Below are 57,260 nucleotides of genomic sequence, written 5' to 3'. Positions count from 1 at the left end.
AAATTATGAATGTTCAACACGCCCCACTCTTTAATAAACAAAATTAAGGCACCTCTATGCAGGCGACACAATTCCAAAATGCGCAAAAAGAACTGGCACTTTTTGACTTAGACCATACGTTGCTCGATGTCGATAGCGACTATCTGTGGGGCGAATATATCGTCAAGCATAACCTCGTCGACGAAGCCGAATATCGCACGGCCAACCAGAAGTTTTACCAAGACTATATCGAAGGCACACTGGATGCGACAGAATACAACGAATTTGTCGCGCAGTTTTTGAGTAGCTTGCCGTTGGATCGGCTTGATGAGCTAAGAGAAGACTATATCAAGTCTGAGATTGAGCCGCATATCCGCCCAAAAGCGATGGAGGTGCTCTGTCAGCACATCGAGCAAGGGCACGATGTGGTGATTATTTCTGCCACCAATGATTTTGTGGTGTCTGCGATTGCCAAACGGTTTGGTATTGCAAAAGCCAATGTATTGGCAACGCCGCTGGAAATAAAAAATGAGCGTTATACGGGTAAGCTCACCGATAAACCAAATTTTCAAGCAGGTAAGATATATCATTTAGATAAGTGGCTAAATAAGCAGCAAGTGGCTGGCATAACGTTTGAGAAGACTTATGCGTATTCAGACTCTAAAAATGACATTCCATTATTGGAATGGGCCGATGTGGCGGTCTGTGTGTCACCTGATGAGGCACTACATGCGCATGCCTTAGCGCATCGCTGGGCAGTGGAGGATTGGTCACTATAGGGTGTTTAATGTGGGGAGAGTCACAATTAGCCAACTATTTAGCGTCAATCTAATTTAAACTAGCGCCCTAGCGTTCATTCACTATCAACAGGATACAACATAGCTGCTGATATAAATGTTACTTGCGTGCTGTGTCTACGCTGACAGAGGCTGCGCAACATTTATGTCAGCAGCGCGTCACTATTTACGTATCAATTTTATTTTGTACCGACTATAGTTATTTATTTTTATTAAAAAAGCACAGGACTATTTATGGAAATCAACCCGTATCAAGAAAAAATCAAAGACTTGTCTGAGCGCGGACAGGACTTGCGGAGGTATCTTTGACTTCGATGGTAAGCAAGAACGCCTAGAAGAAGTCAATTTAGAGTTAGAAAACCCTGAGCTTTGGAATGATCCAGAGCGTGCGACCAAGATCAATAAAGAAAAAAGTCATCTTGATGGGGTCCTCGATGTGGTGGTCTCGCTTGAAACCACGCTAGAAGATGCGTCTGCCATGCTTGAGCTGGCGGTAGAAGCTGAAGATGAGTCGCTACTTGCCGATGTGCAAGCGGAGCTGGATCACGCTGAGACGCGCGTGGCTGATTTAGAGTTTCGCCGCATGTTTAGCGGTGAGATGGACCCGAACAATTGCTATTTGGACATTCAGTCGGGCAGTGGCGGCACCGAAGCGCAAGACTGGGCAGAGATGCTGCTGCGGATGTATACACGCTGGGCCGAAGCACATGGCTTTAAGGTGGATGTGATAGAAGTATCGGCAGGCAGTGTTGCTGGGATTAAATCAGCGACGATTGAGATTAAGGGCGACTATGCCTTTGGTTGGCTTCGTACCGAGATTGGCGTGCATCGTCTCGTCCGTAAGTCACCGTTTGATAGTAATAATGGTCGTCATACGTCATTTGCTGCGGTTTTTGTGTCTCCTGAAATTGATGATAATGTCGAGATTGATATCAATCCAGCAGATTTACGCATTGATACTTATCGCTCATCAGGTGCCGGTGGTCAGCACGTGAACACCACTGACTCTGCCGTTCGTATCACCCATGAGCCTTCAGGCGTGGTAGTAACTTGTCAAAACGAGCGTAGCCAACACGGCAACAAAGCCACCGCGATGAAGATGCTACGTGCTAAGCTCTATGAGCTTGAGATGCAAAAACGCATGGAAAAACAGCAAGCGGTCGAAGACAATAAATCTGACGTAGGCTGGGGCAGTCAAATACGCTCTTATGTACTGGATGACTCGCGTATCAAAGACTTGCGTACGGGCGTTGAAACCTTTAACACGGGTGCCGTGTTAGATGGTGACCTTGATCAATTTATTGAAGCGAGTTTAAAAGCAGGTCTGTAAAAATAACTTTGAAACATTTAAAATCTCATTAAGGACACATTATGCTAAGCGTGAACAAGTATTTTGACGATAAAGTAACGTCTATCGCCTTTCAAACAGCGACCAAACCGGCTACCGTTGGGGTGATGGAAATTGGTGAGTACGAATTTGGCACCAGTGAATTTGAGACCATGAGTGTGGTCAGCGGAGCCTTGACCGTCAAGCTACCGGAAGGTGACGAGTGGCAAACGTTTAGTGCTGGCGAGCAGTTTACCGTTGATGCCAATAAAACCTTCAACGTCAAAGTCGACGTAGAAACGGCTTACTTATGCGTTTATGGTAAGTAACGTTAATTCACTATAAAAATGATACATAGCTGCGAAATAAAGGTTACTTGCTTGCTGTGTCTACGCTGACAGCGGCTGCGCAAAATGTATTCCAGCAGCGCGTCAATATTAGCGTATCCATGCTATTTTGTACTGATAGTAGCATTTTTTAGGTTAAAGCTGTATTTATTACAATCAACGCCAAGTGTTTATCGCTTGGCGTTTTTTTTAGTACTAATTTGAAAGCCTCCAAAGATGAGCGCCAATTGTCAAAATAGGTTTTTACACAGGATTACACTTTATCCGTGGCAAATAAACAGCAAAAAAAACCGTCGTTTATTAAGCTAAAACGTCTAATGTCTCAAACGAGTGTTTTTATGACCAAAGTAAATGAGCAAACGGGCAAGCAAGATGTGCGCCATGATTATGAACACTTGGCTCGGCTAGCGAATTTACGCTATGTTAGTGATGATGAGCCAGGCTACGAGCGCAGGCGTTGGGGGCGCGGTTTTACCTATCGTGACGCGACTGGCAAAACAGTGAAAGACAAAGCACTGCGTCAGCGCTTTGAGGCGCTGGTAATACCGCCTATGTGGACAGAGGTGTGGATATGCCAAGACGAAAAAGGTCACCTGCAATCGACTGGGCGCGATGAGAAAGCACGTAAACAGTATCTGTATCATCCAGAGTGGGATCGCGTACGCGACCAAGCCAAGTTTGATGCGATGATAGGGTTTGCAGAGGCATTGCCAAACTTGCGTGCCCAAGTCGAAAAAGACTTGGAGGCGACGCCGCTATCACGAGCCAATGTCCTCGCGGCGGTGGTCAAATTATTAGAGACCACCTTGATACGTATCGGCAATAGCCGTTATGCCAAGCTGAATAAAAGCTACGGTCTTAGTACCTTACGGAGTAAGCATGTGAGTGAAACGGACACGGGTCTGGCGTTTGATTTCGTTGGTAAAAGTGCCAAGGAGCATCACGTTGAATTGCAAGATGAGCGTTTGATTGAGATTGTACAAGCGTGCTCTGATTTGCCAGGCTATCAGGTTTTTAAGTATTTGGATGAGCATGGTCACAAGCAAGTCGTCGATAGTAGCGACATCAATGAGTATCTACGGACACACATTTGCACCAATGACAGCAGTGGCGAGATGTACAGTGCAAAGGATTTTCGTACGTGGATGGCCAGTGTTTTGGCGGCCAGTCACTTGTATGATGAACTGCAAACGTCCGCAGGCAAAGCCATATTAGCCAGCGCGCCCAACAGCAATGAGCGCCAACAACTGATCACTGATATGGTGAAAAGTGTGGCAGAAGCGCTAGGCAATACGCCAGCTGTCTGCCGCGCCTCTTATATTAATCCTAGGATTATTGAGCGATTTTTAGCAGGGCAATTTTTCGAGCCTTATAAACAGGCACGCCGTGGCCATACCAATCAATACCAAAACTGCGAAGAGAAAGCGCTGCTTGGGTTTTTGCGTGCTGACGTTTAAGGCACGCGTAGTGGCGTTAAAGCACCAGATTTGCGCGTTTAGACGCATTCTTTTACCTATCCATGAATAAGTTTTATCAACCACATAGGATGACAAAATAAAAATGATACGTTATGTATTGAAATAATTATAGAAATGCGTTACTAATAGAGCACGTTAAATACGAATCTATCAAACGGGCATAGGATGTGACCGTCTTACCATCATCACCCCATTTTAACCGTTACCTGCTATTGCTAAAGGATTAGCTTATGAACATCACCTCTCAAACCTCTACTGTTACCGATGCAGATGCTTCAGTCACACCAAAAAATTATACCGATTATTATAATAATTTCGACATGAATACACTGTTGACGGAAATCTTTGGTGAGCACTTAGACGATCGCCTAAATGCCTATATGGCTTGTTGTGGCCGTCATGTACGCGATGGCCGCGCTGATAACATCGCGCTGGTACATGAAGATACAGCGGGCAATGTGACGCGCATGAGCTTTGCTGAGCTGGATCAGGCAAGTGCGCAAGTTGCCAACTTATTACAGTCTTATGGCGTAAAAGCGGGCGATAAGGTGGCGACCATGCTACCACGTACGCCTGAGCTGTTGACCATCGTACTAGCAATATGGCGTATCGGTGCCGTGTATCAGCCACTATTTACCGCTTTTGGCTACGATTCTATCAAGTACCGGATGGACAAGGCCGATACCAAAGTCGTCTTTACCAATGTCGATAATCGCGGCAAATTTGAAGACTTGGCTGAGCAAACCAAAATGGTATTGGTCGGCGAGGCAGCAGACGCGCAAACATGGGGCGATGATCACTATAGCCAGTCCATGGCTGCACAGTCGCAGACGATAGAACCTGTATTGCTCGATACTGATGCCCCATTTTTGCAGATGTTTACCTCGGGTACGGTGGGGAAATCTAAAGGCGTCAGCGTCCCGTTGGCAGCGTTACCTGCCTTTTATTTGTATATGCGTTATGCCATTGACTTACGCGAAGAGGATCACTATTGGAATATGGCAGATCCGGGCTGGGCATATGGGTTGTACTATGCTATTACAGGGCCGTTATTATTGGGCGTCACTACTTATTTCAATGAAGCTGGGTTTGATGCAACCAATACTCGTGACTTTATGGCGCGTCATCAGATTACCAATTTGGCCTCTTCACCAACCGCGTTTCGCATGATGAAGTCTAGTGGCGTATTTGAGAACGCTCATGACGAGGCCAATGCCAAGCTATCGCTACGCTGCGCCAACTCAGCAGGAGAGACTTTAAATACCGAGGTGGTCAATTGGGTGGAAACCTACTTAAACTGCAAGGTATGTGATCAGTACGGTCAAACAGAAACTGGCATGACGTGCTGTGAGCATCATGCACTGGTACATGATTGTCCAGTGGGTTCGATGGGTATGGCGCTACCTGGGCATACACTCGTGGTACTAGATGATGATTTGACTGTGTTGCCTGATGGGGAGCAAGGGCAGTTGGCCGTTGTGGTCAGTCAATCGCCCGCGTTTTACTTCCGTGGTTATAGCTGGAATGAAAAGCAGGCGTTTGCTGGTGACTACTACCTAACGGGTGATGTGGTCGAGCGTCATAGTGATGGCAGCTACTGGTTCTCAGGGCGCGATGACGATATTATCATTACAGCAGGCTACCGCGTGGGTCCCACCGATGTCGAAAACACCGTGTTAGAGCATGAGGCAGTCGCGGAGTCAGCTGCTGTGGGTGTACCAGATGAGGTGCGTGGGCATACCATCAAGGCGTATGTGGTACTAAAAGAGGGCATCGTGGGTAGTGACGAGATTGCTCAGCAAATTCAAGATCTCGTACGCAAACGTTTGTCGACTCATGCTTATCCGCGTGAGGTTGAGTTTGTGGCAGAGTTACCAAAGACACCCAGTGGCAAAATTCAGCGCTTTTTACTGCGCAGTTTGTCTGCGGCGTAGACACAATCAACTCAAAATAAAAAAGTAAGGAACAATCATGCAAATTGAACAACACAGCTTTTTGGTGACAGGTGGCGCATCGGGTCTTGGCGAGTCAGTGGTACGTGCCATCATTGCTCAAGGCGGCAACGTCGTTATCGCTGATCTCAATGGCTCTGCTGGGCAAGCATTGGTCGATGAGTTGGGTGATAGCGCGCGTTTTGTCCGTTGTGATGTGACCCGTGGCGATGAGGTGCAAGCGGCAGTTGATATGGCTGAAAAAGCGTTTGGCGGCCTGCAAGGGTCGGTTAATTGCGCTGGGATCGCTGTCGTGCAAAAGCTGCTGGATCGTGACAATAATCCAGCGGATCTTGAGTCCTTTAGTCGCGGGGTGAATATCAACCTTGTGGGTTCTTTTAACGTCGCGCGTTTGGTCGCGGCCAGTATTGCGAAGCGTGTGGCTCATGATAGTCATGCAGGAGCCACTGTAGAAAATAACATCGATCAGGGTGTCATTATTAACACAGCTTCTATCGCGGCCTTTGATGGTCAAGTGGGTCAAGCCAGTTATGCTTCGTCCAAAGCGGGCGTGGTTGGTTTGACCTTACCGCTTGCTCGTGAGCTTGCGCGTCATGGTATCCGTGTCATGACCATCGCACCAGGTGTCTTTGCTACGCCGATGATGCAAAGTATCCCTGAAAAAGCGCGTGAGCAGTTAGAGGCTGGTGTGCCTTATCCTAAGCGTTTAGGTAATCCAAATGAATTTGCCAAATTGGTCACACACATCATTGACAATGCTTATCTAAACGGCGAGGTTATTCGTCTAGACGGAGCGATTCGTATGGTGTAGTGCTTTTTAAGCACTGCCAATTTCCTTTGAGTTTATCTTTCTTGTTTTATTCATCACTTTTGTACAAAGACTGACATAGCGCTTTGAGATAATATGATTAACTGCTGCCCGGGTTAATGATAAGGCTCCAAGCCTGTGTCATTTTTTATACGCAGCTTCTTACCTATACACACAGTTTTTTACCTATAAGCGCCAAACTGCTATCCAAAGTTTTTGGTAGATCTTCTCTTAAATCAACGCTTTATTTTCTCTGTAGTATTGAGTAAACCTTCTTCTCACTGTTTTTAATTTATACTCTTGAAATACCTGCTTAATGTGCCTATTAATGTTCTATGATGATATCATCACAATTAGTAGGGGTTTATGTGCCATGAAACAAGGCTATGCAACAAGACCACGAAGCAATGGTTTTTTTGCTACTTACTAATAAGTCATTGTTTATGGTTGACAGCTTATATAGATGAGTTGAAATCTGGCACGTTACCCCCTATATAGATAACAGCTAATAGTGATGGATACTTGTGAAAATTGGTGATAAATACCGTATTTCCAGTATCTTATTTCATATCAACTGACTAAAAATACTAATTATAAAAGGACACCATAATGAGGTTCGAAAAGTTTACCCAAAAACTGCAATCTGCCATTCAAGAAGCACAAAGCCTAGCGTTAGGCCGCGATCATACCGGCATAGATCCTGTGCACCTGCTGGCTGTATTGCTACAAGATGAATCCAACTTGTCTATTTGCCAACAAGCGGGCGCCTCTATCCCAGCGTTAAAGAATGGCGTGGCAAAGGCATTGGACAATCAAGCAACGATTAGCGAGCCGACAGGCGACGTTAATTTAAACCCAAACTCAGTAAAAATTCTAAACTTAGCAGATCGCCAAGCACAAAAAGAAGGTGATGATTTTATTGCTACTGAGTGGGTGATGTTGGCACTCGCTGAGCAAGGCGAAACCAAAAAAATATTTGAAAGTGCTGGCGTGACGGCGAGCAAATTAAAAGCGGTCATTGAGCAATTGCGTGGTGATGAGACAGTGAACAATCAAAATGCTGAAGATCAGCGAGATGCGTTGAATAAATATACGATCAACCTGACTGAGCAGGCGGAGCAGGGAAAGCTTGACCCCGTGATTGGCCGTGACGAAGAGATTCGCCGTACCATTCAAGTACTCTCCCGTCGTACCAAAAACAATCCTGTGCTGATTGGGGAGCCAGGCGTTGGTAAAACGGCTATCGTTGAAGGCTTGGCACAAAAAATCATCAATGGCGATGTACCCGAAGGTTTACGCCGTAAAGAAGTGCTGTCGCTTGACTTAGGGGCATTGATTGCGGGCGCAAAATTCCGCGGTGAGTTTGAAGAGCGTCTCAAAGCAGTGCTCAGCGACTTGGCCAAGCAAGAAGGCAATGTCATCTTGTTCATTGATGAGCTGCACACGATGGTTGGGGCTGGCAAGTCAGATGGCGCGATGGATGCGGGCAATATGCTAAAACCAGCGCTTGCTCGTGGTGAGCTGCATTGCGTTGGTGCCACGACATTGGACGAATATCGCCAATATATCGAAAAAGATGCGGCGCTTGAACGTCGTTTTCAAAAAGTCATGGTCGATGAGCCAACAGTTGAAGACACTATTGCGATTTTACGTGGTCTCAAAGAGCGTTATGAGCTGCATCATGGGGTTGATATTCAGGACAGCGCGATTATTGCGGCCGCTCGTATGAGTCATCGTTATATTACCGATCGTAAGCTACCGGATAAAGCGATTGATTTGATTGATGAGGCAGCCAGCCGCTTACGTATGGAGATGGATAGCAAGCCTGAAGCATTGGGTAAGCTGGACAGTCGTTTGATTCAGCTGAAAATGCAGCGCGAAGTCTTGAAAAATGAAGAAGACGCGGGCGCACAAGCAGAGCGTAAAGTGCTCGATGCGCAAATTGAAGAGCTAGAAAAAGAATACGCTGATCTCAACGAGATTTGGCAAGCAGAGAAAGCACTCGTCAAAGGCAGTCAGCAGCTAAAAGACGAGCTGGATAAAGCGCGTATTGCTTATGATAAAGCCAGTCGTGAAGGCGACTATGAGACCATGAGTAAGCTACAGTACGAGACCATTCCGCAGTTAGAGCGCCGTATTACGGAGTCTGATCTGGCGGAACAAAAAGAGCAGACAGGTGAAGACAGCTCTGTGAAACTGCTACGTAATAAAGTCACGGACAATGAAATTGCTGAAGTGGTTGCCGCAGCGACTGGCATCCCTGTGAGTAAAATGATGCAAGGCGAACGTGACAAGATGCTCGCAATGGAAGAAAAACTCCATGAGCGTGTGATTGGTCAAGATGAGGCGGTCGAAGCGGTAGCCAATGCGGTACGCCGTAGTCGGGCAGGATTGTCTGATCCCAATCGCCCGTCAGGCTCGTTCTTATTCTTAGGCCCTACTGGTGTCGGTAAAACGGAGTTGACCAAGTCGCTTGCGAACTTCTTGTTTGATAGTGAAGATGCGATCGTACGTATCGACATGAGCGAATACATGGAGAAGCATAGCGTCAGCCGCTTGGTGGGTGCGCCTCCAGGGTACGTCGGCTATGAAGAAGGTGGCGCATTAACCGAGGCCGTACGCCGTAAGCCTTATAGTGTGATTTTGTTTGATGAAGTTGAAAAAGCGCACCCTGATGTGTTCAATATCTTGCTACAAGTATTGGATGACGGCCGCTTAACGGACTCACAGGGTCGCGTGGTGGACTTCAAAAATACGGTTATCATCATGACCAGTAATTTGGGTTCGCATAAAATCCAAGAGATGGTTGGTGAAAGCTATGATGATATCAAAGCTGAGGTGATGGAGTCGGTGGGGCAGCATTTCCGCCCAGAGTTCGTCAACCGGATTGACGAGATTGTGGTGTTCCATCCGCTTGGTATGTCACAGATGGCAGGCATCGCTGACATTCAGTTGGATCGATTGCGCAAGCGCTTGCATGAGCGTGAGATGGATATCGAACTATCAGCCGATGCGATGAACAAGCTAGTGGCGGTCGGCTACGATCCTGTATATGGTGCGCGACCACTCAAACGTGCCATTCAGCAAGAGATCGAAAACCCATTGTCACTCAAATTGCTGGCGGGTGATTTTGTCGCCGGTGACATTATCAAAGTCGATGTTGGGGCGGATGATAAGCTGGTTTTTGACAAACTTAGAATGAGCTAATACTAAACACTACAAGGCTGTTTTTAAATAGGAAAATCAACCCCTTACTTGCTATCGCAGGTAAGGGGTTTTTGTGTGATGTACTATTATTTTTACCGTTTAGACACGGTTACTATGCTATAAATAAGATAGGCTTTAACAGTACAAATGTAAAATGAATGGAGAAGAAAAAATGACGGTATCTACCAAAAAATATATAAGCGCGCCATTAACCTTGCCGATCATCATAGCAGGGCTCTTGTTTAGTAACGCCGCTTGCTCCAATCAATCGGCAGTCAGCACCAATGCAGAATCGACAGAGTACAAAGAAGTAAAAACCTCTGCTACAGACTCACCAATGAGTTCTGAAAAACCCGCCTTTACCACGAAAGCCGTTGCTACTTTTTCTGAGCCTTGGGCCATGACGGCGCTCCCTAAGCTTGACAATGAACCGCTAAAACTGCTTGTGACGCAAAAGTCGGGTGAGTTGTTTGTGGTCAACACCGCAACAGGCGTTAAGACAGCCATCACTGGTGTACCGAACGTGGCCTATGGCGGGCAGGGCGGTCTCGGAGACATTATCCTTGCCCCTGACTTTGCGACTTCTAATAACCTATATATAAGCTATGCAGAAGCGGGCAAAGGCGGCGAGCGCAATAAGTTTGGTGCCAAGGTAATAAAAGCCAGATTGACGGGATTAAACACCAGTTCGCCAAGCTTGCAGGAGATTACATCGATTTGGCAGCAGAAGCCAAAAGTGAAAGGGCAAGCTCATTATAGTCACCGCTTACTCTTTTCACCTGATGGTCAGTACTTATATATCAGCTCAGGTGAACGCCAAAAAAAAGAACCAGCACAAGATATGTCCATGAATTTGGGTAAAATCATTCGGTTGTATCCTGATGGTTCGGTGCCCGCAGACAATCCATTTGTAGACAATTCCAATGAGGTGGCTGCTCAATTTTGGAGCATCGGTCACCGTAATGTACTGGGCATGGCGTTCGATGATAGTGGCAGATTATGGGCGCACGAAATGGGTCCAAGGGGCGGCGATGAGTTTAACCTCATTGAGTCCGGTAATAATTATGGCTGGCCCGTGGTGTCAAATGGTCGCAATTACTCAGGTACGCCAATCCCAGATCATGATACGCATCCTAAATTTGCCGCGCCAAAGATTTCGTGGACGCCTGTGATTTCCCCGTCATCCATGAGCAAGTATACGGCTGGCACGCACAATGACTTTCCAGCGTGGCGCGGTGATTTTCTGATGGGTGGATTGTCATCGAAAGCCCTTATTGTGGTTGATGTGAATGATGACAACACCGCTTCTGAGCGCTATCGCTATGATATGGGCGAGCGTATTCGTAGTGTACTGGCAGTAGATGGGCAGGTGTGGATGTTAGAAGATGGTAGCGACAGTAATCTGTTACGACTGTCACCGAAATAGACAACGCTATATTTGCCGCTAAAAATTCGATAGGTGGACTGCTACGGATGTACTCCTCCCCAGATACTCTATTTTTGTAATGTATGGTCTGAGATAGCAAGGATAATATAAGCGGGTTCTCTCGATAGAGAACTCGTGAATACTCGAATTAAATTTGATAGTTGTCAGTTACCTTGTTAAGGTTAGTCTCCTAAAAAATTAAGGCTAATAAAAAAATGGACCATGTAAAAGTTGGCCGCTTAGGCCCTTTTCCACGGGTGAGTAAACCTGTGTTTATTACATCGTCACTGTTGATTATTGGATTTATTATTTTCGGAGCATTTTTTACCGAAACAGCAGGGGCACTCTTTAGTTTCTTACAAAATTTTATTACCGATAAATTCGGTTGGCTTTTTATTATCTTAGTCAATGTGGCGCTTGTACTCTGTATTTACTTAGCCATGAGCCGTTATGGTGACATTCGGTTAGGCAATCAAACCGAGCGACCACAGTACAATCTGTTTTCATGGATTGGCATGTTGTTTTCCGCCGGTATTGGTATTGGTTTGGTCTACTGGGGTACCGCAGAGCCACTGTACCATTTCATGGCACCGCCAATGGGTGAAGCAGAAACAGTGGCGGCAGCAAAGCAAGCGATGAACATCTCATTTGTGCACTGGGGTTTACACGCTTGGGCCGTTTATACGGTTGTGGCGTTATCCTTAGCGTATTTTCATTTCCGCCGTGGCTTACCTTTATCGATTCGATCGACACTATATCCTTTGCTTGGCAAAAGGATTTATGGTCGATGGGGGCACACGGTCGATATCTTGGCAGTGTTTGGGACGATGTTTGGTGTGGTTACCTCACTTGGGCTTGGGGTGATGCAGATCAATGCTGGACTCGAGAAGCTGTTTGGTCTGCCTAACAGTATCACTGTGCAGTTTGCTTTGATTGCTTTTATCACAGCGCTTGCAGCGGCTTCTGTCATGATGGGTTTAGACAAAGGTATTAAGCGTCTTAGTGACATTAATATTGGGTTTACGGTCATTTTATTGGCATTCATGGTCATTTTGGGACCGACACTCTTTATCTTTGATAGCTTTATCGAAAATATTGGAAATTATCTCACATCGGTTGTATCGCTAGGTACGTGGGGTGAGTCTTATAGTGGGACGGATTGGCAGAGTGGTTGGACGATATTTTATTGGGCATGGTGGGTCAGTTGGGCCCCATTCGTCGGTATATTTATTGCCCGTATCTCTCGTGGTCGTACTATTCGTGAGTTTACACTTGGGGTGCTGCTGATCCCTATGCTGATTTTATTCTTTTGGTTCACGACCTTTGGTGGCGTTGCGATTCATATGGAGCTTGCTTCTGCTGTGACGGGCATTAGTCCAGGACTGGTTGAAGCGGTACAAGCAGATACCGGTAGTGCCATCTTTAAATTGGTCGAGTACTATCCGTTGGCGAAACCGATTACGTTACTGGTGGTGGTTATGATCATGCTTTGGTTTGTGACGTCGTCAGACTCGGCAAGTTTTGTCATTGATATGTTGACCGCTGGTGGCGATACCAATCCACCAAAGATCCAGCGTTTGTTTTGGGCCACGACAGAAGGAGTTATTGCTGCTATTTTACTTGCGGCTGGTGGACTGGGGGCACTACAGGCGGCTGCCATCGTAGCAGGACTGCCATTTGCGTTGGTGGTGTTTGTGATGATGTACGCGTTATTACGGGGTCTTAGTCGTGATCGTCTGATTTTGTATCGCGCTCAGCAGAGCTTTATTACGGATGAGTCAGCGGATCACAATTCGGCCAATGAGTTCGTTGACGAGCATTTACTAAAAGGGCCGCCTAAGATAGTTAAAGGTGACTAATAAGTAAAACAGCCTGTCAAGCCGTTCCTATAAGCCCCAATTTATTCGTAAATTGGGGCTTATTTATTGCAATGAGTGAGATGAGTTTATTGAGAAGCAAGATGCTTTGGCTAACATAAGATTCAATATATCTCTATCATTTCTAGGTATTAAACTCTGTTTTGAAGGTGTTACATTTGATAATTGGCTCAGACCTTGTTATGGTGGCGCACTTTTTTGGGAAAATACCTATGGATCATGTAAAAGTTGGCCGCTTAGGCCCTTTTCCGCGGGTAAACAAACCTGTATTTTTAACGTCAGCGCTTTTGATTGTGGTATTCATTATCTTTGGTGCGTTATTTAACGAACAAGCAGAGATCGTCTTTAACCAAGCAAAAGCATTTGTTTCTTTACGCTTTGGTTGGTTCTTTATTGTGGTGGTTAATTTAGCCCTACTGATGAGTGTGTATTTGATATTTAGTCGCTACGGCGATATTAGGCTCGGTCATCAGACAGAGAGACCTGAGTACAATTTAGTGTCTTGGATTGGTATGTTGTTTTCGGCAGGTATCGGTATTGGCTTGCTATATTGGGGAACAGCAGAGCCGTTGTATCACTTTATGGCCCCGCCGCTGGGCGAGGCACAGACCATAGAAGCGGCCAAACTTGCGATGAATATTTCATTCTTGCATTATGGTTTTCATGTGTGGGCAATCTATGGCATCGTCGCTTTGGCATTGGCTTATTTTCACTACCGTGTTGGTTTGCCATTGGCCATCCGCTCAACCCTTTATCCTTTAATCGGTAAAAAAATCTACGGACCTATGGGTCATACCGTCGATACGCTAGCAGTCTTTGGGACGATGTTTGGGGTAGTGACGACACTGGGTCTTGGCGTACTACAGATCAATTCTGGTCTTGATACGTTGTTTGGTATTCCTAATAGTATTACGACTCAGATTGTTTTGATTGCTCTCATTACAGGTCTTGCGGCTTTATCCTTGATGATGGGACTGGATAAAGGAATCAAGCGTTTAAGTGATATCAATATCTTTTTGACGGTCGTACTCCTAAGCTTTGTCATTATCTTAGGACCTACCCAGTTCATACTGAATAGTTTTATTGAAAATGTCGGTAATTATCTGCACCAAGTCATTCCATTAGGTACGTGGACTGAGTCGTATGAGGGTGAAGATAACTGGCAGTCATATTGGACCATATTCTATTGGGCGTGGTGGATCAGCTGGTCACCATTTGTTGGTGTGTTTGTCGCGCGTATCTCGCGTGGCCGTACTATTCGTGAGTTTATATTGGGTGTGTTACTGATCCCTGTGACGATCCTATTTATATGGTTTACTGCCTTTGGCGGCTCGGCAGTCAACATGGAGCTAATGGCAGCAATCACTCCGGACATGGCAAGTCCAGGTCTTGTTGAAGCCGTAAAAGCGGATACAGGTAGTGCTATCTTTAAGTTGATGGAGCTATACCCTTTTACAGACGCGATATCATTATTGATTATTGTGATGATTGTCCTGTGGTTTGTGACGTCATCGGACTCGGCCAGTTTTGTCATTGATATGCTGACTTCAGGGGGCGATACCAATCCGCCAAAAATTCAGCGTTTATTTTGGGCAGGTACGGAAGGGGTGATTGCAGCGGTTTTATTGGCAGCTGGCGGTCTAGGTGCATTACAGGCAGCGTCTATCGTTTCAGGATTTCCGTTTGCTGTGGTTATTGTGATTATGATGTATTCTTTGTTGCGTGGTCTGAGCCGAGACCGCTTGATTTTGTACCGTAACCAGCAGTGGTACACGACTGAAGAATCGGCGGAACACAATTCAGCGAATGAGTTCCCTGATGAAAACTTGTTAAAAGGGCCACCTGTGCTTGAAAAAGACGTCTAAACGCTAGCCGTTGTACATGATGTCTATAAGATACCCAGCTTATTATCAGCTGGGTATTTTTATGGGCGTTTGATAGCCAACGAAAAAGTAAGGCTGGGTAGACAATTTAAGATATCGTCAGTTAAAAATACAATCGATACGTGAATATGTCTGTGCTAATGGGATAGATTTTTCTTGTTTGCTGCTCACAGGCGTGACATAGGCTGCGCAAGATTTATCCCAGATTTACTTTATTCCTTTTAAATTGAACCAGCTATAGACTAGTTACATTCACCTTTTACATAGCCTACTGCTTCAGGTTTACCGCAGGCTGAACAGGCATTCCCTGCTGTACGATAGCTGATGACTGAGCCAACCTGAGTTTTTACGCAGACAGGATCATACTGCATGGTACACATGGTATCTGCAGAGCTAGCTGGGGGACACTGAGTAAAAGGGCCGTCAGGTAGCGAATTTTGGGCATTGGTCGGTTGGGTAGGCGTAGTATCAGGCGTCACTGAGCTGGGCAGGTAGCTACAGCTTGCTAATGCCATTGTCAGGGTTAAGCCAAACAATGAAGATTTGAGCAGGTTGATCATAATGATATGTCCTTATAAATGAGTGTAATAATGTCCTATTGTCGATAGGCAGTTTTCATATTTTGATAAACTGCCGTTTCGCATTTATAGTAGCGCATTTGTAGATGGCTATCTATAGTCAGGCACAGTAAGTCAATAAATCTTAAACAATGACCAAAAAACCCAAGCTCAGTATAGAGCTTGGGTTCTAATATTACGATTATAGCACCACTGATTTAACGGTAAGGTATCAAACGCGTTAGAACGTTTTATTCAGCTGACTTATCGTCTTGATTGATTTGTACATATTTATCAAAGTTTTGCGCATAATCAGTCAGGTTGTCGCTTAACATTTGGCGATATTGTTTAACATAAAACTCAACGATATCGTCTTTTTCTTTGGCAAAATCGTCGCCTTTGACAAAACCGATAGAAGCGACTGAAGCACTGTAACGTGCTGCTGCGTACAATAGCGAAGCGCCTACTTGTCCTGAATGTGCTTCTGGTCCTAGTTGACTGTTGGCGACACCGATGATGGCATCAGCGCGTTGATAAAATGCCTGCATTTCAGGGGTGATCTCAATGTTTGTATCAACATTGTTGTCTTGAGTGTTGCTGTCTTGAGACATAAGCGACTCCTAATAAGTGTCGGGGATTTTGAGTTTATAAAGACGATTTGCATATGGTTTTAAACGATTATGTTATAAACCAGCGTCTGCTTTTAAGACCTCAGCTTTGTCTGTTTTTTCCCATGTAAAGGCAGTTTCTGAGCCTGGGCGACCAAAATGACCGAAAGTGGCCGTTTGCTGATACATTGGCTGCAGTAAGTTTAGCATGCGAGTAATGCCATAAGGGCGCAGATCAAAATGCGTGCGAATCAGACGAATAATCTCATCATTACTGATTTTGCTGGTGCCAAACGTGTTGACAGAGATAGAGGTTGGCTCAGCGACCCCAATGGCATAACTGACTTGTACTTCACAGCGCTCAGCCAGTCCTGCTGCGACGATATTTTTGGCAACGTAACGAACGGCATAAGCGGCACTGCGATCCACTTTTGAAGGGTCTTTGCCACTAAATGCACCGCCACCATGACGCGCCATACCACCATAAGTATCAACGATGATTTTACGACCCGTCAATCCTGCATCACCAACAGGGCCGCCAATGACGAATTTACCCGTTGGATTGATGTGGTAGCGTGTACCAGCATGCAGTAGATCCGCTGGCAGTACTTGCTTGATGATAGACTCCATAACGGCTTCTTGCAGATCCGTTTGTGAGATGCTTGGATCATGTTGTGTCGATAACACAACGGCATCAATCGCCACTGGTTTATTACCATCATATTTTAGTGTCACTTGCGCCTTTGCATCCGGACGTAACCAAGGTAGCTCACCTGCGCGGCGCAGCTCAGATTGACGCTCCATCAAGCGATGAGCGAATTCAATAGGGGCAGGCATTAAGACTTCAGTTTCATTGCTGGCATAACCAAACATAAGACCTTGATCGCCTGCACCTTGCTCTTCAGGATCACTGCGATCGACCCCTTGGGCAATTTCAGGAGATTGCTTGCCAAGCATGTTAATCACTGCGCAAGTTTCGCCATCAAAGCCTAAGTCGGAATGATGATAGCCAATACCATTCACCGTATCACGCACAATACGCTCAACATCGATATTTGCCGTCGTGGTGACTTCACCTGCTAGTATCACCGCACCCGTCTTAACCAAGGTTTCGCATGCCACGCGTGCATGTAGGTCTTCACGTAAGATAGCGTCAAGGATGGCGTCTGAGATTTGGTCAGCCATTTTATCAGGATGGCCTTCGCTCACAGATTCGGAGGTAAATAAGTTGTATTCACGCATAATGGGATCGCTTAATTGAATCAATAAGGGTAGGAAAAAGCATGACGCCTGCGCGCCGCTTTGATTAAAGTTGGCCGTGCAATCAGTTGCTTGGCAGATAATTGGTGTTGCTAGATTTTGGTAATAGAACCAATCCCAAAAAATATGACTAGCTGTCTCAAACTCGTTTAGCTTGCTATTCAAATTTTTGGCAATGATACAAATTTAAAGAATGCTTTTTTATAGTGATAAATTTGACTAAGACGGACTCTCGCGATTAGTCAACCAGTAGGCGCATAGAAACGTTACTAATTAGCTTTAATTGTAGAGCGTTAAGCCAAAATTAACCCTAAAATACCGTCACTGTTGTGCTCATCACCTTATTATAATCATGGTGATTGTCACAATGTCTGGACATAAAATAGGGTTATTCTACCTTGAAATACTATAAAACTCTAGTGAGCAGCACTTGCTTTACTATAAGAAATGCTCAACAAGGCATTTGCTATCGGCAAACGTTGGCATTTAATGAAGACTTACTGAGATTCATGGTTGGGTTAAGACTGTTGGCACATTATAACTCTAAAAAAGACGCTTTATCTTTAAACATACATTCGTCATAGACAGGACAAGCGCCACATTTGGGCGTGCGTGCTTGACAGGTATAGCGCCCGTGTAAAATAAGATAGTGATGGGCATCAACCATAAAGTCTTCTGGAATACGCTCGACCAGATTTTTTTCAACGACGAGTACATTTTTTCCAGTAGCAAGGCCAGTGCGATTCCCTACTCGAAAGATGTGCGTGTCGACCGCCATGGTTGGTTGACCAAAGGCAGTATTTAAGACCACATTGGCTGTTTTTCGTCCAACGCCTGCCAGTGATTCTAAATCTTTGCGATTATCGGGGACTGTACTATCAAAATTTTCGATCAAATCACGGCAGGTCTTGATGACATTTTTGGCTTTGGCGTTGTATAAGCCAATATTTTTGATATAGGATTTTAATCCGTCTTCACCCAGTGCCAGTATCGCCTCAGGCGTATTGGCCACGGGGTACAACTGCTGGGTGGCAATATTGACGCTCACATCCGTTGCCTGTGCAGATAGTATAACCGCCACAAGCAACTCAAAATTACTGTCATAATTGAGCTCAGTGACAGGCTCTTTAATTGTCTCTGCCAGCTTTTCAAAGAATGGTCGCACATCGCGGTTGGGCATGCGTCTGGATGGCGGTGTGTCGGCTGTTTTATGTTTGACCGTTTTACTCATAGCGTTTGGCTGTTATGTTAGTGAGTGGTGATACAAAATTATAGGCGAGATGTACTATCTGTTTGATTTATTAAAGTATCAATCTCGTAATGAAGGCGCTACTTATAGGCTTTCGAGCTCTGCTTGTAGTGCGTCAAGCTCCGCTTGTTTTTTATCATTGGCTCGGACACTTAGCTGTTTTTCTAGTTTTTTAATCTTAGTGCGTAGTTTGGCCGCTGCAATGGTGTTTTTTGCTTGCGCTTCACTGATGTTGAAAGATTGACTGGCAGCATTATTCAGTTTGGCTTCTACCATGCTGACCACAGGTCTACTGTTGCTACTATCAGTAAGCTGGTCGGTCACGCGTCTTAGATGCGTGTGATAGCGCTGTCTTAAGTCTTCTTGCTCGGTTGCGCGTTCAGAGGTAGAAAGCTCACGCTCTATCGTGACCAAATCAATGCAATCAACAGGACAAGGAGCGATACACAGCTCACAGCCAGTACATAAATCCGTAAAGATAGTGTGCATGTGCTTGCCAGTACCGACGATCGCATCAACAGGGCAGGCAGGAATACATTTGGTGCAGCCGATACAATCATCTTCTCGGATAACGGCGCGTACCTCGGTAGGACGTTCAGATGTCGCGTCTATTGGCCACTGCGAAGGCGCCGCTTTGAGCGTCGTTTTATCGCTATCAGGAGCAACAATTTGAGCGATGGCATTGGTCACTGGCTGACCGCCAGGGACACATTTATTGTACGGTTCGTCATCTAGCACGATGGCAGCGGCATACGGTAGGCACCCATCTGGATGCTCACAAAGCCCGCACTGCGTCTGCGGCAAGCAAGCATCAATGCGTGAAATCTTTGCCTGTGTATCAGCGGGCAGTGTTTCAATGCTCAATGTATCGAACAATATTGGCAGATTGACTAAGCGGATATTGGTGCTATTTTGCATGTCATTAAAAACCTTAATACCAGTAATAGAGGGTGGTATTAGTATGATAAGTATAAAAATAAAGGGCTGAGATACCAGAGTTTTGTATCAGAAACGTGTTGCCAAAAGGCATTTTCCATCAGCAAAACGATTGTAACAAAAACAGTAATTTTAAAGACATAACGTTTAAACCACAACGTTAAAGCGCTGCTGTTGATTAAAGTATCATTTGTTAAAGTGTTGTGCATTGTTCGTGAGCAATCTGTGCAATCAGCTCATAAGCAATGCTACCTTTTGACGGTATTTTGGGTAGGTTTGAGACGTCAAAAAAATCAGCGTGTGACAGCTCATCTTCTTGGATGACAATGTCACCGCCTGCATAAGAGGCTCGGAAGCCAAGCATCAAATTAGACGGAAATGGCCATGGCTGACTGCTCACATAGCGAATGTCTGTGACGCTAATATTTACCTCTTCTGCTACTTCACGTACTACTGCGTGCTCTAGGCTTTCACCCACTTCTACGAAACCTGCAATGAGACCGTATAGTCGTGGCAGTGTGTGCTCCCCATAGCGATGATGGTGTGCCAGCAACACTTGCATTTCTCCCGTCTGTGGATTGGGACGAGTAATGGCAGTGATGACACAAGGCTGGACACGAGGGTATTGGCGTAATCGACACACTGGACAAACCATGGCACGCTCACCTCGGTCTGCATGAACGACGGCGGCCGCACAGCGACTACAAAACCGTGTGTCTGTCTGCCAACGCAATAACTGTATGGCTTGGCTAATCTGAGTGATTAAAGCCACAGGAAGCTGAGTGATCAGCTGGCGATAAGGAAGAAACACATTACTGCTGCTTTCAGCGACAAGAGGGAGCGCCACGTTATGAGCGACTGCATAATCATACGTAATGGCACTAGCAGCTTGTGCTGTGAAGGTATTGATATCACTGATTTTACGCTTAATGTCTATTGAATCATCTGGCAAGCCATCAGAGAGCCAGTGATTTGGCGCTAGGCTTTCGAGGAGGGTGACATGACCCACCTGATAAGCTTGCGGGTGTCCGCTATCATCTGGATTTGGACGGGTCTGTGGTAATTGAACCTGCAGTGGCCACCAGCCGTCTGGCGTTTGTTGGCATAAAACGGTGTCATCACTAAACACAAAAGCACTGGCCATACCCAAAGTTCCAAAACGTTGAAGGCAAGTCTGTATCGTATAAAAAACAGACTTGCTTACAGTAAGATAAATTAATATTTATGGCTGCAAAAAATCGACCATAACACCATGGTCATAGCCACTGAATGGCGCTGTGATTAGGCAGCAAGTAGCTGACTTAAGCTCTGCTGACCGACATCAAGCGCCTGCTTGCTAACAGGACGATTGTGCTCAAAACCATCTAAATGATAGTCGACGGCCATCATGACATCGGCGATGTAGGCTAGCGTGTCATCTTCGATACGTCGTCCGCCTTCGATACGTTGCTCAATATAGTTGGCCAATTGGCTAAGCATACTAGCAGCGGTTGGCAGTTGTAAGAAGCGTACCGCCCCTGCAACTTGGCGCATCATCTCAGGAATATTCTGGATATTGAGCATGTCTCGCTCTGGCTCAGCCAAATAATCATTGACGGCTTGTTCGGCACTAGCAATAGCGGTACGACTTTCTTGTATTAAGGTGTCGCTTGCAGTATTGAGCTGATGCAATGAGATATGCGGATTGTTTAAAGGCAAATAAATCGCCCCTGGTGTATGCATTTCGGCCATAGCGATGGTCGCGTTCTCTGCATGCATCAATGCCAGTAGCAAGTGGTCAAACTCATCAGAAGAGGGCGCTCGCCAATGTCTGACAGCGTCTGCTGCGGTGCTCAGGCTGTTCGCGGCATTTGTTAGACCAAGTAAGTGTAGTGCCGAGCTCAATGCCGTGAGTTCTTCAATAATTTGTGTCGTCTGCATGTCGATTGGATTGATTGAATCACCACGCGCGTAACTGTCTACATGCTCCTTGATTGTGTTGATTTGGGTTTGAATGATGGTATTTAACGTATCGGTAAGCGCACGATTAGGACCAAACAAAAAACGCTTCATTTGCTCGAGCTGAGGGCCTTCTAGATGATTATTGGCATATTGCTCACGCAGTCGCTGTGCTTCTTCATGGTCACGCTGGCAGGCAAAGCTGACCAAATCAGCAAAACGCCTATCCATGATGGGTAAGTAGCTTTGGAACTGCTGCTCTAAATAGATGAGAGTATGTTTTTGGCTCAGATTCAGCGGCAACATAGCCGCGATATCTGTGACGGCCGCATTGGCCGCTTGCCAGAACAGGCTGCTGGTGTTTGATGCTATCAACGCACAGGCTGCACTCATAGCATCAAGTTTTTGTTGATCATCTGGGCTGATGTCACCATGCTGATGACGCAGAGCGACGCCAAGGCCACTACGGTAAGCATCGGTCAACAACTCACTATCAAGGTTGAGCGCTTTAAGTGGTTGGAAGTTTTGTTCAGGGTTGGCAATAACCACGCTGCTGCTGCCAAAAGCAGAAAAACTGTCTGCTGTGATAGGAGTCTCTTGCCCGTGAGCATTGAGCTTATTAATAACTGGTAATAACAGGGTTGGTTCTATCGACTCTGTCAACAGCACAAACTCGACATAACGATCCAGCGTCATGATGGCTTCTGATAAGTCCATGATTAAGTTGACATCGTTATTATCGCCACTATCATAAAGGCGTTGTAGTCCTTTGACAATAGCGGTATTTAACACTTTTGCACCGACCAAAGAGATCAGCTCAAAGATATAAGACAGCTGCTTTAATACCGTAATAGAATCTAGCAATAAAGGTGCCTGACTACTATCATCAGTAAACTCACTTAAGTGAATCTCGGTGTCTTTCAGGGTGACGATGATCTCATCATGCAACAAATGTAGTGAGGGTAGATTAAAATCAGTAACACTAAGCGTTGGGACGGTGAACTTCATTTGCGCAGACTGGTCCATAGTTGTTTTTCCATAAGGTACTGATGCGAATAGCGATGGTTTAAATGAGGCATAAAAAGCGTTTATTAGTGATGTTTTAACGCTTAATATAACAATAATCAAGGCGATAGTATAAACACCAACGTCGTAAATTATTTAAATGACGGTTATATGTTGGCTTTAAGCTCAGGATACTCTTCTGCAAGGGCGTTATACCAGTTTTGGTTGGCACTCTCATCTGTAGTTGATTCTAGTAATAGAGACGCTAGATTGGCAAAGCTTGCATGCGCTGTTGGTCCGCCGTCGGTCTGTGTGTCTTCTTCAATAGCAAGCGTGACTTGTCCACCCGTCATCGCTAAATAAACTTCAGCCAAGATCTCTGAGTCAAGTAAGGCGCCGTGGAAGGTACGATCTTGTTTACCAACGTCTAGGCGACGTACTAAGGCATCTAGCGTGTTCTTTTGTCCAGGGTACTGCTGCTTTGCCATCACCAGCGAGTCAGTCACTTGTACGCGCTCAGAGAAGTCGTGCATACCGACTTTGGCAAACTCCATATTTAAGAAGTTCATATCAAATGAGGCATTATGGGCGATGATTTCTGCGCCGTCCATAAAATCATACAGCGATTGCGCGACTTGATCGAAGGTTGGCTTATCCGCCAAAAAAGCCTCAGAGATGCCATGAATGCGAATAACCTCATCATCCATACCGCGCTGCGGATTGATATAAACGTGTAGTTTCTCGCCAGTGAATTTGCGTCCCACCATCTCGACAATACCAACTTCAATGATACGATCGCCTTTTAGCGCATCAAGCCCCGTGGTCTCAGTATCCATAATGAGTTGGCGGTCAGCCTCATGGCGGTGTATGGGCTTTGGTAGTAGTGGGGTAAAGTGTGGGTTAGCACGGCTAGTATCACCATCGAACTTTGTGGCACCAGTCGCCATGTCTGGCGTGTGGCTATCTAGGGTGGTATCAGGCATTGGTGCGTGGGTCTCTGGCATATCTGTGGTACTCATTGACATGGGTTTTATCGCATCATTTTGAGAGCGATTGATTTTTATAGTAGTGGCTGGACTCAGCACATGATCGTGCTGATTTTCTAACGGTTCTTCATCATGCACATCGTCCACCACATCAAAGCCTAAGGGGTCAAAATTTAACCAGTCATCGTTAGAGTCGCTAGAAGCTGTGGGGGCTTTATCAATCGTTATTTGTGCTTTTTTTTTAGACACATCTGACAATACTGCAGTTGAGGCCTCCTCACTGTTAGAGGTCACGCCTAGGTTTGCCAATTCATCTGCTTTTTCATTGCCTGCGTGTCCAGCGTGTCCTTTTACCCAATGCCAATCAACATCACGCTGTTGACAAAGCTCATCTAACTGTTGCCAAAGGTCTTGGTTGGCCACGGGTTTTTTACTGGCAGTTTTCCAGCCTCTTTTTTTCCACCCGTCAATCCATTCGGTAATGCCTTTTTTGACATAACTGGAGTCGGTCCAAATCTCAAGTCTTTGTGCAAGTGGGCTATGCGTCAGTGCTTTTATCGCACCCATCAGCTCCATACGGTTGTTGGTCGTCTCTTTTTCACCGCCATATAAATCTTGCGTACTGCCGTCACTAAATATGAGATGGGCGCCCCAGCCGCCCGCACCAGGATTGCCTTTACAGGCTCCATCTGTATAAGCAACCGTCGTATTTGCTTTGGCGGCCAACGGATTCATCGCGTTATTTTTGCTAAACTGCTGCGCTGAGGTGCGATTATCTGACATAACAAATTATTGACCTAATAAATGATAAATGAGGGTGGCGCAAAGAGATTCTTTAGCGTTATTTTCAAGATAGTTATCCCTTAATATGCTGGGCCTGAGTATAACAAATCTATCGTTAATATGGACAGTGCTATCGTGAATATCGGCAGTCTCAGGGCGAAAAATCGCAAAACCACTCATCACATCTTACATGATAATAGTAACTGTCTGGTTTTCTGTTAAAATAGGTTAGGTTGCGAACAAGGTGGGTCTATCGTCTGGCTGAACGAGTCAGTAGCCATTTACTTTACTGACACCACTCTAACGGTCACGCTAGTCGTCATGTTTTTGTCACCACTGTTTAATGATAATTTCCTTCACAAAAGTTTTAATGCATGCATGCAGGATAACCCTATTATGTCCTTACGCTCAAACGTTTTTTCTAAAAGACAGACCCGCTTAATGGTCAGTATGGCGATAAGCAGCGCGCTGTTTTTGACTGCTTGTAGTGAGAGTCACACGCAACCTGAAGCAGAAGTGGTTGAGGCGGCGTCAGACTTATCTGTTTTTGAAGGGTGTTATACAGTAAGTCAAGATGAGTCTGCCCAAATAAAAGTCAGTCAACAGGAGGGCTTGTGGGTGATGCAAATGAAGGAGCCTGCAAGTGCCAAACGTGTTTGGGACAATCCTGAGCCATTAGAGGCGATCGAGAATAGTGCGGTGCCGCAATTTTTCTCTATTGACCCAGAGCATGTCGACGCCGTCATCGGTCGGCCTGATCGAGTACTGGTACTGGCTCATGTCAAACCCGTTTACGCCAATATCGACCCACTCTTAGACAGTGAGTATTTGTCCTATATTTATCGCGGTGCCAATACCATCTATCGCGTGGAGTGTGATGACGTCAATACGGATATTTTAGCCAACCCGCATGCCGATATTGTTATTGAGGATGTGGATGAGCGTATTTAGGTAAGTACTACCGGCGTGAGTACAGCGTCATTTGTTATCAACAGTTCAGTCATTAGAGTCAGGCAATATGAATTTTTTTAGTTATGTGGTTTTGGGTGGGTTTTCTTATGCGGCTGGTTGGGCGGTAAGGACGTATATATTGGATAAAAAGCCTGAAACCGAGCAACCTTACAACCTCAAACATCCTGCTATCTTGGCGTATTTGGGTGGTTTCTTTATTATTATGCTGATTGTCTCTTGGTTAATAGGTCGTTATTTACTCGGGCACGTTGCCATTGATTTACCCTTTATTATTATTAATAGTATCGTGGCGACCTTTGTCTATTCGTTCGGGCTTAATCCCGAAAAATCTCGTTATGATGTCCCTAATTAAGAGATCTGATAGATTTAATAAACAAGAAAAAGCCATGATCAAACCAATGATCATGGCTTTTTTAGTCACGTAATTGTCTATGGCTTTAAGCGTTGGGCGGTTATGATTTTTTTTGAATATCGGTACTATTCTTAGTGTTTGATTGACTCTTAGTGTTTGATTGTTCTTCTTTCTGACCGTCCGATTGCTCTTCTTTCTTAGAAGTCGATTGTTCTTGTTTCCATGCTTTGTATTTATGTAGATCTTTTTTAGCTTGCTTTAGGAAAAATCTGAGTACCAGTGCGTCATCGACATAACCGATGAATGGAATGGAGTCTGGAATAAGGTCAATAGGATTTAGTGTATAAATCGCACCAATCACGCCAGCTGAGATGGTTTTAAAAGGAATCTTACGATAGTCGCCTTTGTAGTAGTCTTTGATCAGACTCATGAATAGCATCAAATCATCGCTAAAAGGTTCAAGATAGCTATTATCTTCTAGTTTTTCTTTGAGCTTGTCTTCTTGGCCTATCAGGTGTTTCAAATTGGAGACAAGTGCGTCGTGTTTATCAGTGTTTTTATTAAACATAATTATTATCCTTACTTATTTGCGATGAATTTGTATTTACAGTAACAAATCTAATCGCCCTATGTTGTGTGTCTCGGTAGCGAAAAAGTAAAGATGGGTAAAGGTTGGGCAACTTGGCGTGTGGGTAAATACGCTACCATAGACGAGCGTGATAACATGCGTATCCTGCACGTACTCGCGCCATAAACACGGCATTAAAGCGGATGAATAATCAATATAAAAGCATACAGGTAGTAGCAAAGCATGGGTTCAAAAATACCGTCTATACAGCCATCAAGTCGTGCAACACACACGCAGCCAAAGACAGCGACCGAAATAAGTACTGGATTAAATCGCCGGCAGTTTTTGCGTCGAATAGGCATTGGTGCCGGTACTGCAGCCTTAGCAGCCCAAGGGATCTCTCAAGTTTTTGCAGCCAGTCCTAGTGAGCATAATGGTCGTTTGCAGATTACTAAGGACGATTTGCCCACGGCGTTATTGGATGAGCGTTTACCATCGCAGACGTCATTTTCACAAACAAGCTGTATCACACCAACGATTGAGACACGAATTTTTGCCAGCTCCAATGTTGGCGGTAGTGAGGAGCGCAATCAGCTGGCGTTGGATCGGCTGGCTTGTGCCGGTTTTAAGGTGAATAACCCCGCGATTACCACTCGGCAGTATTTGCGCTTTGCAGGCACTGATGTACAGCGAGCCGGCGACCTACAAAATATCGCGACTGGTGCGATAGCGGCGCCTAAGCTGCTGCTAGGCGTACGCGGTGGATATGGTGCGATGCGTTTACTACCCATGGTGGATTGGTCAACGCTTGGGCGCATTATGGCGGAGCGCGGTACGATACTGGCAGGCTTTAGTGATGTGACGGCTATCCAGTGTGCGCTACTGGCAAAAGGGGCGATGAGCTCACTCGCGGCACCGATGCTTTATAGCGAGTTTGGCAAAATAAAACCCGACCAAGTGACGTGTCGACAGTTTGCTGCGGCCCTGAGCAATCCCAATTTAACCATCACGGTACAAGATGCGTCTTTAACCAGCCAGCAGTTACCCAGTATGCTGACAACGGGTGAGCCAAAAGTCTTGAGGGGCACCATTTGGGGTGGCAACCTGAGCGTGGTATCGGCGCTCGCAGGTAGTGAGTATCTACCGCGGCTCGAAGGTGGTATTGTATTTTTAGAAGATGTGGGCGAGCAGGCGTATCGTATTGAGCGTATGCTTTATGATTTGTATTTGGCAGGCGTGTTTAAGGGTCAGCAAGCGATCGTGTTTGGTGCGCTATCTGGGGCAGGGGAGGACAGTTACGACAAACGTTATGACGTTGCCACCGTGGTTCGTCAATTGCATAAGCTCACAGGCTTACCGATTTATAGTGGCATGCGTTTTGGCCATATTGGACAAAAACACAGCTTCCCACTTGGGGCAATTTGCCAAATTAGTCCAAACACAAGCAATGGCTATCAGCTGGCTTTTACTAATTACCCAACCATCAAGGCAGATGCCATGCACGTCGAAGGCTTATGGCAAGCGGTTTAAGCGTTCAATGCTATCATTGCTAAATGGGCAGCCGCGAAAACTTATCCTGATACTCTTTAGGCGTTAGTTCCGTGGCACGCTTAAACAGACGCGTAAAGGATGAGATATCATCATAACCAACGTGATCGGCCAGCGATTTAATCGTCACATCGCCCGATTCTAATAAGCGTTTTGCCTGCTCAATTCTGACGGCTTGAATGTACTCAATCGGCCGCATGGCGACACAAGACTGAAAGCGTCTGTTCAAGGTACGCGGGGTGATATTGACCATATTAGCCAAACGACTGACTTGAATAGGCCGATGGAAGTTTGCTTCGATAAACTCTTGTACTTGCTTGACGAGCGGATCTGAATGCGGCTTGTGCAACGTCACGTTTGTATAACTGTTTTGATTGCCTCTTTTACTGTCGATAATCTGAGTTCTTGCCACTTGCGTAGAAATCTCACGTCCGCAGTAGCGCTCTATCAATAATAATCCCAAATCATAAAAAGCACTACCACCCGCGGCACAGAATATGTTACCCGATTGGGTGACGAACTGATTCTCCTGTAAATCAACGAGTGGAAAATCTGCTTTAAATTTACTCGCATAACCCCAATGAGTCGTGGCTATCTTATCGTCTAGCAGTCCTGCCTTTGCCAAAAAGAACGCTCCGCTACAATTGCTGGCAATATCAGCCTTGGTCTTAGCCAGTCGCTGTAGGTGCGGTAGCAGCTCACTGTTTTGTCTTAATACTTTATCGATTGAATCACCAATGGTGGGTATTAATAATAAATCGCATGCCGTGACGTCTTGAATGTCGCAATGCGCTTGCATGAGTAAGCGATTGCTGCATCTGATATCCACACCGCCTAGGCTCGCTATTTGCACATTAAATCTAGGCTCAACTGCCTCATCCAAAAATCGCTGCCAGCTGACACCAGTGAATGAAAACAAGTCCAATGCGCCAGCAAGCACACTACCGAGCACCCCATCGAATCCCAAAATAATGACTTTAAAAGGTTGGTAGTTAGGCATCTGTGTCGGCTTTCCTTTGATAGCTATTACCCAAATAGACAGTTTTTTAGCTAAAAACTTCTGATGGTATGTCTTATTTGACCATAATTATGTCATAAATGACAATACGGCAAGGCGCGAAATTAGCTTAGTATCTATTGATAACCAATTTTTTTGTTAACGACAATACTAACGAGAACATTATGGCCGCAGAGACGCTTATCAATGATTTTGAAGTACCGTTCCAATTATACGATGTTTTGGACACTGAAACGCTGACCGAACATCCCAAATTCTCAGAGCATAGCCGCGAGACATTCGATGCGGTATTAGACACCGCTAACAAAATAGCAACCGATTTGTTTTTGCCGCACAACCATGTTGCCGATAAAAACGAGCCGCAGTTTGATGGTAAAAAAGTCAGCATGATAGATGATGTGAAAGTCGCCTTTGATGCGTTTCGTGAGTCGGGCTTTATCGCGGGTCGTTATAGCTTCGAAGATGGTGGGATGCAGCTGCCTGAAACAGTGATGACAGCAGTGGCAGGCTATTTTATGGCGGCCAACCCCTCAACGACTGCGTATCCATTTTTGACCACAGCGGCAATCAACGTGATCTCACACTTTGCCAATGACGATATCAAAGCGGCCTTTATGCCGCGTATGCTGACGGGCGAGTTTACTGGAACGATGGCACTGACAGAGCCACATGCGGGGTCATCGCTTGCTGATATCAAAACCACCGCGGTAAAACAAGACGATGGCTCATACCGAATAAAAGGCAGTAAGATTTATATCTCAGCAGGCGATCATGAACTGTCTGACAATATTGTCCATTTGGTACTGGCCAAAATTCCAGGCGGTCCTGGTGGCGTCAAAGGGATTTCTTTGTTTGCCGTGCCAAAATATCGCTTAAACGATGACTTGTCAGTTGGCGAGCGCAATGACGTGCATTTGACTGGACTCATTCATAAGCTTGGTTATCGAGGGGCTACCTCGACGGCATTGAGCTTTGGTGATGAAGGCGACTGTCATGGTTATCTGATTGGCGAAGCGCACTTTGGTCTGCGTTATATGTTCAAAATGATGAATGAGGCACGTATCGCGGTTGGTTTTGGTGCCTCTATGATTGGCTATCGGGGTTATCAGTACTCGCTAGATTACGCCAAAGACCGAACGCAAGGTCGAATCGCACCGAACAACAAACCTGAAGATGCCGCCACGGCAATCATCCAGCATGGCGATGTAAAGCGTATGTTACTCGCGCAAAAAGCCTACTCTGAGGGTGGTATTTCCTTATGCCTATACGGCTCAAACCTGATAGACCGTATCAATACTTGCGAAGACGCAACGCTAAAAAATGAGCTGTCAGAACTATTAGACTTACTCACACCAGTATTAAAAGCATGGCCGTCTGAGTATGGCCCTAAAGCCAATGACTTGGGGATTCAAGTATTGGGCGGTGCCGGTTATACGCGCGAATATCATGCCGAGCAGTTTTGGCGTGATAACCGTCTCAACCCCATCCACGAAGGCACAAATGGGGTGCAAGCCTTAGATTTGTCATTTCGCAAGTTATGGCAAAAAGGTGGGCTTGGTATTCAGATTCTAAAACGTGAAATCACGCAAGATCTAACCAGCATCACCACGCCTGAGAGCGCAGCGCTTGCAGGTAAATTAACGCCTTATATGGGTCATCTGCATGAAGTACTGGTGCATTTAAGCAAAGTTTTACAGACTGAAGAGGCGGTAACGCTTACTGGCAACGCCCAAGCACTCATGAATGTTTTTGCCTCAATTGTGCTGAGCTGGATTTGGATTCGCCAAGCGAGTAAAGCTGAGCAACTGTTAAGTAAGACAACCGACCTTGAAAAACAAAATTTCTATCAGGGCAAAATACAGGCGGCAAAATATTTTATCGATTGGGAATTACCATTAATCAATCGCGATATCGCAATCTTAACCCACAACAATTCTGTTTGCACGGACATGCAAGCCGACTGGTTCTAAAAACATCTCTAAGGAAAGAGTAATGACAAAAATCAATAAACAGTGGCGACTAAAAGCAAGACCCGTTGGCGAACCGAGCGCTGATACTTGGGCGTATACCGAGACAGAGCTGCCAACCATCAAAGACGGACAGTTGCTGATAAAAATTGAATATATCTCTATGGATCCAGCGATGCGTGGGTGGCTCAATGATGCAAAGTCTTACATCGAGCCTGTACAGATTGGTGATGTCATGCGTGCTGGTACGGTGGGTGAAGTTATTGCAAGCAAGCATGAGAAGTTTGCCGTTGGTGATTATGTGGCTGGTCACAATGGTGTGCAATCGTATGCCGTCAGTGATGGTACGGGCCTGCACAAAGTCGATCCAAATCTCGCACCCTTGTCTTATTACTTGGGCGTATTGGGTATGCCGGGCATGACTGGCTATTTTGGTTTATTAAAAACAGGGGAGCCAAAAGCAGGCGAGACCGTTGTCGTATCTGGCGCGGCAGGTGCGGTTGGTAGTTTGGTCGGTCAAATTGCCAAAATTAAGGGCTGCCGAGTCGTCGGTATCGCAGGCGGTAGCGAAAAATGTCAGTTCTTGATTGATGAGCTTGGATTTGATGCGACCATCGATTATAAAAACGAAGACGTAAAAAAAGCACTAAAGCAAACCTGCCCAGATGGCGTTGATGTGTATTTTGACAATGTTGGTGGCGATATTTTAAATGACGTACTCACCCAGATTAATCTGCGCGCGCGCATCGTTATTTGCGGTGCGATTAGCCAATATAACAATACCACAGCGGTCAAAGGCCCATCAAATTACTTGTCATTATTGGTCAATCGCGCGCGTATGGAAGGTATTGTGGTGTTTGATAATATCAAGGAATACCCAATCGCGATGAAAGAGATTGCGGGCTGGATTCAGTCAGGTGATATCAAAGTAAAAGATCATATCGTTGAAGGTATCGAGACCTTCCCTGATACCTTAATGATGCTTTTTAAAGGGAAAAATTTTGGCAAGCTGGTACTTAAGGTAGAGGGATAAATCATGACACAAAATATAAATGGAGTAGCATCTAGTGTAGGAAGTAATGTTGCTGGTAAGCGCATTTTGATTACGGGTGGCGCGTCTGGTATCGGTGCCGCCAGTGCGTTACTACTGGCCAGTCGCGGCGCAAAAGTCGTGATTGGTGACAGGGCAGAAGAACTAGGCGCTGCCATCGCCAAGCAAGGTCAAGATGCTGGCAATAGCATTACCTTTAAAAAGGTAGATGTCACCAGTGGCGATGAAGTACGAGCGTTATTTGCTTTTGCTGTGCAAGCGCTTGGTGGTCTCGATGTCGTGGTAAACAACGCTGGTATCGACCATAAACCTGCCCCCATGCATGAGCTAACTGAGGAAGATTTTGACCGTAATATCGCAGTGAACCTAAAAGGCGTCTGGCACTGTATGCGTGCTGCGGTTACTTGTATGGCACCAAATGGCGGTGGTCATGTGATTAATGTGGCGTCTATTGCAGGCTTGCGATCTGCGCCCATGTTGTCTATTTATAGTGCCGCTAAACATGGCGTCATGGGGCTTACCAAGTCTGCGGCCCATGAATACGCCCGTGTCAATATTCGCTTTAATGCGGTGTGTCCAAGTTTTATTGATACACCAATGGTGCGTAATACCATGGCAAATATGGACGAGCGCGCGCAGCAAGCCACCATTAAGGCCAGCCCACTGCGCCGTTTGGGAGAAGTTGATGAGGTGTCTGGTGCGATTGCATGGCTGGCCAGTGATGAGAGCAGCTTTATGAATGGTCATGCCTTTACCCTCGATGGCGGTATGCTGGCTTAGTGTCTAAAATATTTATTAAAATATAAGGAATAACGATGAAAGATTTATTTGATTTAACCGGTAAGATTGCCTTGGTGACGGGTGCCAGCCGCGGTATTGGCGAGTCTATTGCACGTCTGCTTGCCTCAAGAGGGGCTCACGTGATTGTCTCTAGCCGCAAAATCGACGCTTGCCAAGCGGTGGCTGATAGCATTATTGCTGATGGCCATAAAGCCAGTGCTTTTGCTTGTCATGTGGGAGATATGGAGCAGATTGATGCGATTTTTGAGCATATCAAAAGTGAATTTGGTCAGATTGATATTTTGGTCAATAACGCCGCCGCCAACCCTTATTACGGGCATATCTTAGACACCGATTTAGCGGCTTTTGATAAGACCGTTGAAGTTAACATTCGCGGCTACTTCTTTATGTCGACCGCTGCGGGCAAGATGATGCGCGAGCAGGGCGGCGGCGTCATTTTAAATACCGCATCCGTGAATGGTTTGGTCGCAGGTGACAAGCAAGGTATTTACTCAATCACTAAGGCGGCTGTCATTAGTATGACCAAAGCCTTTGCAAAAGAGTGTGGCCCGTTAAATATTCGTGTGAATGCGTTATTGCCAGGCTTGACCGATACAAAGTTTGCCTCTGCCTTGACCACCAATGATAAAGTCTTAAAAATGGCGCTGCATGCCATCCCTTTAGGGCGCGTGGCTGATCCCGATGAGATGGCTGGCACAGTATTATATCTGGTGTCTGACGCATCGAGCTATACCACAGGCGCGACCGTGGTGGTAGATGGCGGCATGCTCGCCTAGCTTCTATTGCTGATAGAAGCACAGAGACCGTGTTTAAAAAAACCGCATAAGAGTCATCTCTGTGCGGTTTTTTGGTTTAACGCCTGAATTGGACACAAAACTTCTTTAGACCTCTACTATCGCATCGCGTTTACGACCCTCCCTATACGAAAACCAGCTCGGTAATGGCATAATAAACGCAAACAACCAAAATGGCAGAGACGGAAATAAAACAAGGGGGTCAACCATGGATGCAGTGAACGACAATATAGCAGCCGCCATCTCTAAAAACAAAACGTGGTTATTTGTCCCAGCGACTCGGATCGATCGAGTGGCAAAAGCGTTTGCCAGTGATGCAGATGCAGTGATTGTTGATTTGGAGGATGCCGTTGCCCAAGAGGATAAAGCACAAGCTCGAGAGGCGTTGAAAAAATACTATGACGATCAAAATGACACGCAAAATCATCAGCCGATTTGGCTACGGATTAATCAAGCAGGCAGTCAAGCATTTCCCAAAGACATAGCGCTATGCCAGCAAATGCCTAAAATAGCGGGTGTGCTACTGGCCAAAGCGGAAAAAGCAGCAGATATTGAATACGTGCATCAGCGTACTGGTCTACCTGTCATCGCACTAATAGAAAGTGCCGCTGGTTTATATCACATAGATAGCATGGCAAAAACAACTGGATTGATCGCGTTCAGTTATGGGTTTTTAGACTTGTGCAATGATCTGCGCGTGCAAGCAGGCACGCCCTCAGCGGATATCATTGCCAATCAAATCCGCTATCAATTAATTTTAACGTCGAAAATACATCAGTTAGCGCCGCCCATCGACACCATTTACCCTGACTTCAACGACGGGGCAGGATTGCGCGCTCGCGTACAGTTGTGGTTGCAAATGGGTATGTTAGGGATGCTGTGTATTCATCCCAAGCAAGTAGCCACTGTCCAACAAGCCCTACAACCGACAGCTAGTGAGCTTGAGTTTGCGCAGCGTGTGGTCGCAGAGTATGAACAAAGCGGGCAGGCGGTGTTTAAAATAGAGGGCGAGATGGTCGATGCGCCCGTGATTGAGCGCTGCCGTCAGTTATTGGCAAAGTGGCAAGCGGTGAAATAATGCTTTATCATAAACCACACATACTAAGACTCTATCAAAATACCCTATGATTTTTATCAGCAATAATATTAGCCTCAATGACAATGAAGTGGAGATCAGTGCCATACGCGCGCAGGGAGCAGGCGGGCAAAATGTCAATAAAGTCTCCTCTGCGATTCATCTGCGGTTTGATATCCACGCCTCAAGTTTGAGTGATATTCATAAGCAGCGCCTGCTGGATAGTAAAGACAGCCGAATCACCAAAGAAGGTGTGCTCATCATTAAAGCCCAGCAGTTTCGCACGCAAGAAAGAAACAAAATCGATGCGTTTGAACGTCTGCGCAGCTTCATCATAAAAGCCACGTATGTCAATAAGACCCGCAAGCCTACCAAACCGAGTAGAAACGCCAAGCGTAAACGTGTCGATCAAAAAACCCAGCGCGGCAAGACCAAAGCCTTACGCGGTAAAGTGGACTATTAAAACCAGCGCTCCTTACTGCTTAGCCGAGTCTGCTGCCCAGCTCAGGGAAGCGCTTTATCATAAATAACATCAGTAGCAGCGCGGCACTCGCGATAGCAGCCCCAACGTAGCCCACACTGGATAAAGAGATATGCGTCACTGCATACCCGCCGAACAACGCGCCTGTCCCAATTCCTAAATTAATAATACCTGAGAACATCGACATCAGCATGTCTTGTGCACTCACATCCACCATGATGACTTTGGCTTGCATAGAAATAATCAGTAGCATGAGCGCGGCCCCCCAAAGTAAGGCAATCAAGCTAAGTGCCCATATCGAGGTTACGGCAAAGAGCAGGGCAAGCATAGAAACCAGCATCAGTATCGTCGATATCAGCATCAGCCTAGTGTTAAAACTGTCACCCCAGCGGCTAAATATCACACTACCCAAAATACCTGCGGCACCAAAAAGTAGCAATACAAAAGTCGCTAGGTTCTCACTGATTGAGCCAACCTGCCGCATGAAAGGCTCGATATAAGAGTAAGCAGTGTAGTGTGCGGTAAAGACGAGCAAAATCAGTAAATACAAACAGACCAACAATGGATTTTTGAGCAATTCTGGGATCTTTCGAAAAGAGCCTTCAAACATACTAGGCAGGGTTGGCAAGAGCTTCGCTTGTAGGATAAAGACAATGAGGGCAATGATGCCAATACCACCAAAGGTCGCGCGCCAGCCAAACCATTGACCAATCAATCGTCCTAAAGGTACACCTAGCACCATCGCAAGCGACGTACCCGTCGCCAGCACACTAAGCGCCAACGCTTTTTTACCTTTAGGTGCCACGCGTATGGCAATCGCCGCCGTGATTGACCAAAATATCGCATGGGACAGTGCAATCCCAACGCGACTGATAAGCAGCACATCAAAACTCCATGCAAACACTGACAGGACATGGCTTGCAATAAAGACGGCAAAAAGACCTAAGAGCAAACGCTTGCGCTCAAAGCGACTGGTCAGCAGCATCAGCGGCAATGACATCGCAGCGACAATCCAAGCATAAAGCGTCAGCATCCAACCTGTCTCTGCCGTGGTGATAGAAAAATCTTGAGCAATGTCACTTAATAAGGCCACAGGGACAAATTCGGTCGTGTTCATAATGAATGCGCTCACACCCATCAAAAAAACTTGAAAATACTGAGTTCGGCGAGCGTCTGAGCTCACCTCAAGGTTGTGTTTCATAAAATCCAGTACAAAGAAGAGGCTAATACAGCAAAATTAGCTGAAAAGTGGGATAAGACATATAAGGGGGTCAAGAAAGGAGGGAAAGATACCAATTCAAAGGGATAAGTTAAAGTAGTTTTTTGCTAATGAGCATCGGTTTTCAAGCAAGAAGTAACACGATATAAAAGGAGTGTTGGGGTTTCATGGATAACCCCTGTCCACCTATTGGTCATAAAGAATGCTGTTTTATAACCAGACGCTTGATAGGGTCTGGTATTGTTAACACGCTTTAAAAGGTTAAGATTAATAATAGTATTGGTTACCAGTAACAACATGAGTAACAGTATTTATTTTCTATCATCTGGTATGCTATCATCAGTGAATCACCTATCGTGGGTTTAACAGTTTTGTACCGCTAGCCATTATGGCAATCCAATGGCGACGGACAAACCTTGCAACTTCCAGCACGATATAAAATAACTCTGGTAAAGCGCATGAGCCTGTACTCCGACATCCTCATTTGTGCCTGATTTTATTTGCCTGTTTGGGCTTATTTCATACTTTTTTGTCGGAGTTACAGGAGTCTAAGGTGTTCAATACCAAGAGCCACACGGCCAACCAATCCAAAGTCAATCATACCAAGTACACCCGTCGTTACCGTCCGTGTCATCCTCTGGCGCAATATGCAGTCAATCAAATAGAGGCACTTAAGCTGTGTTCGCAAGACATTGTCAAAGCCATGGGTTATCCTCTGAAGCATACCATACCCGCCTGTGATCGCCTGCGGCACGTACTGTCGAATAAGCATCTTGGGCTGGATGGCAGTTATATAGACAAATACTTTACAGCCGATGATTTTTTAGCGAAGCTGTTTGTGGTGCTAGAAATACCTTATGCCCCGTTTGCAGAAGACATCGAGCAGATTAAGTACAAATTAGCCCATGCCCCCAATCCTTTGCCCCAATATAACTTACGAGCGGATGTGGATTTTCACTTTACTAGCGGGGCAAACTGGATGTCTCGCGCCGCCGCATCACGTTTCGCTCAGGTCCATCTACCTCGTGGTTTTGCCACACTGGATGAGGCAGAGCGGGAGTCGATAGTGCAAGAAGGTATTTGTGAGCACTATCAGCAGTATGAAGGGCATTTGCCGTATGACGGGATAATCAAAGGCTATCGACTGACTACTGAACAAAATAATACAGTGGTGGATAGAGTGACGTACGGCTTACCAAAGTCTAGTGGTGTGTAAGTTCTGTGATTATATAAAAGGCCTGTTAACTTGAGTGAAGAGATTTTGGTAGATAAGCCATAAAAAGATGGGATATATATAGTCAATTCTAAATAAAACAGATACATCATATTCTGACGTGGAACTGGAATAAATTTTTCTGGCGTGCTGTGCCTGCGCAGACAGAGGCTGCAAAAAATTCATTCAGTCCCACTGTGTCGCTTTTATACTGAACTCACTATACAAACATTTTAAGCAATATATAGCTTCACTTTATAGTGAGGCTTTTTTTATTGTCAAAGCCAACGTTTTAAGCGATATATTCTATATCTATGCCTTGATTGGTCATTCAGGTTTAGAGATTGCCCGCCATAAAATCACAAACAGCGCATCGAACTCCGCAATAATGGGTGTCTCTGTCTGACGAATGATATGCATCAGTCCAAGGCGGTTAATAAACCCCATAAACACGTCAAAAAGTGTATAAAGTGGCACTGTGTCATTTAACACACCACGAGTTTGGCCATCTTCTAACACCGTCAAAAACGCGTCAATCAGCTCTTTGTTCTCATAAATAGCGATATTACGAAAGTGTAGTTCTGACACCGAATATAACACCATCACCGCGTCGGGATGGGAGTCGACAAAGTCAAAGCATACCCATAACGTCTTACGCAGCCGCTCCTCTACGCTATCAATACCTTGTAGGTGATCTATCATCCGTGACGCTAGTCGTCCCAACACTCTGTCCATAATGGTATAAAACAGGGTTTGTTTGTCGCCAAAGTATTTGTAAAGGGTTTGCAATGAGACATTAGCGGTCTTCGCAATCTGCGCCATGGTGACCTCATTAGCATCAAAACCTGCAAATAGCTTACGTACGGCTTTTTCAATATTGTCCAGCGTGGTAGGGCGCATAGCGGATAAAGGGGATAGGTGCCGGGCCTCAGTGACGTGATCTACCTGACTGGTCGTTTTCATACCTTATGCTTCCTGTGTGCTGGTGTGTTTTAGACATTTTCTACGCAAGCCCTAAGTCGCCCAACCAACTTACTACACAAACAAAATGAGTAATGGGTATTACCATTGTTGTTTAAGTGGTTGCGCGAGTACGGATACTATCCTAGTATAAGTACTCAGTGTGAGCAATCAACAAGGGTTTATTATCTGTTTTTAACGGTAATACATATTACCATACATAGAGTGATTTCCCTTTAGATAAGTTTGGCTTACCCACTACCCATTCACCCTCGTCAAGGATAGACAACATGAGTATAGAAAAATTTACCCCAAACTGGATGACTGAAGAGCACCAAATGGTTTATGACAGTGCGCTAAAAATGTTTAAAAGTTGGGAGTCAAAGGATGAGCAGTGGCGCAAAAACGGCATGATTGATCGCGCGGCTTGGGAAGAGGCAGGGGCGATGGGGTTTTTGTGCGCATCAATACCAGAAGCGTATGGCGGCGGCGGCGGAGATTTTGGCCATGAAGCGGCGCTTCTTTATGCACAAGCAGAGGCCAATCAGTCAGGTTTTGGTGGGACGGTGCATTCAGGTATTGTCGCCCCTTATATCTTGGCTCATGGTACAGAAGAGCAGAAAAAAGAATGGCTACCTAAGATGGCGACTGGTGAGTATGTGGCCGCGATTGCTATGACTGAACCTGGGACTGGCTCAGACCTACAAAATATCAAGACTTACGCCGTAAAAGATGGTGAGGACTATATTATCAATGGTTCAAAAACCTTTATCACCAATGGTCAGCATGCCAATCTGATTTTGCTGGCTTGCAAGACAGATCGTGATAAAGGCGCTCAAGGTGTCTCACTTATTATGGTAGAAACCGATAAAGTGACTGGTTTTGAGCGTGGTCGTAATCTCGATAAGATCGGTATGACTTCACAAGACACCTCAGAGCTGTTCTTCAGTAATGTACGTGTGCCCCAAAAGAACCTTTTGGGTACAGTAGAAGGCATGGGTTTCATTCAGATGATGCAAGAGCTGCCCCGTGAGCGTTTGATCATTGCCATATCAGGGATTGGTGCAATGAAGCTTGCGATCAATTTGACACTAGATTACGTTAAAGGCCGAGAAGCCTTTGGCAAGCCAGTTTGGTCGTTCCAAAATACGCGCTTTAAGATGGCAGAATGCTACGCCGATTATCTTGCTGCTAGCAGTATGTGTGATGCCGCTATCGATGCCATGTTAGAAGGTAAATTAACCGTTCCTCATGCCTCACTGGTTAAGTACTGGGTGACGCAAAAACAATGTGACGTGATTGATGAGTGCGTCCAGCTCTTTGGGGGCTATGGCTACATGACAGAGTATCCAATCGCTCGCTTGTATGCCGATGCTCGAGTACAAAAGATCTACGGTGGCACCAATGAGATTATGAAAGAGCTGGCGTCACGCTTTATGTAAGTGTTTGCCGCCGTTTTTTGGATAAAGTTAGTACGTTTTATGGTTCGTTGAAAATAAAATTGCGCTAGTTATTGTTGATTGATAAAAGAAAAAAGGGATTTTTTATGACTGAGACCGCTTACATTTATGAGGCTATCCGTACCCCGCGTGGTAAAGGAAAAAAGGATGGTTCTTTGTATCAGGCATCACCGACTTGGTTGACGCGCACCTTATTAAAGGAGATGCAGCAGCGTCACCACTTGGACACCAGTTTGGTTGATGATGTGGTGCTTGGGTGTGTGACACCAGTTGGTGAGCAGGGTTCTGATATTGCACGCATCGCGGTTATCGACGCTGGCTGGGCACAAAGTGTCGCGGGTGTCACCTTGTCTCGGTTTTGTGCGTCAGGCCTTGAGTCTATCAATTTGGCTGCCGCCAAGGTCATGTCCGGTATGGAGGGCATGGTGGTGGCAGGTGGGGTTGAGTCCATGAGCCGCGTACCGATGGGTTCTGATGGTGGCGCTTGGTATATGGACCCCCGGGTCAATGAAGCGACGCATTTTGTGCCGCAAGGGGTTGGCGCAGATACTATAGCGACGCTCAAAGGCTTTAGCCGTACTGACGTTGATGCCTTTGCCACCGAGTCGCATCGCCGTGCTGCTAATGCGTGGGAGAAAGGCTACTACGATAAGTCCGTCGTTCCTGTGACGGATATCAATGGCATGATACTGTTGGACAAAGATGAAACCATCCGTCCTAACACCAATGTTGAGACGTTAGCGGGACTTAAGCCCTCTTTTATTGTGCCCGGGAAAATGGGCTTTGATAGCGTCATATTAGACAGGTATACCAGCATTGAGAACGTTGACCACGTGCATCATGCTGGCAACTCTTCGGGTATCGTCGATGGGGCCGCTCTGTGTTTAGTCGGTAGTGCCGCTGCTGGTCAAAAAGCAGGTCTTAAGCCACGCGCTAAAATCACGATGGCATCAGTGATTGGTTCAGAGCCTGCCATTATGCTGACAGGCCCGACGCCCGCTTGCCAAAAAGCTCTCAAAAAAGCGGGTATGCAAGCCTCAGATATTGACCTGTGGGAGATCAATGAGGCGTTCGCTGCTGTGCCTTTGAGTACCGCTGATGATTTTGGACTCTCGCTCGATATCGTCAATGTCAATGGCGGCGCGATCGCTATGGGTCATCCGCTTGGGGCAACAGGTGCCATGCTCATGACGACTGTCCTAGATGAGTTAGAACGTCGTGACCTAAAAACGGCGATGATTACCCTATGTGTGGGCGGCGGTATGGGTATTGCGACGATCATTGAGCGTGTCTAGAGCATTGAGCGCGAACAGGTTGATATGCTTTTATTAGCTTGATTTGGTTCAGATGGGAAGAGCATTGTAATTAAGGGACTATTCAAAGGACGAAACATGACTATAAACAATAGTGTAAAAGATGGGGCTAAAGACAGTGTGGATTTAATTAATAAGCTGAAAGGCTTTTCTGCCCAGCGTGATGACGATGGCATCGTGACTGTCATCATTGATCAAAGTACGCGTAAAATGAATGTCATCGGTGATGGTTTTACCGAGGCGTTTGCGGCAATGACAGACCTCTTTATCAACGATGAGTCTGTGAAAGGCTTAATCTTGACGTCAGGTAAAGAGACATTTGTGGTCGGTGCCGACATTGACCAATTGGCTACTATCAAAACCGCTGAGCAAGCGTTTGAGTTGGCTGAAGATCTGAAAGGTAGTCTGCGTAAACTTGAGACATCAGGAAAACCTGTCGTTGCAGCGTTGACAGGGACAGCACTTGGCGCTGGTTTAGAGCTTGCCCTAGCGTGTCATTATCGTGTTGCAATCGATGCACCTAACATGAAGCTGGGACTGCCTGAAGTCAAATTGGGCTTGCTGCCAGGCGGCGGCGGTACTCAGCGTTTACCGCGCCTAGTCGGTATTCAAGCGGCGCTTGAGCTGATGACGCAAGGCAAAGAGCTGCGCCCAGCCAATGCTAAAGACATGGGTCTGATTGATGCCATTGCCACTGACAAAGTAGATATGCTAAAGCAGGCCAAAGAATGGATTAAGGCCAATCCAAGTGCCCAGCAGCCATGGGATAAAAAAGGCTTTAAAATCCCTGGTGGCGATAGCAAGCATCCTCAGGTAGTGCCAGTATTTTCAGTGGCGCCAGCCATGGCCAATCAAAAATCGCACGGCAATTATCCAGCGATTACGCACATCATGTCTTGCGTGTTTGAAGGGTGCCTCGTGGATATCGACACCGGTCTTGAGATTGAATCGCGTTACTTTGCGGCTTGTGTGCTCTCTGTTGAATCTAAAAACATGATCAACACGCTATGGACTCAGCTTAACAATATTAAAAAAGGTCAGTCGCGTCCTCAAGGGTTTGAGCGCACACAAAGCAAAAAAGTCGGTATTTTGGGCGCTGGTATGATGGGGGCGGGCATTGCTTATGTCACTGCCAAGGCGGGCATTGACGTTGTGCTACTGGACACCGAGATAGCAGGGGCGGAAAAAGGCAAAGCGTACTCTGCTAAGATTCTTGATAAAGCTATCAGTCGTCAGCGCGCCACTCTAGAGCAAAAACAAGCGCTATTAGAGCGTATCAAGCCAACTGTTTCCTACGACGATTTGGCAGAGTGTGACCTTATCATTGAAGCGGTATTTGAAAATCGAAACATCAAAGCCAAGTGTACGCAGCAAAGCGAAACCGTCATTGCTAAAACAGCGGTTTTTGCCTCTAATACTTCCACACTTCCCATCACTGGACTGGCAAAAGCCAGCACGCGCCCAAATCAGTTTATTGGTCTGCATTTCTTTTCACCCGTTGATAAGATGCCTTTGGTTGAGATCATCATGGGCGAGCAAACCGATGATGCGACTTTAGCCAAAGCCTTTGATTATGTGCTGCAAATTGGCAAAACGCCTATCGTGGTGAATGACAGTCGTGGGTTTTATACCTCGCGTGTGTTTGGCACGTATGTCTCAGAAGGTATCGCCATGTTAGGTGAGGGCGTTCATCCACGCCGTATCGAAGTGGCTGGCACGAAAGCAGGGATGCCGATGCCGCCACTGGCGTTACAAGATGAGGTGTCATTGAGTCTTGCGCTACACGTTAGTGAACAGCAGCAATTGGATATGGCCGCAGAAGGAAAGTCAACTCCTGTACGCCCATCGTATGAGATTCTCAAGACACTGGTAAAAGAGTACAACCGCGCAGGCAAAAAGAGCGGCAAAGGCTTTTATGAGTACTCAGACAATGGCGATAAATACTTATGGCCTGAATTGATGAAACTATACCCACCAAAAACCGAGCAACCACCGCAGCAGGATTTGGTCGATCGGTTGATGTTTATCCAAGTCAATGAATCCGCTAAGTGTTATGAAGAAAACGTCGTACGCTCTGTCGCTGATGCCAATATTGGTTCTATTTTTGGTTGGGGCTTTGCGCCATATCAGGGTGGTACGCTACAGTTTATCAATGCCATGGGAATAGACGCGTTTATTGCGCGTAGCCGTGAGCTTGCTGCGACATACGGGGAGCGTTTCGAGCCTGCTCAGATTTTGTTAGCAATGGCAGACAAAGGCGAGGTGTTCTCAGATGACTGACAGACAGTTACCAAACCGTGGACAAATGCATGAACAAATGACTGACTGTCTGCAAGGGTTACGAGTGGTCGATTTGACTCGTAACCTACCCGGACCTTTTGCCACGCGCCTGCTGGCTGATTTGGGGGCAGATATCATCAAAATCGAACCCAAAAATGGTGACCCAGCCAGAGCTTTTGGTGACTTGTTTACCGCCTTGAATCATGGCAAGACCACCGAAAAACATGATTTTCGTGATGCTAAAGGTATTGAGGCCATTAAAGCTCATCTTAAAGACGCAGATGTCATGTTAGATAGCTTCCGCCCTGGTGTCCTAGAAGGTATGGGCCTAGACGCCCAAACGCTGCACGCCATCAACCCAAAGCTGGTGATCACCTCAATCACAGGGTATGGAGTCACAGACAGCACGATGGAAGCTGAGGGCCGCGTCAATCATGACTGGGCCAATAAAGCAGGTCATGATATTAACTTTATGGCCATGAGCGGTGTCCTTGATCAATTAAAGACCGCCCAAGGTGAGCAGGCCATGCCGAATGTCCAGTTTGCTGATTTAGCGGGCGGTAGTGATACGGCAGTGATTGCTATACTTGCTGCTGTATTCGCCGCCCAGCGTAACAGCAAAGGTCGTCATATTGCGATCAGTATGACCCATAGCTTATATCAACACATGGTCATGCCAAAGGCAACCGGCGCACTGGTTGAGAATTTCACAGGTAAGCGTCCCATGCCGCAGCATGACTTTTTGGGCGGGGCACTGCCTTGCTACCGTTTATACCAAACTGCCGACCATCGTTATATGGCGGTTGGCTCATTGGAGCTAAAATTCTGGCAAGGACTGTGCGATGTGCTGGAGTTGCCAGCGCTTAAAGACGTACACTGGCAACGGGGCGTTATGCCGCACATGATTGAGAGCCAGTCGGCAACCAAAACAATCGCAGAAAAATTTGCCAGTCAAACGCTTACCTATTGGCAACAAGTCTTTGCCTCGGTTGATGTCTGCGTGACCCCTGTACTGAGCTTACATGAAGCCAAAGCGCATCCCTTGTTTGCCCATCAAGATGAGTATGACGCCACATCCGGATGGCAGCAGATTGTATAAAAAAATGGCCGAGCATTATCACTCATGCAGCACGGGATACCTTTTTTTAACTCAACCCTTGATGAGGTCATTCAGATAAATGGCTTTTTTCTAAATTCGCCAAAAATGCGGCAAAGCCCTCTGCCGCCCGAGCTTCTAAACGGCTGCTGGTAATCACACGGACCTGATTGCTCCAAGTGATGGCATAGCCTTGGGCCTCAAATTTTTTAACCAAATCCACATCTTCATGACAAGGCAATGGAGCAAAGCCACCAACCGTGAGATATGCTTCACTGCTAAACATTAAATTTGCGCCGTGAATGTGGCGATGTCCCATACTGTCTTGGTAGTGATTGATATAATCTTGTCGCGTTTGCGGTGCTAAATGCGCCCAGCTATCCACGCTCACCACACCGCAAATTATATCCGTAGGCTGCTGCGTCATATGGGCGATTTGCTGTATCAGCCAGTCTACCGTTACGATTGAATCTGCGTCTGTGCAGGCAATCCACGTTGCGCCTTTTTTGATAGCATGGCGAATACCCATATCTCGCACCCGTCCCACACAGTGATAATGACAGCATAGGTAATCCACACCTGCGGCTTTGACTAATGCAAGCGTCTCATCGGTGCAACTATCCAGCACCACAAGAGGGTACGCCGTAATGGTCGGCGGCAGCTGCGTCATGGCTGTCTGAACCGACGTGAGGCAATTGGTCATTGTCATCGCTTCATTATGAGCGGGAATCACAATACCGATTTTTATCTCATTCATGTACCACCCATTGTGTTGCTAGCTGTCGTACGCCTCATATTAAGTTTTCTTGCATAGCGACTGAATTTGAAGTGTTTTGCCAAACGTCTAGTAAAAAATCGGTATCGATAATCTCACTTTGATGACTAAAAGCCACTTGCTGAGCGCTCTTATTGTTTGTCCCACGCTTTGCTAAATTAAATGCTTGGTGTAAGCGTTGGTGCACCGTGTCGCCCGTCATCACAAAGCCATCAATGGGGTAGCGCCAGTGACAGCACAGTAATGTGCCGCCTATGGCAAGGTTTTGACCGATCCAAGTGGTCACCGCATCAATCTCGTCTGGCGATAAATAATATAAAATTTCGCTAATGACAACCAAATCAAAGGGTGGTTGATTGACAAGCGGATGGTCTGATGAAGGATCAGATCCTAAAAATGCCTCTTTAAAAGTGAATAGGGCGTTAGGAATCGTCCCTTGAATCACCCTAACATGAGAGAACGCTGCCAAGCGTTGACTGGCAAGTTGTACCGCATGATGATTACCATCTATACAGGTCAATGCCTGACAGCGGCGGGCCAGTAATTCGCTAAAAACGCCATTGCCGCAGCCCAATTCAATGGCATTGCCATATTGTGCTTGGGGCAGGACCGCCAGACACATATCACGTTTGCGTTTTTCATACCAGCGGGTCTGATATTGCCATGGGTCGGTACTGTCGCTATATAACGCATCAAAATACGTGGCTGAATAGCTGTCAGACTGGTTGTCAGTATCAGTATCAGTATCAGTATCAGTATCAGCGGTAAGCGTCATTGGCGTTGTCAATTCAGACATGTGGTTCATACAAATAAACCTCCCAGAGCTGGCTAATTCTAGCGATGGCTTGCGCCGATAAAATGGGCGGGTTGCCCGTACTTTCATCAACAGTGATTTGGCTTTTAAAACAGGCAATGGCTTGCGTTTTACGCTGTAATTGCTCAGCGGTTAAATCAACTCTGAGGGCACAGTGCCAAGGAATGCGGCCATCATCCGGTTTTGCCCAATGCCATGCCCAAATAAGTGCTTGATAACAGGCCAAATTGTGCTGCTTGGCAAAAGCAGATACCACCTGTCCTGTGGCTTCGTGATCAGGATGGCCATCGTGAACAAAAGGTGTCACTAAAATATCGTCAGGCTGAATAATAGCGGCTAATTTTTCGTTAAACGGGGCTTGTTGTGCAAATACATCACCATCTGCTAAACCTAGAGTCATAGTCGTGACTTGTTGAGCGATGCCCAATGCTTTTAAGGCCGCAAGGCTTTCTTGTGGACGGATGACATTAAGTTTTTGTGGCGGATAAATCTGTGAGTCTGGGTGGCTTTGTGTGCCATTGGTCACATGAATCAAGATGATAGGATTGCCATTAGCCGCCAGTTGTTGCAGCATACCGGCGCAGCCCAAGATTTCATCATCGGGATGCGGGGCAAAGACACACACACGCTGATGCGGCAAAAAATTTTGTGCAAGATTCAATCGAGGTAAGTCTTGCAGTCCTTGCCAATTCTGCCAAGCGTCTTGACTGGTGCCATCGCCCTCAATCACACGGTCACCGACAATCGGATGATTGTGTTCAGAAGTGGCCGTATAATCGGTTACGGTATCGGTACTGCCCGCTGCCTCATTATCGCTAAATGTTAGGTCAGACCATGCAGGATGTTCTGACATATTGGTGGTTACAGTTGCCATATATCTTCCTGTCCATCCGTTGATTCATTGATTGTTTCGCTGGCTAAAGTACTTGATAGTTCGCCAATTTTTTGTAAATCAAACGCGCCGTGACTTTGGCGAATAAATACAGGCAAATCCGCTGATAGCCTTGCGAAATGGGCATTACCACAAAAGGGTGCTGCGCCCAATGCCAGTCCAACGGTTTCGATGACTTCACGCGCCAACTGCTCGACGTTCACTCTTAATTGGCGAATGGCAAGTTCATGACTGTGTTCTGGTTGGCTGTCTATCAAGTGAGCCACATGGCGAAAATACTGCTGAGTGACGGCCAATGCTGTGCCAATCTGTCCCAGATACATGGCTTTAAAATCGTGCGGTTTACGCTGATACCCTTTTATCAAATAGGTCGCTATAGATGCCGTTGCGCCATACCAGCAGGCAGCTACCCCTGCCGCGCCATGCCAAAAGCCCACGCGTTCTAAATACGCGTTTGCCGCGCCAACATGACTGGCTGCTGCTTGATTGAACTGTATGGTAGCTGTATCAGTGGCTTGCATGCCGACCGCTTGCCATGCTCCGTTGTCGATCTTGATCCCGTCTTGCTGCATATTCACAACAAGTAATTGCAATTGTCCATTCTCATCTCGATAAGTCATGAGCCCATGATCCACGATATTGGCGCCTGAACACCATGACTTTGAGCCGCTGATTTTGCCTTGTTGATAACGTATGGGGTCAGGATGACCTTCTGCCGCCCAAATTGCCCATAGTCCTTGTCCCCGCTCGCTATAGCTGACTTCATGTAAAATACTTAGGGCGTCTAAGTGCGACTCAAACCATTTAGCAATCGTTAAATCAATGCCTGCCACATATGCCAAAATTTGCCAACGCATTAAGGTGTGTGGGGTTGTCCTGTCACCACTGGCAGGATGGGGGATTTTGTCGCTATAAGTGACTAAACGCTTTAAGATGTCGTGCCGCAGTTTATCGGTGATAACCAACGTGTCAATCGTCTGACGATCAGCGGAGATAATGTCGTCTATAGCGATCTTAATGTTTTGTAATAAAGGATTTTTTGCCTCTAACGTTACCATGGAGATTTCCTAATGATTATTGTGGATCAGGCCTTTAGACGGTAGCTGGACACTCGTTGGTTGTGGGATGATTTTTGACATCGTATAGATCATCTAAAAAATCTTGCTGCCAAGCGTGTAAATTGTCTTGCTGTAACCCCTGTAACAACGCATGATAGCGCTCCTTTCGCTGGGCAAGTGGCATCTCTAAAGCTGTTTTTAAACCGTGTATGATGCTTTTGGGCTGGTGCGGATCGATAATGACCGCCGCTTGCATTTGTTCAGCAGCCCCTGCATAACGTGATAGCATTAACACACCTGGATTCTCAGGGTTTTGGGCGGCAATGTATTCTTTGGCGACTAGGTTCATCCCATCTTTAAGCGAATTGACCCAACCGATATCGCTGTGCCAAAACGCCCTCATTAGTGCCTCGTGATTTAATACTTTTTCGCTATACGTAATTGCCTGCCAGTTATTTATAAAATCGTTAGCTTTGTCGTGGGCGCTACAGTCATCGGTTTTAAACGTAGGCGTTTGCTCCCCACTAGGCAAAAATTGCTGATTAATACCATGGACGGTTTTTTGGACATTGTCATAAAGCCGGCGATAAACAGGTAGGTCTAAGCGGCTAGGGCAGGCAATTTGCAGTAATTTTAGCTGGTTTTGATATAGCGGATGTTGTTGTAAAAAATAGCGATATGCTGAAAAACGCTCCAATAAACCTTTGGAGTAATCAATTCTATCGACAGCAATTATCTGCTGTGCGGCGGGCTTTATGACGTTTTCTTGCTGTGGGTGTTTTACCGTTTGTGAGGGTAGACGTGAAGATGAACGAGTGATCTGCTGCTGGATTTTTGCAACGTTCACACCGATTGGGTAGGCGTTAATTGCTAAACAGTGCGTGGCGCATAAATCTAGATTGAGCGTTAAATGCACCCCAGCGAATCGGTTAAACGGGGTAAAGTCTTGACTGTTATACGACTTGTGTAAAGGGCTGTGTTGTAAAAAGCGGCCGTTTAAATAATGCTGAAAGACGGCTATAGCGTTGGTTTTATCTTGCTGAGTTTGCGTACCAAGTACATCATAATGGGCAAGATGTTCAATCAATTCAGGGCTTTGGTCAAGTTGCTGCCAAAATGCCAGTGGGGCAAATGGAATGTGCAAAAAAAAGCCAATACGATTATTTATCCCTAATTGTCGACAGTAATGCGCCACGCTTAAAAAATGGTAATCATGAACCCAAATCACGTCATCCGGTTCAATCACTTTTTTTAATTGCCTGGCAAAAAGATGGTTTACCGCTTGATAGCCTGCATAATCTTGCGGGGCTTGGCTGATTAAATTGGCTTGCTCGTGCAACAGTGGCCACAGTACATTATTGGCAAATCCGCAGTAAAAATGTTGGTACTGCTTGGTCGTTAGAGCAGTGGTTATATAGGTGACTTTTGGGTTTGCTCTTTGCCCGTCAGCGTCAGCGCTTGCTAGAGTAGGTGGTTTGCTACTGCTAAACGCATTGGTCGCACAGTCGTTAAAACCATCGACACAAGGATCTAAAATCTTGCCATTCCAGCCCATCCAAATACTTGGATTTTCTATTAATACATCATGCAGTGCTACCGCAAGGCCGCCTGCCATCGGATTGTTGTCGGGCATTTTAACCCGATTAGATAAAACGATTAAACGGCTCATATAACGTGTCTCATTGGGTGTTTGATAGGAGAGGTGTTAGCGTCTGCTAAGTCAGATGGTAGAGCAAGGTGGCTTTGACAAAAGCTTAAGAAGCTCTCAAGCAACACCCGTACCTCGTGTACACTATGCACATAGTAATGGGCGCACGTTCGCTCATCGCCTACTTTAATACCCATGCCCTTTGCTGTTTTTTGGTGTGTTTTTACTGTTTTAGCCCCATTTTTGTCTTGCACAGCTATAAAGCCTGCCTCATCGGTAATGTCATCACCAATAAAGATAGGACACAAGTCTTCGCTGTTTTGCATATTCTTTAATAAGGTTAAAATCGCTGTCCCTTTATCTGCCCCTTTTGGCATGATTTCCCACACATATTTCCCTTGTTTTAATGTCCAATTGGAATGATGGTTTAATACTGCTGACATTATGGTATAAGCTGCATCCGCTAAAGTAGGATCACACCGATAGTGTAGGGCAATGGAATATGGCTTATTTTCTATCGTGAAATCACGATAAGGCAGACAAGATTGGATGATGCGCTGCCTGATAGTGGTAAGCTCGGTAGCATCAACATGTGCAACGCTTATGTGGTCACTATTATTGCCATTACTATTATCACTGTCTTCTTTGCTATCAAAGGCTATTTCTAGCCCATGAGTGGCGGCAATCGGTAACTGTAGAGGAGACAGCATTTTTTTTGCTTCATCAAGACTGCGTCCGGTGACGATGGCGACGTTAACGCCATGATTTTGTATTTTTTGTAAAAGTGTCAATGTGGCGTTTGGAATGGCGCTGTCTTTGGGATTAAGCGTAAAATCCGCCAGCGTGCCATCCATGTCCAAGAACAAACAATAGCGATACTGATTAGATAAATAATCAGCAAAGGTGTTGGGCGGGATGTACGACGGCGTACTTATGCTGGGGTTTATTGCAACAGTCACACTTTTTCCTTTTTAGTGAGGCAATATTATGTTTTGACTAAATGTAACCTGACCTTAAAATAGGCTATCTGCTAAAAGCTCATGCGTTTTACGTATGCGTTTGTCAGTTTGGGTGGCGAGAGTAACGAGCCGTATACCTCCAAACCTGATAATAAGTTTGCCATAGACCCAGTTATACTCTGGTGGCGAGTATGTTTAATTTGGCATAATTTCTGTAACTTCCCAGACATACCCTTAGTGAACGCGCTTTCGTGAATAATGGCTCATCTACTGCTTGGATTGATAAGTACAGGTTTCAGCCGTTTTTTATTAAGGGTTTTTCACGTTTTATAACAGCCTAATTTGCTTTAGTATCGATGGAGTTGTTTGGCTGTTTTCTTTTATTCCATATTTTCATATGTTAATTCTTATTATTTTAGTGTGCTTATATTTACTTTAATGACAATAAGATTATGATGTAGCGCTGCGTTGCTCGTTGAGAATCCTTAACAGCTTCATACGCCCCAATATTTCACTATAAATTTTTATATAACGATATCCGATTAAAGGCATCGGAGAAGGACGGCATTACTTTGAATACTATGACGAGAGTTCAACCTGTAAATGATACAAAAGATCCTATTTTAAGAGACAGTCTTGCGTTAAATGCGCCGCAGAAAATATTAATAGCAGGAGGCGCCATTGCAGGATTGATCTTGCTTATCTACTTGCTTGATACCCAGCACATCTCTCAATCACTGCTTCTGGGCATAGGTCTTTTGTTAGGCTACACCCTCTTTCATGCTCGTTTTGGTTTTACCTCGGCGTTTAGACGGATGATGGCGGTAGGCAATGGGCAGGCGATGCGTTCTCATATGCTGATGCTGGCTGTCGCGGTGACATTGTTTGCGCCAATCCTTGCTTATGGCACCACATTTTTTGGTGGTCCGGTTGCAGGCTACGTAGCCCCGTTAGGTGTCAGTTTAGTCGTGGGCGCGTTCGTATTTGGCATTGGTATGCAACTTGGCGGCGGCTGTGCTTCGGGCACGCTCTACGCTGTAGGGGGTGGGCGTTCTGTTATGTTTATAACGTTCATTTTCTTTATCGTCGGCGCCACGATTGGTGCTTATCATCTGCCATTCTGGACAGAAGAGATGCCCGCCTACGCCCCTTATTCTTTGGCCACTTCTACAGGCTTTGGCTATACAGGTGCTTGGCTGCTATCTCTTGCTGTTTTTGGTATCATCGCATGGGTGACATTAGTTGTTGAAAAAAAGAAAAATGCCCCTAAGATGGCGCCTGTGCCTTCAGAATCTGGCTGGAAACGTATTTTTCGCGGTTCTTGGCCCCTGTTTGCAGCGGCAATTGTTTTAGCACTGCTGAATGCACTGACCTTGCTCGCCCGTGGTCAGCCTTGGGGTATTACGTCCGCATTTACATTGTGGGGCTCTAAAATTGCTAGTGGCTTAGGGGTCGATGTGGCCAGCTGGGGCTATTGGCAAGGGGCGAATGCAGCCGCGCTTAACACGTCCGTTTTTGCAGATTCAACGACTGTACTCAATATCGGTATCATCATTGGCGCATTTATTGCTTCGGCTGCCGGTGGTTTATTCAAATTCACGCAGATTACGGTCGGCAATTTTGCGGCTTCAGTAATTGGTGGGCTGATGATGGGATATGGTGCCCGTCTTGCATTCGGCTGTAATATTGGCGCTTACTTTGGTGGTATTGCTTCTTTTAGCTTGCATGGCTATATTTGGGGCATACTCGCCATGGCAGGCACTTTTTTAGCATTGTACATGCGTCCCCTGTTTGGACTGTCAGTGCCAAAATCTAACGATTCTGTGTGCTAATACAAAATACTCATCCCTATGATGAGAGTGTCTAATCTGAAAAGGCTCGCAATTAGTTGTGAGTCTTTTTTACTGGGTGTTCCATCGTAAAATGAGGGACGCTTCTGAGGTTTAATAAGGCTCGTTTGTACCGTGTGACGGGTTATGTGCCAGCTTTTGAGTTTGAAAAACGGTATTATAGTCGTTTAACCTTGACCGCTATTATTGCCTGATAGGGTTAAATCAGCCTTCGATACAGTCGGAGCGGTTCCATACATTGAATAACTACTATGTATGTCTGATCCGCTATGAAAGAACATTTATACAAGACCATTGATATATAAGGCACATTGCTATGGAAACAAAACAGAATCCTCTGGAACAAAGCCAAAATGCTGTAGAACACAGACCCGTATTTATGCCTAGAGTCAACAGTGACAATCTGGTAAAAACGGACATGGTGAGGTTTGAGCGGCATGTGGGGTTTGCGAGTAGACAGAAGAAAAAATCTATCAATGATCTGCATCAAGTCATTCGTAAAAAGTATGGTTTTAACCACGTCCTAGAGCTGTCTAGTAAATCGGGTAATAAGTTGAGCTTTCCGCTAAGCCCACTGAGCTTGAAGCTAACGAATGAGCATGATGGTAGAGAATATAGTGTCGAAAACGCTTTTTATGCCAGTAAGGTGTTTGAACATGGTGGACCTTACATCGACTTGCTGAACGCCCCGCCAAGACAAGCCAAAAAAGACGAGCGATTAACGGCCTCAGGTGAACTCATTGGCTACAACTATTTTGGTATGGAGTGGAGTATCGAGCCATTGACCACCTTTTATGATTGGCTATATGTGAATGCTCTAAAACAAAATCCTTCGCTGCACGAGGCGGTCATGCAGTATCAAGCTTTTACTGATATTACGTTTAATCCTAAAAAATCTATCCATAGTGCGGCTTATGCGCTGGCGATGTTTGTGGCGCTCAATAAGCGAGAGTTGCTCGATGAGGTTGAAGATCCGATGGCATTTTTTGATTTATGTAGTGACTTTAAAGTGAGCAATACCGAGCAGCTTTTGGAAAAGGGTTGGGTCTGATCGCTAGATTGGCACTCTGTTTTGAATGCCATGACACAGAGGCATAGAGACATAGTCACCAGTCAGTTTTTATAAACTGTAGTGATTGAGCCTGCGTTTTTATGACTATATATCTAAAAGCGTTGGAATGAGAGACAATACGCCACAGGCTTTTAGCCGCTGTGATATTGAAAAGTAGAAACGTGCTTAGAGATGCGTACAAATTGATAATGTTAGACATTTAATAAAGCTAACCCAAATAAAAAGGCAGTTCCAAATGACCGACAATAACCCATACAACTTTTTACCTTTGCAGCCGACAGGTAGAAATGAGACTGATACTGCAAACACTTATGCGCCTGAAGACATGATTAAAATATATGAGCAGCAATTTCTCATTTCAGTGCCTGAAGAAAAGCTAACAGAGTTTTTGCCAGCGCTCAAAGAGTTTTATGACATTGATGATCATACGTTAGACGTCAGTGCCGTTATTTTTGAGGCAATCGCGGATTCTAGCATTATTTACAATCATAAAATCAAAGTAGGCGACTATCAAATACTAGGTGAGTTGATAGAGGAGGCGATCGAGTATGATGAAGATAATAAAGAAGACGAAGGCGTTAAAGACAAAGAGATTCGAGCCTACACATTAGAGTGTCAGCGTACTTTTTCCATTAACGATGTAGAGATACCTTATCATTTTAATTTGTTTATTTACGGTGATGGGTATTCTACTTTAACCAAAAAACAAACCGTACTAGAAAAAATGTATTGGTTCGTCAGAGTTAGGTACGAGGAGAACCTATTAGACGATTCTGAAGATGGTGAGAGTTTAGAGTCGATTAATGAGCAGCTGGACCGCTTAGGTATTCGGGAAATGGATCTGACGACCATAGACGAGATAGTAAACTATGTAGAAGACAACATCATAGATGACGCAATGGTGGACGAGCTGAATAAGTTATTAGATGATGCAGAGTAGCGTAAAAAATAAGCGGTTGGGTGAGTGGTGTTTGTGACGCCAAGCACGATAAAATAAAGGGTTGTCTTAGGTAGGTAAAACAATCTAGGGTAGCCCTTTCAATTTGGAGAGTTTAGGGCAGGGCACAGTTTGGGCCCTGAGCTATGCTGAAGAAACCGTACAAGTAAACTTGGTAAACTAACGACTCAACGAGGAGTTTACCATGACCAAGAAAGTTAGAACTTACAGCACAGAATTTAAAGCAGAAGCTGTCAAGAAGATAGCGGATAATAATGGCAATATTTCAGCTACTGCAAAGCAGCTCGGGATCGCCATGCAAACCTTATCTAACTGGCAGAATAAAGCCAATCAGGGCAAGCTTGTGGGCACTGAACAATACGATCCTGATCTTATGAGCGCCCTTGAAGAAGTAAAACGGCTAAAGCGCCAGCTTAAAGTTGCTGAGGAGGAGCGCGAGATATTAAAAAAGGCGACGGCGTACTTCGCCAAGCACAGCTAGTAAAGTACGCTTTTATCAAAGACAATCAGCAGATATTTAGCATCACAACTATGTGCCGTGTATTAAAGGTTAAATCATCAAGTTACTATGACTGGTCAAGTCGTGACATTAGTGATCAGCAGATACATCGTAATCACTGCGAGCTACTAGTCAAAGCCGCTCATACTGAAACATATGAGCGTTATGGCGTAGATCGTCTACATGCGCATCTAAGTGATCAAGGCCATGACATCAGTCCCTACATGGTTAGAAGTATTAAAGAGGAACACGGCATCAAGTGCCGTCGTCATAAGCGCTTTAAAGTCAATACTGATTCCAATCACAATAAACTGGTCTATGACAACGTGCTGAATCAGCAGTTTGACGCCAAGCGTCCCAATGAGTCTTGGGTCAGCGATATTACTTATATCTGGACAAACGAAGGTTGGCTGTACTTAGCTGGAGTCAAAGATTTATACACTAAAGAGCTTGTCGGATACGCTATTAACAAGCGCATGACCGCAGATTTAGTATGTCGTGCGCTTAACATGGCAATTAAGAATAAACGCCCAAGCAAGGGACTAATTGTGCATTCTGATAGAGGCAGCCAGTATTGCAGTCACGCCTACCACACGACCATTAAGCAGCATCAATTTATAGGCTCAATGAGCGGCAAAGGCAACTGTTTCGATAACGCTCCGATAGAAAGCTTCTGGGGCGTATTAAAGAATGAGCTGGTATATCATCAAGACTATAAAACAAGGTTCACAGCCATCAATGATATTATCAGTTATATCGAGCTGTACTACAATCAGACGAGGATTCAAAAGGGCTTGGGCTATAAAACGCCAAGACAGGTGTGGTTTGATTATTATCGTCAAGCTGCGTAACTAAAATCTCCCAAGTTTAAGTCTACGGGATTGACGGCAGGGGTCAATCTTCAGTTTCTAATTCGTAGTCTTCATCATCTTCCTCGTCATAATCCTCATCATATGGGTCTATTCCTAATATGGGTCTATTCCTAGGTATTCAGAAAAAGCATCAGAGACATCAAAATCAAGGCTTGTTAATTTATCGTATACAAACTTAATGGATGTATAGTAAAAATAGTCTAAAAAGTCATATTGTAATTGACTGTAATTTTCATCAATTAATTCATCAGCACTAAAAATTGACTCAGGTTGTTCATTGACTATATGGAGAAGACGAGCATACTGATTTTTATTCAGTACTTTTTTATAGATACCGTCTTCATACATAATGTAGTGAATCAAGCTTTGAAGGCTCATATCATACGAACCATCAACCCAGTCTAAATAGAACTTATCATAACCATAGCCTGGCCTGACTTTAAAATCACCTTGCTCTCTAAAGTGAGCAATATTATTAACAATGATTTGATCTAAGCGGTCTATAATTTCTTGTTCTAGTTCACTAAGGTCAAAGTCATCTAAATTAACAGTTTCTTTTACCTCATTAGGTACACTGTGAATATATGACTCAATAATATTGTCTGTCGGTTGTTCTTTAACAAAATCTTGAGGTTGCCAATCATCAAGAGCATTGTTATTAATCAGTTGAATTAAAAAATCCTTAACTTTATCGGAATAATTATTAAGCTCGTTACCTGAAAGTGAAATATAGAATAATTCAGTGAGATTGATGATGCTTTCAGGCAGTGATGTTAGCTGGTTATCACTAATGATTAAGCCTGTAAGATTTTCTAGGTTACCAATAGTTTCAGGCAGTGATGTTAGCTGGTTATCACTAATGTCTAAGCTTGTTAAGTTTTCTAAATTACCAATACTTTCAGGCAGTGATGTTAGCTGGTTATTCCAAGTTTTTAAGCGTGTCAGTTTTTTTAAGTTACCAATACTTTCAGGCAGTGATGTTAGCTGGTTACGACTAATGTTTAAGTCTGTAAGATTTTCTAGGTTACCAATAGTTTCAGGCAGTGATGTTAGCTGGTTATCACTAATGATTAAGTCTGTAAGATTTTCTAGGTTACCAATAGTTTCAGGCAGTGATGTTAGCTGGTTATGACTAATGTTTAAGTCTGTCAGATTTTTTAAGTTAGTAATAGTTTCAGGCAGTGATGTTAGCTGGTTATTCCAAGTTTCTAAGCGTGTCAGTTTTTTTAAGTTACCAATACTTTCAGGCAGTGATGTTAGCTGGTTACCACTAATGTTTAAGTCTGTAAGAT

Annotated in this window: 47 protein-coding genes; 28 read left to right on the top strand and 19 right to left on the bottom strand. The window is 45.4% G+C overall.

The annotated features are described in order from the left end of the window. Positions 1–56: 56 nt before the first annotated feature. The 10 genes from B2P60_RS05990 (at position 57) to B2P60_RS05945 (ending at position 15,063) form a co-directional block, all read left to right on the top strand. Entirely contained in the window at positions 57–758 is a 702-nt protein-coding gene (locus B2P60_RS05990; RefSeq protein WP_193005452.1) for an HAD family hydrolase, read from the top strand. Positions 759–1,010: 252 nt separating this feature from the next. Then, a protein-coding gene (gene prfB, locus B2P60_RS05985) for a peptide chain release factor 2 (RefSeq protein WP_230708460.1) occupies positions 1,011–2,106 on the top strand; the annotation gives its coding sequence in 2 pieces (ribosomal slippage) (positions 1,011–1,082 and positions 1,084–2,106; 1,095 coding nt in all). Positions 2,107–2,147: 41 nt separating this feature from the next. Next, positions 2,148–2,432 (top strand): pyrimidine/purine nucleoside phosphorylase, encoded by a 285-nt coding sequence (locus B2P60_RS05980; protein WP_230708458.1) that lies wholly within the window; start codon positions 2,148–2,150, stop codon positions 2,430–2,432. 356 nt (positions 2,433–2,788) lie between these two features. Beyond that, positions 2,789–3,907, top strand: a complete 1,119-nt coding sequence (locus tag B2P60_RS05975; protein WP_230708456.1) for a DNA topoisomerase IB — start codon at positions 2,789–2,791, stop codon at positions 3,905–3,907. Between the two features lie 251 nt (positions 3,908–4,158). Further along, on the top strand, positions 4,159–5,862 hold the full coding sequence (locus B2P60_RS05970) for an AMP-binding protein (RefSeq protein WP_230708454.1): 1,704 nt from the start codon (positions 4,159–4,161) through the stop codon (positions 5,860–5,862). A 37-nt stretch (positions 5,863–5,899) separates the two neighbouring features. Next, positions 5,900–6,691 carry an SDR family NAD(P)-dependent oxidoreductase gene (locus tag B2P60_RS05965; RefSeq protein WP_230708452.1) on the top strand — a complete coding sequence of 264 codons (792 nt, stop codon included), beginning with the start codon at positions 5,900–5,902 and terminating at the stop codon, positions 6,689–6,691. Between the two features lie 606 nt (positions 6,692–7,297). Beyond that, positions 7,298–9,895, top strand: coding sequence for an ATP-dependent chaperone ClpB (gene clpB / locus B2P60_RS05960; RefSeq protein WP_193005458.1), 2,598 nt, complete (start codon positions 7,298–7,300; stop codon positions 9,893–9,895). A 172-nt stretch (positions 9,896–10,067) separates the two neighbouring features. After that, positions 10,068–11,321, top strand: a complete 1,254-nt coding sequence (locus B2P60_RS05955; protein ID WP_193005459.1) for a PQQ-dependent sugar dehydrogenase — start codon at positions 10,068–10,070, stop codon at positions 11,319–11,321. 215 nt (positions 11,322–11,536) lie between these two features. Continuing rightward, positions 11,537–13,180, top strand: a complete 1,644-nt coding sequence (locus B2P60_RS05950; RefSeq protein ID WP_193005460.1) for a BCCT family transporter — start codon at positions 11,537–11,539, stop codon at positions 13,178–13,180. 230 nt (positions 13,181–13,410) lie between these two features. Next, the gene (locus tag B2P60_RS05945) at positions 13,411–15,063 is read left to right on the top strand and encodes a BCCT family transporter (RefSeq protein WP_193005461.1); all 1,653 of its coding nucleotides are present in this window, start codon (positions 13,411–13,413) and stop codon (positions 15,061–15,063) included. Positions 15,064–15,323: 260 nt separating this feature from the next. On the opposite strand, the gene B2P60_RS05940 is transcribed toward B2P60_RS05945, so the two are convergent. The 8 genes from B2P60_RS05940 to dnaQ all read right to left on the bottom strand — a co-directional run bounded on the left by B2P60_RS05940 (position 15,324) and on the right by dnaQ (position 24,403). Continuing rightward, the gene (locus B2P60_RS05940) at positions 15,324–15,641 is read right to left on the bottom strand and encodes a hypothetical protein (protein ID WP_193005462.1); all 318 of its coding nucleotides are present in this window, start codon (positions 15,639–15,641) and stop codon (positions 15,324–15,326) included. A gap of 248 nt (positions 15,642–15,889) precedes the next feature. Continuing rightward, entirely contained in the window at positions 15,890–16,249 is a 360-nt protein-coding gene (locus B2P60_RS05935; RefSeq protein ID WP_286739982.1) for a DUF3144 domain-containing protein, read from the bottom strand. A gap of 72 nt (positions 16,250–16,321) precedes the next feature. After that, positions 16,322–17,488 carry a methionine adenosyltransferase gene (gene metK / locus B2P60_RS05930; protein ID WP_193005500.1) on the bottom strand — a complete coding sequence of 389 codons (1,167 nt, stop codon included), beginning with the start codon at positions 17,486–17,488 and terminating at the stop codon, positions 16,322–16,324. A 553-nt stretch (positions 17,489–18,041) separates the two neighbouring features. Then, positions 18,042–18,737 (bottom strand): endonuclease III, encoded by a 696-nt coding sequence (gene nth, locus B2P60_RS05925; protein ID WP_286739980.1) that lies wholly within the window; start codon positions 18,735–18,737, stop codon positions 18,042–18,044. Positions 18,738–18,839: 102 nt separating this feature from the next. Beyond that, positions 18,840–19,673, bottom strand: a complete 834-nt coding sequence (locus tag B2P60_RS05920; RefSeq protein ID WP_193005465.1) for an RnfABCDGE type electron transport complex subunit B — start codon at positions 19,671–19,673, stop codon at positions 18,840–18,842. A gap of 211 nt (positions 19,674–19,884) precedes the next feature. Beyond that, complete coding sequence (gene nudC, locus B2P60_RS05915) at positions 19,885–20,835, bottom strand: NAD(+) diphosphatase (RefSeq protein WP_286739978.1); 951 nt, start codon at positions 20,833–20,835, stop codon at positions 19,885–19,887. 137 nt (positions 20,836–20,972) lie between these two features. Beyond that, complete coding sequence (locus B2P60_RS05910; RefSeq protein ID WP_286739976.1) at positions 20,973–22,655, bottom strand: hypothetical protein; 1,683 nt, start codon at positions 22,653–22,655, stop codon at positions 20,973–20,975. A gap of 146 nt (positions 22,656–22,801) precedes the next feature. Beyond that, on the bottom strand, positions 22,802–24,403 hold the full coding sequence (dnaQ, locus tag B2P60_RS05905; RefSeq protein ID WP_286739974.1) for a DNA polymerase III subunit epsilon: 1,602 nt from the start codon (positions 24,401–24,403) through the stop codon (positions 22,802–22,804). A gap of 396 nt (positions 24,404–24,799) precedes the next feature. On the opposite strand from dnaQ, the gene B2P60_RS05900 reads away from it, so the two are divergent. Together B2P60_RS05900 and B2P60_RS05895 are read left to right on the top strand one after the other, a co-directional pair. Beyond that, positions 24,800–25,354, top strand: coding sequence for a hypothetical protein (locus tag B2P60_RS05900; protein WP_286739973.1), 555 nt, complete (start codon positions 24,800–24,802; stop codon positions 25,352–25,354). A gap of 67 nt (positions 25,355–25,421) precedes the next feature. Continuing rightward, positions 25,422–25,727, top strand: a complete 306-nt coding sequence (locus B2P60_RS05895; protein WP_193005470.1) for a hypothetical protein — start codon at positions 25,422–25,424, stop codon at positions 25,725–25,727. A gap of 100 nt (positions 25,728–25,827) precedes the next feature. Here B2P60_RS05895 and B2P60_RS05890 read toward each other — a convergent pair whose 3' ends face one another. Next, entirely contained in the window at positions 25,828–26,295 is a 468-nt protein-coding gene (locus B2P60_RS05890; protein WP_193005471.1) for a YkvA family protein, read from the bottom strand. A gap of 243 nt (positions 26,296–26,538) precedes the next feature. On the opposite strand from B2P60_RS05890, the gene B2P60_RS05885 reads away from it, so the two are divergent. Continuing rightward, a complete protein-coding gene (locus tag B2P60_RS05885) occupies positions 26,539–27,825 on the top strand; it encodes an LD-carboxypeptidase (protein ID WP_193005472.1) in 1,287 nt (428 codons plus the stop codon). Between the two features lie 19 nt (positions 27,826–27,844). On the opposite strand, the gene B2P60_RS05880 is transcribed toward B2P60_RS05885, so the two are convergent. Continuing rightward, positions 27,845–28,843, bottom strand: coding sequence for a GlxA family transcriptional regulator (locus B2P60_RS05880; RefSeq protein WP_193005473.1), 999 nt, complete (start codon positions 28,841–28,843; stop codon positions 27,845–27,847). Between the two features lie 182 nt (positions 28,844–29,025). Between B2P60_RS05880 and B2P60_RS05875 the strand changes: the two genes are divergently transcribed. The 6 genes from B2P60_RS05875 (at position 29,026) to arfB (ending at position 35,012) form a co-directional block, all read left to right on the top strand. Then, positions 29,026–30,831, top strand: coding sequence for an acyl-CoA dehydrogenase (locus tag B2P60_RS05875; protein WP_286739972.1), 1,806 nt, complete (start codon positions 29,026–29,028; stop codon positions 30,829–30,831). Positions 30,832–30,853: 22 nt separating this feature from the next. Beyond that, positions 30,854–31,861, top strand: a complete 1,008-nt coding sequence (locus tag B2P60_RS05870) for an NADP-dependent oxidoreductase (protein WP_193005475.1) — start codon at positions 30,854–30,856, stop codon at positions 31,859–31,861. A 3-nt stretch (positions 31,862–31,864) separates the two neighbouring features. Further along, positions 31,865–32,659: an SDR family NAD(P)-dependent oxidoreductase gene (locus tag B2P60_RS05865; protein WP_193005476.1), complete on the top strand. Its 795-nt coding sequence runs from the start codon at positions 31,865–31,867 to the stop codon at positions 32,657–32,659. A 35-nt stretch (positions 32,660–32,694) separates the two neighbouring features. Then, positions 32,695–33,456, top strand: a complete 762-nt coding sequence (locus tag B2P60_RS05860) for an SDR family oxidoreductase (protein WP_198334644.1) — start codon at positions 32,695–32,697, stop codon at positions 33,454–33,456. A gap of 226 nt (positions 33,457–33,682) precedes the next feature. After that, entirely contained in the window at positions 33,683–34,552 is an 870-nt protein-coding gene (locus B2P60_RS05855) for an HpcH/HpaI aldolase/citrate lyase family protein (RefSeq protein ID WP_286739970.1), read from the top strand. 46 nt (positions 34,553–34,598) lie between these two features. Beyond that, positions 34,599–35,012 (top strand): alternative ribosome rescue aminoacyl-tRNA hydrolase ArfB, encoded by a 414-nt coding sequence (gene arfB / locus B2P60_RS05850; RefSeq protein ID WP_193005479.1) that lies wholly within the window; start codon positions 34,599–34,601, stop codon positions 35,010–35,012. Between the two features lie 19 nt (positions 35,013–35,031). Here the strand turns inward: arfB and B2P60_RS05845 are convergent, their stop codons facing one another. Then, complete coding sequence (locus tag B2P60_RS05845) at positions 35,032–36,231, bottom strand: sugar transporter (RefSeq protein WP_193005480.1); 1,200 nt, start codon at positions 36,229–36,231, stop codon at positions 35,032–35,034. Between the two features lie 571 nt (positions 36,232–36,802). Here B2P60_RS05845 and B2P60_RS05840 point away from each other — a divergent pair. Continuing rightward, the gene (locus tag B2P60_RS05840) at positions 36,803–37,465 is read left to right on the top strand and encodes a hypothetical protein (RefSeq protein ID WP_286739969.1); all 663 of its coding nucleotides are present in this window, start codon (positions 36,803–36,805) and stop codon (positions 37,463–37,465) included. Positions 37,466–37,789: 324 nt separating this feature from the next. On the opposite strand, the gene B2P60_RS05835 is transcribed toward B2P60_RS05840, so the two are convergent. Then, positions 37,790–38,425 carry a TetR/AcrR family transcriptional regulator gene (locus B2P60_RS05835; RefSeq protein ID WP_230708420.1) on the bottom strand — a complete coding sequence of 212 codons (636 nt, stop codon included), beginning with the start codon at positions 38,423–38,425 and terminating at the stop codon, positions 37,790–37,792. 287 nt (positions 38,426–38,712) lie between these two features. On the opposite strand from B2P60_RS05835, the gene B2P60_RS05830 reads away from it, so the two are divergent. The 4 genes from B2P60_RS05830 to B2P60_RS05815 all read left to right on the top strand — a co-directional run bounded on the left by B2P60_RS05830 (position 38,713) and on the right by B2P60_RS05815 (position 44,574). After that, a complete protein-coding gene (locus tag B2P60_RS05830; RefSeq protein WP_286739967.1) occupies positions 38,713–39,864 on the top strand; it encodes an acyl-CoA dehydrogenase family protein in 1,152 nt (383 codons plus the stop codon). A 104-nt stretch (positions 39,865–39,968) separates the two neighbouring features. Next, positions 39,969–41,177, top strand: coding sequence for an acetyl-CoA C-acetyltransferase (locus tag B2P60_RS05825; protein WP_286739965.1), 1,209 nt, complete (start codon positions 39,969–39,971; stop codon positions 41,175–41,177). A gap of 96 nt (positions 41,178–41,273) precedes the next feature. After that, positions 41,274–43,475 carry a 3-hydroxyacyl-CoA dehydrogenase NAD-binding domain-containing protein gene (locus B2P60_RS05820; protein WP_286739964.1) on the top strand — a complete coding sequence of 734 codons (2,202 nt, stop codon included), beginning with the start codon at positions 41,274–41,276 and terminating at the stop codon, positions 43,473–43,475. Then, complete coding sequence (locus B2P60_RS05815; RefSeq protein ID WP_286739963.1) at positions 43,468–44,574, top strand: CaiB/BaiF CoA transferase family protein; 1,107 nt, start codon at positions 43,468–43,470, stop codon at positions 44,572–44,574. The genes B2P60_RS05820 and B2P60_RS05815 overlap by 8 nt, the downstream gene beginning before the upstream one ends. A gap of 67 nt (positions 44,575–44,641) precedes the next feature. On the opposite strand, the gene B2P60_RS05810 is transcribed toward B2P60_RS05815, so the two are convergent. The 6 genes from B2P60_RS05810 to otsB are packed head-to-tail and all read right to left on the bottom strand — an operon-like array spanning position 44,642 to position 50,717. Next, entirely contained in the window at positions 44,642–45,319 is a 678-nt protein-coding gene (locus B2P60_RS05810) for a glycosyltransferase (protein ID WP_286739990.1), read from the bottom strand. A 43-nt stretch (positions 45,320–45,362) separates the two neighbouring features. After that, on the bottom strand, positions 45,363–46,151 hold the full coding sequence (locus B2P60_RS05805) for a class I SAM-dependent DNA methyltransferase (protein ID WP_286739962.1): 789 nt from the start codon (positions 46,149–46,151) through the stop codon (positions 45,363–45,365). Next, complete coding sequence (locus B2P60_RS05800; RefSeq protein ID WP_286739961.1) at positions 46,135–47,034, bottom strand: PIG-L deacetylase family protein; 900 nt, start codon at positions 47,032–47,034, stop codon at positions 46,135–46,137. The genes B2P60_RS05805 and B2P60_RS05800 overlap by 17 nt, the downstream gene beginning before the upstream one ends. Beyond that, the gene (locus B2P60_RS05795) at positions 47,022–48,110 is read right to left on the bottom strand and encodes an acyl-CoA dehydrogenase (protein WP_286739960.1); all 1,089 of its coding nucleotides are present in this window, start codon (positions 48,108–48,110) and stop codon (positions 47,022–47,024) included. The genes B2P60_RS05800 and B2P60_RS05795 overlap by 13 nt, the downstream gene beginning before the upstream one ends. Positions 48,111–48,144: 34 nt before the next feature. Then, a complete protein-coding gene (locus tag B2P60_RS05790) occupies positions 48,145–49,779 on the bottom strand; it encodes an alpha,alpha-trehalose-phosphate synthase (UDP-forming) (protein WP_286739959.1) in 1,635 nt (544 codons plus the stop codon). After that, complete coding sequence (gene otsB, locus B2P60_RS05785) at positions 49,776–50,717, bottom strand: trehalose-phosphatase (protein WP_286739958.1); 942 nt, start codon at positions 50,715–50,717, stop codon at positions 49,776–49,778. The genes B2P60_RS05790 and otsB overlap by 4 nt, the downstream gene beginning before the upstream one ends. 581 nt (positions 50,718–51,298) lie before the next feature. Here otsB and B2P60_RS05780 point away from each other — a divergent pair. The 4 genes from B2P60_RS05780 (at position 51,299) to B2P60_RS05765 (ending at position 55,947) form a co-directional block, all read left to right on the top strand. Continuing rightward, a complete protein-coding gene (locus B2P60_RS05780; protein ID WP_286739957.1) occupies positions 51,299–52,549 on the top strand; it encodes a YeeE/YedE family protein in 1,251 nt (416 codons plus the stop codon). A gap of 355 nt (positions 52,550–52,904) precedes the next feature. Next, entirely contained in the window at positions 52,905–53,618 is a 714-nt protein-coding gene (locus B2P60_RS05775) for a DarT1-associated NADAR antitoxin family protein (protein WP_286739988.1), read from the top strand. 256 nt (positions 53,619–53,874) lie between these two features. After that, a complete protein-coding gene (locus tag B2P60_RS05770; RefSeq protein WP_193005491.1) occupies positions 53,875–54,579 on the top strand; it encodes a hypothetical protein in 705 nt (234 codons plus the stop codon). A 202-nt stretch (positions 54,580–54,781) separates the two neighbouring features. Next, positions 54,782–55,947, top strand: a protein-coding gene (locus B2P60_RS05765; protein ID WP_286739956.1) for an IS3 family transposase whose coding sequence is annotated in 2 segments (ribosomal slippage) — positions 54,782–55,040 and positions 55,040–55,947 — 1,167 coding nt in all. Because the reading frame shifts where the segments join, the coding sequence is not laid out codon by codon here. Between the two features lie 114 nt (positions 55,948–56,061). Here the strand turns inward: B2P60_RS05765 and B2P60_RS05760 are convergent. Then, on the bottom strand, positions 56,062–57,260 hold a 1,199-nt coding region (locus B2P60_RS05760), incomplete at its 5' end, for a leucine-rich repeat domain-containing protein (RefSeq protein ID WP_414706629.1).

The sequence above is a fragment of the Psychrobacter sp. UBA3068 genome (assembly GCF_002366815.1).
GTDB lineage: Bacteria > Pseudomonadota > Gammaproteobacteria > Pseudomonadales > Moraxellaceae > Psychrobacter > Psychrobacter namhaensis.
Note: the sequence above shows the minus strand (reverse complement) of the source record. Positions and strands in the feature narration are given on the sequence as shown.

Coding starts and splice junctions, on each gene's coding strand:
- B2P60_RS05990 (WP_193005452.1), top strand. CDS start 57: ATGCAGGCGACACAATTCCAAAATGCGCAAAAAGAACTGGCACTTTTT.
- B2P60_RS05980 (WP_230708458.1), top strand. CDS start 2,148: ATGCTAAGCGTGAACAAGTATTTTGACGATAAAGTAACGTCTATCGCC.
- B2P60_RS05975 (WP_230708456.1), top strand. CDS start 2,789: ATGACCAAAGTAAATGAGCAAACGGGCAAGCAAGATGTGCGCCATGAT.
- B2P60_RS05970 (WP_230708454.1), top strand. CDS start 4,159: ATGAACATCACCTCTCAAACCTCTACTGTTACCGATGCAGATGCTTCA.
- B2P60_RS05965 (WP_230708452.1), top strand. CDS start 5,900: ATGCAAATTGAACAACACAGCTTTTTGGTGACAGGTGGCGCATCGGGT.
- clpB (WP_193005458.1), top strand. CDS start 7,298: ATGAGGTTCGAAAAGTTTACCCAAAAACTGCAATCTGCCATTCAAGAA.
- B2P60_RS05955 (WP_193005459.1), top strand. CDS start 10,068: ATGACGGTATCTACCAAAAAATATATAAGCGCGCCATTAACCTTGCCG.
- B2P60_RS05950 (WP_193005460.1), top strand. CDS start 11,537: ATGGACCATGTAAAAGTTGGCCGCTTAGGCCCTTTTCCACGGGTGAGT.
- B2P60_RS05945 (WP_193005461.1), top strand. CDS start 13,411: ATGGATCATGTAAAAGTTGGCCGCTTAGGCCCTTTTCCGCGGGTAAAC.
- B2P60_RS05940 (WP_193005462.1), bottom strand. CDS start 15,641: ATGATCAACCTGCTCAAATCTTCATTGTTTGGCTTAACCCTGACAATG.
- B2P60_RS05935 (WP_286739982.1), bottom strand. CDS start 16,249: ATGTCTCAAGACAGCAACACTCAAGACAACAATGTTGATACAAACATT.
- metK (WP_193005500.1), bottom strand. CDS start 17,488: ATGCGTGAATACAACTTATTTACCTCCGAATCTGTGAGCGAAGGCCAT.
- nth (WP_286739980.1), bottom strand. CDS start 18,737: ATGAGTAAAACGGTCAAACATAAAACAGCCGACACACCGCCATCCAGA.
- B2P60_RS05920 (WP_193005465.1), bottom strand. CDS start 19,673: ATGCAAAATAGCACCAATATCCGCTTAGTCAATCTGCCAATATTGTTC.
- nudC (WP_286739978.1), bottom strand. CDS start 20,835: ATGGCCAGTGCTTTTGTGTTTAGTGATGACACCGTTTTATGCCAACAA.
- B2P60_RS05910 (WP_286739976.1), bottom strand. CDS start 22,655: ATGGACCAGTCTGCGCAAATGAAGTTCACCGTCCCAACGCTTAGTGTT.
- dnaQ (WP_286739974.1), bottom strand. CDS start 24,403: ATGTCAGATAATCGCACCTCAGCGCAGCAGTTTAGCAAAAATAACGCG.
- B2P60_RS05900 (WP_286739973.1), top strand. CDS start 24,800: ATGTCCTTACGCTCAAACGTTTTTTCTAAAAGACAGACCCGCTTAATG.
- B2P60_RS05895 (WP_193005470.1), top strand. CDS start 25,422: ATGAATTTTTTTAGTTATGTGGTTTTGGGTGGGTTTTCTTATGCGGCT.
- B2P60_RS05890 (WP_193005471.1), bottom strand. CDS start 26,295: ATGTTTAATAAAAACACTGATAAACACGACGCACTTGTCTCCAATTTG.
- B2P60_RS05885 (WP_193005472.1), top strand. CDS start 26,539: ATGGGTTCAAAAATACCGTCTATACAGCCATCAAGTCGTGCAACACAC.
- B2P60_RS05880 (WP_193005473.1), bottom strand. CDS start 28,843: ATGCCTAACTACCAACCTTTTAAAGTCATTATTTTGGGATTCGATGGG.
- B2P60_RS05875 (WP_286739972.1), top strand. CDS start 29,026: ATGGCCGCAGAGACGCTTATCAATGATTTTGAAGTACCGTTCCAATTA.
- B2P60_RS05870 (WP_193005475.1), top strand. CDS start 30,854: ATGACAAAAATCAATAAACAGTGGCGACTAAAAGCAAGACCCGTTGGC.
- B2P60_RS05865 (WP_193005476.1), top strand. CDS start 31,865: ATGACACAAAATATAAATGGAGTAGCATCTAGTGTAGGAAGTAATGTT.
- B2P60_RS05860 (WP_198334644.1), top strand. CDS start 32,695: ATGAAAGATTTATTTGATTTAACCGGTAAGATTGCCTTGGTGACGGGT.
- B2P60_RS05855 (WP_286739970.1), top strand. CDS start 33,683: ATGGATGCAGTGAACGACAATATAGCAGCCGCCATCTCTAAAAACAAA.
- arfB (WP_193005479.1), top strand. CDS start 34,599: ATGATTTTTATCAGCAATAATATTAGCCTCAATGACAATGAAGTGGAG.
- B2P60_RS05845 (WP_193005480.1), bottom strand. CDS start 36,231: ATGAAACACAACCTTGAGGTGAGCTCAGACGCTCGCCGAACTCAGTAT.
- B2P60_RS05835 (WP_230708420.1), bottom strand. CDS start 38,425: ATGAAAACGACCAGTCAGGTAGATCACGTCACTGAGGCCCGGCACCTA.
- B2P60_RS05830 (WP_286739967.1), top strand. CDS start 38,713: ATGAGTATAGAAAAATTTACCCCAAACTGGATGACTGAAGAGCACCAA.
- B2P60_RS05825 (WP_286739965.1), top strand. CDS start 39,969: ATGACTGAGACCGCTTACATTTATGAGGCTATCCGTACCCCGCGTGGT.
- B2P60_RS05820 (WP_286739964.1), top strand. CDS start 41,274: ATGACTATAAACAATAGTGTAAAAGATGGGGCTAAAGACAGTGTGGAT.
- B2P60_RS05815 (WP_286739963.1), top strand. CDS start 43,468: ATGACTGACAGACAGTTACCAAACCGTGGACAAATGCATGAACAAATG.
- B2P60_RS05805 (WP_286739962.1), bottom strand. CDS start 46,151: ATGAACCACATGTCTGAATTGACAACGCCAATGACGCTTACCGCTGAT.
- B2P60_RS05800 (WP_286739961.1), bottom strand. CDS start 47,034: ATGGCAACTGTAACCACCAATATGTCAGAACATCCTGCATGGTCTGAC.
- B2P60_RS05795 (WP_286739960.1), bottom strand. CDS start 48,110: ATGGTAACGTTAGAGGCAAAAAATCCTTTATTACAAAACATTAAGATC.
- B2P60_RS05790 (WP_286739959.1), bottom strand. CDS start 49,779: ATGAGCCGTTTAATCGTTTTATCTAATCGGGTTAAAATGCCCGACAAC.
- B2P60_RS05780 (WP_286739957.1), top strand. CDS start 51,299: ATGACGAGAGTTCAACCTGTAAATGATACAAAAGATCCTATTTTAAGA.
- B2P60_RS05770 (WP_193005491.1), top strand. CDS start 53,875: ATGACCGACAATAACCCATACAACTTTTTACCTTTGCAGCCGACAGGT.